The organism is Bradyrhizobium tropiciagri (assembly GCF_001189845.1).
Taxonomy (GTDB): Bacteria; Pseudomonadota; Alphaproteobacteria; order Rhizobiales; family Xanthobacteraceae; genus Bradyrhizobium; species Bradyrhizobium tropiciagri.
On sequence record NZ_LFLZ01000013.1, the window covers coordinates 55,052 to 112,722 of the forward strand.

Consider the following 57,671-nt stretch of genomic DNA (forward strand, 5'->3'; position numbering starts at 1 on the left):
CCGTTATCCGCAGGCTCGAGAGGTCGTATTGCTCGACCTCCTCGCCATACCGCATCATGCCGCGCACGATGGTCGGTGAGACACCGAGATAGGTGACCTTGTGCTCGGCGATCAGGCGCCAGAAGCGCCCCGTATCGGGATAGTCGGGGGTCCCCTCGGCGACCAGCAGTCGGCCGCCGGCGAAGCTCGGAATGCAGGCGCACATCGCGCCTACCATCCATCCCATATCGCTGAAGAAGAAAAACAGGTCCGTTGGCTTGAAGTCGCCGCAGATGATCATATCCCGCGTGACCATTGAGCCGATGAAGCTGATGTGTGTCCACACACAGCCCTTCGGCTCACCGGTCGTGCCTGACGTGTAGAGAAGGATGGCGGGGTCTTCCGCGTCCATTTCGGCCGTTGGAAGCTCTGCTCCGCCCTGGGCGATCTCGTTCCACCAGTGGTCGCGTCCCGCCTGCATCGGCGTGTCGATGCCGAGCCCGCCGCGGTCGGCCACGATCACATGCTGGACGCTCGGTACGGTTTCGAGTGCCTCGTCGAGCACCGATTTCAGCGGACCCGGCGTGCCGCGACGCCAGGTGCCGTTCGCGGTGATCACGGCCTTCGCTTCACCGTGGTTGAGCCGCGACCGGATCGGGTCGGGGCCGAAGCCGGAGAACAGCGGCATCACGATCGCGCCGATCTTCAGGATCGCGAAGAAGGCCACGAAGGTTTCGGGCAGGCTCGGCATGTAGATGGCGACGACATCGCCCTTGCCGATTCCGAGCTTGCGCAGGCCGGAGGCTAGCCGCTCGACGGCGGAAGCGAACTCGGCATAGCTCAGTCGTCGCTGCTCGCGCCTGTCTTCGCCTTCCCAGACCAGAAACGTCTTGTCCCAGGCTTCAGCTCCGCGGTGCTTGTCGATGCAATTGAGGACGATGTTGGTGGTCCCGCCAACGCACCAGCGCGCCCATGGCTCGCCTCGTGCAAGATCAAGGATCTTCTCGGGCTGGCGATAGAAGCGGACGTCGCAGAACTTGAAGACTTCCTGCATGAGCCAGGCCGGATCGGCATCGGCCCTAGCCGCCAGCGCGTCGTAATCCGGCTGCCCCGTGGCGCGCAGGAACGCGCTCAGGTTGCTCTTCTCCACCAGTTCCGCGGCGGGCGTCCAGAGATAAGCCATTGGTTTTCTCCTGCTTCAAGAGCTGCGCCATCTTCTTGCATTTGGCTAGCGGCGATGTATTCTAACAAATGTTAGAATTCAAGAAAGAAGATATCGTGGCTGACAAAGAGCAGGTCCGCTATTCGGTCGAGGGCGGCATCGCGACCGTGACCATCGACCGCCCCGAACGCAAGAACGCGCTCTCGGTCGAGGCGATGAACGGCCTGACCGACGCGTGGAGCAAGGCCGAAGCCGATCCCTCCGTCCGCGTGATTATCCTGACGTCCGCAGACTGCGGCGTATTCTGTGCCGGGCTGGACCTGAAGCAGGCCGCAGAGATCCGGGCGAGGGACGGGGTCGATATCTTGACGCGGATGCGCGATCCCATGCAGCACGCGATGCGGAAGGTTTCGAAGCCGATCATTGCCGCGATGACCGGATCCCTGATGGCCGGCGGGATGATGCTTGCGCTGAAGTGCGATCTGAGGATCGCCCTGCGCGGCACGCGGGCAGGGATAACCGAAGTGAAGATGGGACGCGGGTCCCCGTGGGCGGTGCCGATGCTGTGGATGGTTCCGCAGCCACTGCTGATGGAAATGGTTCTCACCGGCGAGACGATGCCGATCGAGCGACTTGCGGAATACGGCTTCGTCAATTCGCTGGAAGACACGCCACAAGCCGTCCGCGAACGTGCAAGCGAATTGGCGCGGAAGATCGTCGAGGGGGCGCCGTTGTCCGTCAAGGCAGCCAAGGCCAGTGTGCTCGCCGCGATGGATCTCGGTCATGCACAGGGGCTTGTCGAGGCCGAGCGGCTGCATGTGGAGGCCTATGCCAGCCTCGACGCGATCGAAGGACCGAAGGCATTCGCCGAGAAACGCAAGCCGGTCTGGCAAGGCAGGTAGAAAGGGTCAGGGCTTGTTGACGCCTTCGAAGATCAGGGTCTCGGTGCGGCGAGCCAGTTCGAGGACGGCATCCCTGTTCTCCAGCCTGAACCATTCAATCGTCCAGTTCAGCGCGCCGATCACGAACATGCGCAATGGCACCACCTCCATGTCAGCCCGGATCTCGCCGGCGCGCCGCGCATTGATGAAGAGCTGATCCCAATACTCGGCATAGGCTCGCCGCAACGGCCGGTGCGGCTTCTTCAGGTGCTCCGGCAATTGCCCGTAGATGCGGATGTTGGCCGAGGTGAAATCGCTGGTCTCGAGCAGCGCGACGAGGTGGGCCTCGATCGCGAGACCGATTCTGCGCCGATGCGATACCTTACCCGCTTGTTCGACCGCGTTCTTGACGGTTTCAAAGACATGGCGAAGGCCACGGTCCAGCACCTCGTCGAGGATCTCCTCCTTGGAGTCGAAGTGGTAGTAGATGCTTCCGGCCTTGATCTTCGCCTTCGCGGCGATCTGGCGCAGCGTCGTGGCCGAAAATCCCTGACGGCGAAATAGCTGCGCCGCGGACTTCAGAATCAGGTCTCGAGACCGTTCCGACTTCAGCTGTGCGGGGGCGTCCTCCGCCTCGGTATTGCGTTTGTTCGCAACCGAAGTGGCCTTGGAGCGACGCGCCGCCGCCCCAGGACGGGACCCGTCACGAGAACGCGTGGATGACCGAATTGCCCTCATTCCTGCTTGCAGCTCATCGTCGAAATTTTGGTGTATCGGCCTGCGTTGGCAACGATTCCCGTTGCCGCTCAATGCAGATTTGGCAGATCGCCTACATATTTCAATGTTGAACAGATTCCTAGAGGGCGATTGCGAGCGGGCCTGCCGGCACGCACCTCAGCCTTCTCCATCGGCCCGTTAGCGCACTTGAGTTTGATTATCTCGCTTCTGCTTCTTTGCAGACGCTGAAGATCGTGCACTGGCTTAGACTGATCGAGGTCGGGATTCTACGCGCTTTTCGCTGGCGGAGTACTGCGGCGTACCTGATCGCATAGAAGGGCGTGGGCTGGTCTCAGCATTAGGACGCTGCTGTCGTTGTACGTACCGCCCGTTTCGGTCCGACCGGCGCTCTTCCAGCCGTGCTGAATGGAAATTGCAATCTTCTCGGGCGCAGCCGCGGCCTCTGCCGGCTGTCTCCTCAGTAAGTTTCGCCTCGACGCTCTTAACTGCGCGGACATCGCCCTTCAAACCGGTACAAGAATGACGTAGGAGAAGCAAAGATGAGGATTTGAGATGGCGAGACAGAGCGAGAAGAAGCCGCCCGCACTCAAGGGGGTATCAGCGGCCGAACGGGCGCTAGCAGTCTTGACGGCCTTTCGTCGGGGCGACAGCGCCTTGACCTTGGCTGAGTTGGCCGAGCGCACCGGGCTGGTCAAGAGCACGATCCTCCGGCTCGCCTTGTCGCTGCAGCAATACCGGCTGCTCGCGCGGCTGCCGGACGGTTCCTATCGGCTTGACGCCGAGACCTTGCGGCTCGGGACCGCCTATCAACAGGCATTCCGTCTTTCCGATCACGTCATGCCCGTGCTTGAGCACCTCGCGGCGAAAACAGGTGAGACGACGTCTTTTTACGTTCGAAACGGCGAGGAAAGGCTTTGCCTTTTCCGCGTGGAAAGTACCAACCGGATCCGCATGACAGTTCAGCCGGGCGATACCCGTCCCATGGACAAGTCGGCGATCGCCCAGACGCTGCTTCGCTACGAGTCCCGCCAGGTTGAGCCTGACGATGAGTTACCGCTGTTTACGTCGGGGGTGACCGATCCTCATGCCGCTGCTCTCGCAATGCCGGTGTTTGGTATCTCAGAGACCCTGGTCGGGGCTGTGGCCATTTCCGGCCCGATCAGCCGGCTCACTGAGGCGCGGGCCGAGCAGGTCAGGGGGCCGCTGGTCGAGGCGGCGCATAAGCTAACGCTCGCATGCGGGGGCACGCCGCCCGGCGCCGTAAGGAGCCCGCGCAAGCGGAGCGCTGCCCGCCCAGCGAACGCACCAACATAAAACGAAACGTCGTTTCATTTTTACTTGTCGCCCCGACGTAGCCGGCTTATAAACCTCTCCATAACAATCGATGGGGAGGACCAACGTCGTGGCATCAGAGCTCACGCGAAGGACTGTGCTGACTGGACTCGCTGCAGCCGCACTTCCGCCGATTGCCGCGGCGCAGGCGGAGCAGGTTCGTTGGTCGAGCGGCTCCGAGAAGCCGCGGTTCGTTGCGCCGCCGGGCGCCACGGACTGCCACTTCCATATCTATGACAAGACCTATCCGGTCATGAAGGGCGCCACGCTGCTGCCCGAAGACGCCTTGCCCGACGACTATCGGGCGCTGCAGCGTCGGATCGGCACAACACGCGGCGTGATCATCCAGCCGTCCACCTACGGAACAGACAATCGGCTGCAGATCGCGTCGCGACAAGCGTTGGGCGCCGAGAATATTCGCGTGATCGCCGTCGTGGCAGAGGACGTCTCGGATCAGGAGTTGCGCCAGCTCGACGAGCAGGGTGTCCGTGGCGTTCGATTCAATCTCGGTTTTCCCGGCGTCTTGTCGGTCGGCTCGCTCAAGCTGCTTGCCCCACGGCTGGCCGATCTCGGCTGGCACTGCCAGATCAACATGCGTCCCAAGCAGATTGAGGACAACGCGGAGCTGCTCGCGTCGCTGCCCGGGCGACTCGTGTTCGATCATCTGGCGCAGGTGCCGCAGCCCGATGGTCTGGGAAGCGCGCCCTACAAGGTCATCCGCGGCTTGCTCGATCGCGGCAGGACCTGGATCAAGCTGTCCGGCCCCTACGTGTCGAGCAAGCAGGGCGCACCTGACTTTGCCGATGCTGGCGCCATTGCCGCAGCCTACGTCAAGGCCGCGCCCGAGCGACTGGTCTGGGGCAGCGACTGGCCGCATCCTTCGGAGAAAGAGCAGAAGCCGGATGATGCGCGGCTGTTCGATCTCTTCAGCCAATGGGCGGGTGAGGCTGCCTTCAGGCGCATTCTCGTCGACAATCCGGCCGAGCTCTACGGCTTTCCGCGGGTTGTCCAATGACATTCTTCAACCCGCCGCGCCGCATCGAGACGAGCGTGTTCACGCGGCTTCCGGACCAGTTCCGCAAACCCCGTCGCACATCCTGGGCTGATGCCAACCAGGGTGGCCGCGAGATCGACTCCTTCCTCGAAGGGCCGTCCTTCGATCGTCAGGGACGGCTCTACGTCACGGATATTCCCTATGGACGCATCTTCCGTGTCAGCGCGGACGGTGCGTGGGAGCTCGTGACCGAGTATGACGGCTGGCCGAACGGGCTGAAGATTCATCGCGACGGCCGCATCTTCATCACCGACTACAAGCGCGGCATCATGCTGCTCGATCCCGCGAATGGCGCAGTGACGCCCTTCCTCGAGACGGCGGCGAGCGAAAGCTTCAAGGGCGTGAACGATCTCGTCTTCGCGCCGTCGGGGAATCTCTATTTCACCGACCAGGGCCAGACCGGGATGCATGATCCCACGGGGCGGGTCTGGAAGCTGACGCCCGATGGCCGGCTGACGTGCCTGATCAACACGATCCCGAGTCCGAACGGCATCGTCGTCGATCCGGAGGAGAGCTTTCTGCTCGTTGCAGTGACGCGCGCCAACCAGATCTGGCGTGTGCCGTTGCCGGCTAGCGGCTTGACGACCAAGGTCGGCATCTTCGCGCATTTGCATGGTGGCCCCGGTGGTCCCGACGGGCTGGCGCTGGACAGCGGCGGCAATCTGCTGGTCTGCCACACCGGCTTCGGTTCGGTGTGGCGATTGTCGCCCTTGGCCGAGCCGCTCGATCGCATCGTGTCCTGCGCCGGCGTCGGCAACACCAATCTCGCGTTTGGCGGACCGGTGCGAAAAAGCCTGTTCATCACCGAAAGCCGTACGGGAACGCTGATCCGTGCCGAACTGGAGACGCCGGGCCCGCCGATGTTCTCGCACGCTGACTAACTCAGCCTCCGCGCACGCAAGCCAACAGGGCCTGCGCCGGGTGGGGCAGGCCGCGCCCATCGACGATCTTGACCTGCGACCGACAGGAATATCCAGTAGCGAGCAGACGGCCGCCCTGCGCCCATCGCGCCACCTGTTGGCTCCAGCTCATCGCATAGATTTGCTCCGACGTAGCGCGGTGCTCAGCCTCATGGCCATAGGTCCCCGCCATTCCGCAACAGCCTGAAGGTAGCACGCGCAGTGTCGCGCCTGCCGCGGCGAATGCCGCTTGCCAATCCTTCAGGCTGGATACGGCAAGCGATCGCTCCGAGCAGTGCGGCAGCAAGAAATACTCGTCGGCGGCGCTGGGCTTTCTCGAGATCGCATCGCGGTGGCGTGCGAGCCATTCCTGAAGCAGGAGCACAGGCGGCGGACGGACCGCTTCCGCCAGCATGTTGTAATCAGAGCGATAGGTCAGCGTCATGGACGCGTCGATGCCGACCAGTTCAATGCCGGTGGCGGCCAGCTCGCGCAGCATTGCGGCATTGCGCGATGCGGTGCGATCGAAGGCGCCGAGGAAGCCGTGCACGTGCAGCGGCTTGCCGTTCGGCAGGAACGGCGCGACGAACGGCTTGAAGCCCATTTCCTGCATCAGATCGAGCACCGCCAGCACTACGTGCGTTTCGTACCAGCTCGTGAACGCGTCCTGTACCAGCACCACGCTGCGTGTGCGCTCTCCGGCTGGCAGCGCAGCCAGCGCCTCCGACGTTGCCATTGCGATTCCGCGCACCTCCAATGCCCGTGGCAATGAAACCCCGGAGAATTTCGGCGTGTGCACCAGGCCGATCGCCCGCATCGCGGCGCGACCCGCCGGGGTGTCGAGGAGTAAATTGTACAGCCATCCCACTTTGCCGAGCACCGGCAGCATTGCTTCCAGCGAGGTCACCATGTGATGGCGCACCGGCCGCAGATAGCGGCCGTAGTAGAGCTCGAGGAATTTTGCCCGGAACGTGGGGACATCGACCTTGATCGGGCACTGCCCGCTGCAGGATTTGCAGGCGAGGCAACCGTCCATCGCATCCATCACGGCGTGCGAGAAGTCGGGCGCACGGGACCACGTATTGCGCAACCGCGCGGGAAAATCCCTCCAAAGCGTCCCGTTGCGAAGGGCGGCAGCTTCGGCGACGGGGTCGACACCGCGCGCGGCCAGTTGGCGCAGCCATTCGCGCGTGAGCGAGGCGCGTCCTTTCGGCGAATGCCGGCGATCGCGCGTCGCCTTGTAGGACGGACACATCGCCTCGTCGGCGTCCCAGGTGAAGCATGCGCCATTGCCATTGCAGTGGAGGGCCTCGTCATAGGCGGCGCGCACGGAGCGGGGGATAGTCCGGTCGAGCTGGCCGCGCGTCGTGAGCCCATCGATTGCGAGCAGCTTTCCATCCTCAGGCGCGGCGATCTTGCCTGGATTGAGCTGATTGCGCGGGTCGAACGTGGCCTTGATCGATTGCAGGGTCGGGTAGAGCGGGCCAAAAAAGCGCGGTGAGAATTCGGAGCGAACGCCCTTGCCGTGCTCGCCCCACAGCAGCCCGCCATATTTCCTGGTGATCTGGACCACCTCTTCGGTGATCTCTCGGATCAGCACCTCCTGTGCCGGATCCTTCATGTCGATCGCAGGCCGCACGTGCAGCACGCCGGCATCGACGTGGCCGAACATGCCGTAAGTGAGGTTGCGGGCGTCTAGTGCAGCGCGGAACTCGGCGATGTAGTCGGCGAGGTGCTCCGGCGGGGCGGCGGTGTCCTCCACAAAGGGGATCGGCCGCTTGTCGCCCTGCATGTTGCCGAGCAGGCCGACCGATTTTTTTCGCATGTCCCAGATCGCGCCGACATCGGCTTCACCCCGCGCCACAGTAAAGCCACGGCGGCCGTGCGATGGCCTAGCGGACGTAAGCGCCCCGGTGACCTTGCGCACGGACGTCTCGACCTCGGCCTCGATGTCGCCGACGAATTCGACGAGGTTCACACCCGTAGCGCGCTGTCCGTCGTCTTCGGGAAAGTATTGCCGGACCGACTCCCAGATCACATCGCCCTGGGCGAGGCCCAGCACCTTGGAATCCACGGTCTCGATCGAGGCGGCGCCGAACCGGATCAACTCCTGCGCATCGCGCAGGGCGGCGTCGAAGCTGTCATAGCGCACGTTGACCAGCGCGCTGTGCTTCGGGATCGGCACCACATTGAGCTTGGCTTCAGCGATCAGCGCCAGTGTGCCTTCGCTGCCGCACAGGATTGAGTTGAGGTTGAAGCGCCCGCGCTCATCGCGGATATGCGCGAGGTCGTAGCCGGTCAGGCACCGGTTCAGCTTCGGGAAGTGAGCCGCGATCAGCTCCGCCTGCTCGCGCTGGATCGCATCGACCAACCGGTGAACCGCGCCGACGCGATCGCTGCGCTGCTTGATGTGCTGCAGTTCCTCGTCGTCCATCGCGCGCGAGGTCCAGACCGTGCCGTCCAGCAGCACGGTCGTCAGTTCCAGCACGTGATCACGCGTCTTGCCATAGAGGCAGGAACCCTGACCGCTGGCGTCGGTGCTGATCATGCCGCCGATCGTGGCGCGATTGGAGGTGGAGAGCTCCGGCGGAAAGAACAGGCCGTGTTCGGCGAGCGCAGCATTGAGCTGATCCTTCACCACGCCAGCCTGCACCCGCACCCAGCGCTCCCTGGGATTGATTTCGAGGATGCGGTTCATGTGGCGCGAGACGTCCACCACCAGGCCTTCGGTCAGCGATTGGCCATTGGTGCCGGTTCCGCCACCGCGCGGCGCGAACACGATATCCTCAAAGCGCTCTTCCGCTGTGACGCGCACGAGGCGCACCAGATCGTCGACGCTGCGCGGAAACGCGATGAGCTGCGGAAGCAGTTGGTAGATCGAGTTGTCGGTCGCCGAGACGATCCGATCGGCAAAATCCGGCGTCAGATCGCCCTCGAAGGCGCGCAGACGAAGCTCCGCGAGGAGCTCGGCATGCAGCGGAGCAGGGGCCGGCATCTCGGAAACGCGTGGCAGCATGGTGTCTCCCCAGGCCCGCCGAATGCCGTAACCGATGGCCGACGCTCCACTTTTCCAGTGGAACGCCTCTGATGGGCGGGACGCAAGCGCTTTTAGTGCGCCTCTTTGAAAATGAAACGCCATTTCAAAATAAATTGCAGCGCCGTTCTGTTTTTGCTATCGGGCGCCGTGGCCGGGACACAACGGCCGATCTGGAGGAACCATGGCAATGACCCAAGCCGCCTCGGCCGGCACAGGCCTCACATCCGAAGAGGAACGGATCCTCTCGAAGGTGATGTGGCGCATCGTTCCCTTCCTGCTGCTCTGCTACATCATTGCCTATCTTGATCGGGTGAATGTCGGGGTCGCCAGCCTGACGATGAATCAGGATCTCGGAATCTCGCCGTCGGAATTCGGCTGGAGCGCCGGCCTGTTCTTTCTCGGCTATTTCCTGGCTGAGGTGCCCAGCAATCTTGCGCTTCAGGCGGTCGGTGCGCGCAAATGGATCGCCCGCATCCTGATCACGTGGGGTTTGCTGTCGGCAGCCACCGCGTTCGCGGTCGGCCCGAAGAGCTTTGGCGCCATGCGTTTCCTGCTCGGCCTCGGAGAGGCCGGTTTCACGCCGGGCGTGTTCCTGTACTTCACCTACTGGTTTCCGGCCCGCGTGCGGGGCAGGGCGACGGCGGCGTTCCTGCTCGGCATCCCCATCGCCAACATCCTTGGCGCGCCGCTGTCGAGCTCTCTGCTCGCCCTGGATGGCGTGGCCGGTCTGCACGGCTGGCAGTGGCTGCTGATCCTCGAAGGTCTGCCCGCCAGCATCCTCGGCCTTGTCTGCCTGTTCACGCTGACCGACAAGCCCGAGCAAGCGAAGTGGCTGAGTTCCGAAGAGCGAGCATGGCTTGTCGAGACACTCGCAAATGAGCGTCAGGCTATTGCCGCCAAGCATTCTTCCTCATTGAAGGACGCGTTCACCAACTGGCGAGTCCTGGTGTGTGCCGCCGTCAACTTCTGCGCCATCATTGGCTCAGTCGGCCTCGGCCTTTGGATGCCGCAGATCCTCAAAGGGTTCGGCTTTTCCGTCGTGACCGTCGGCTTCCTCGCCGCGATCCCCTATATCTGCGGCGCCATCACCATGATGCTGTGGGCGCGGCTGTCCGACCGCGGCGGTGAGCGGAGCTGGTTCGTCGCCTCCGCGCTGCTGCTCGGTGCCGCCTCGCTGATCGTGTGCGGCTATGCCACCTCATCGGCGCTGATCTCGATCATCGCGCTGTGCGGCGCCGTCGTCGGGATCATGTGCTATCAGTCGACGATCTGGCCGATCCCGTCGAGCTTCCTCACCGGCAGCGCCGCCGCCGGCGGGCTCGCTTTGATCGTTTCGATCGGCAATCTCGGCGGTTTCGTCGGCCCTTATCTGATCGGCGAAATCCGCCAGGCGACAGGCAGCTTCTCGTGGGCGCTGATCTCCGTTGCCGTGTTCCTCATCCTGGCTGCCATCTTTATCCGGTTCGTCGGCCTCAGCCTGCAAGGCAGCACGTCTGGCTTGCCGAAGACCGCGCGCGCATGACCACAAACCCATCAAAGGAGTTCACGATGAGCCAACAACAACAGTTTCGTCTCGGTCTGGTCGGCTACGGCGAGATCGGCAGTACGCTCGGTAAGGGGCTGCGCGGGGCCGGCCTGCAGCAGGTCTTCTGCTACGACAAATACGCCTTCGACGGCCCTTATGCCGATTTGATCCAGAGCCGGGCCAAGGCGGCCGGCGTCACGCTGGTCAAGTCCAACAAGGAATTGGCTGACGCCGCGGAATTGATCTTCAGCGTGACACCGGGCTCCGCATCGCTGCAAAGCGCGGACGCCTTCGCGCCCGTGCTCGACGGACGTCACACCTTTCTCGACTTCGCCTCTGCCACCCCCAAAGTGAAATACGGCGTCGCCGAGCGTCTGGCCAAGACCGGCGCCACGCTCGGTGACGGCTCGATCATGGGTACGCCGAAGAATGGCTATTCGATGCACATGATGTCGAGCGGCCCGGCCGGACAGCGCGTCGTCGATCTGCTGGTGCCCTGGGGCATGAGCATCGAATATGTCGGCGAAAAACTCGGCACGGCCTCCGGCATCAAGATCCTTCGTTCCGTCCTGATCAAGGGCATCGAGGCGCTGATCGACGAGACGCTGCTGGCGGCCCGCGCCTACGGCCTCGACGAGATTGTGCTGGCATCGGCTTCGAAGACACTGACCCGGCCGTTTATGGATACGGTCGAGAGTCTCACGCCCTCCGGTGTCATCCACGCGAAGCGGCGTACCGAAGAGGTCGAGATGGCCGCCGAGGCGGTTGAGGACGCGGGCATCGATCCGCTGATGGCGCGCGCGACGGTGGCACGGCTGCGGTGGAAGAACAGTCTGGGCCTGAAGGATCACTTCAACGGCGTCGTACCCGAAAACTACAAGATTGCGATCGACGCGGTCGTGGCGAAGATGACGGCTAAAGCGAAGGCGGCCGAATAACAACTCGAGACAGGCAGGGAGACAGACGTGACCGCCGTTCGGACAGACCTCGATCAAATTGAAAAGGTGACGATGCGCCGCGTGCTGCTGCGCCTCGTTCCGTTCCTGATGATCTGCTACTTCTTCGCGCTGCTCGATCGTGTGAACGTCGGCTTCGCTGCCTTGCAGATGAACAAGGATCTGGGCTTGACGCCGGCGATGTTCGGCTTTGCCGCTAGTCTCTTCTTCGTCTCCTACTTTCTGGTCGAGGTGCCGAGCAATCTGGCGCTACAGAAGGTCGGTGCCCGGCGCTGGATCGCCCGTATCATGATCACCTGGGGTCTGGTGACCATGTGCATGGCGTTCGTGGTCGGGCCATATTCGCTCTATGCGATGCGATTCCTCCTGGGTGCTGCGGAAGCGGGCTTCTTTCCGGGCGCCATCCTGTACCTGACCTATTGGTTGCCGTCGCAATATCGGGCGCGCATCCTCGCGACGTTCACGGTATCGATCCCGCTCGCCACCTTCCTCGGCTCGCCGCTCTCCGTCGGCCTGCTCGAACTGGACGGCGCGCTGGGCTTGCGCGGCTGGCAGTGGCTCTTCATCCTGGAGGGTTTGCCCACAATCCTGCTGGGGCTCGCGTGCCTGTTTGTTCTGACCGACAAGCCGGCGCAGGCATCCTGGCTGACCAACGAGCAGCGCGAATGGTTGACCGGGCGCATGGAGGCAGATGCGGCCGCGCGCAAGCCCGTCGGGCATCTCTCGCTCTGGCAACTCGCCACCAACAAGTACTTTCTGGTGATGGCGCTGGTCTGCTCGGGGGCGTCCGCAACGGGAAGCGTCCTGTCGGTCTGGCAACCGCAACTCCTGAAGTCATTCGGCCTCTCGAACCTACAGACCGGCTTTGTTAACGCCATTCCCTACGGCATCGCGACCGTGGTCATGGTCTTGTGGGGGCGCCACTCCGACAGGACAGGTGAGCGCCGCTGGCACACCGCACTGACGCTCTTGCTTGCGGCTGGCGGTTTCACGGCCTTGGGCCTGACGGGCACCGCAGTCGTCCCGACGATCATCATGGTTACCTGCTGCTTGGTGGGCGCTTATGCTTTCAAAGGGCCGTTCTGGGCGCTTTCGGCAAGCTGGCTCTCGGCGAGCACCCTCGCGGCGGGCCTCGCCGGCATCAACGCGATCTCCAACCTGATCGGCGGCGGCCTGATGGTGAATGTGGTTGGATTGGTCAAACAATCGACTGGCAGCTTCGTGCTCGGGATGTTGCCGCTCGCGCTGCTCTGTGCGGTGGCTGCGGTCTGCGTCCTCGTGCTGGGTCGCAGTGCCGCGCGTGCGGCTGAAATGGTAGCGGTGAAGCCATGAGCGCATGCACATCGATCACCCGCCGTGGCGTCCTCGCCGGCATGCTCGCCTGCGGTACCGGCGCTTGGGCGGCGGGGATCGAGCAAGCCGTACCAAACAGTACCGGCTCTGCCGCGCCGAAACTCGATGTACCGACGAACGCATGCGACTGCCATCATCACATCTATGACGGACGATTTCCCGTATCGCCGCATTGGCGCCAAGGGTTTCCCCCCGGTTCGACTGTCGCGGATTATCAGCTGCTGCAGCGCCGTCTCGGCACCACGCGAAGCGTGGTGGTGCAGCCCTCGACATATGGCATCGACAACCGCTGCCTCGTCGACGCTCTGGGCCAGCTTGGGTCCTCAGCGCGTGGCGTTGCCGTCGTTGACACCGAAGTGAAAGACCCGGAACTGCGTGCGCTGAACGATGCCGGCGTGCGGGCCATCCGCGTCAATTTCGTATCGGCCCAGACATGGGGCACAACAACGCCGGAGATGCTGACCACGCTGGCGAAGCGGATCGATCCGCTCGGCTGGCATGTCCAGATCTTGATGACAGGTGAACAGATCGCAACGCATGAAGCCGCCATCCGGGCACTGCCCACCAAGGTGGTGATCGATCATCTCGGACGCATCCCGCAGCCGGACGGCGTCCGGCATCCTGCCTTCGCGGCCGTGCGCCGCATGCTCGACGAGGGGCGGACCTGGGTCAAGGTCACCGAGCCCTATGAGGACAGCAAGCTCGGGCCGCCCTACGCGGATTCCACCGAAGTTGCACGGGCCTATGTGCAGGCGGCGCGGCAGCGCATCCTCTGGGGCACCGACTGGCCGCATCCGACGCAGCGCGGCACCAAGCCTGACGATGCGCTGTTGGTCGATCTGTTGGCCGACTGGGCGCCGGACGAGACGACGCGCCGGCACATCCTGGTTGAGAATCCCGTCGAGCTGTTCGGCTTCTAACATCGTTCAATGAGCGAAGAGGGCATCATGTCTGTAGGGTTCAGAATCCTGAAACGGCAAAGGAAAGTCGACACCGGCACGGTCGAGCGTTTCGCGCGCCTGCCGGTGGCGAATGTCAGCGACAGCATGTCGCGCATGACGGGTGGGGGCGCCCGACTTCGTCCCATGCATTGCGCTGGCGGGCTCGCGGGCCCTGCATTGACGGTGAAGGCGCCGCCTGGCGACAATCTGATGGTGCACAAGGCGATCGCCCTTGCCGAGGCCGGTGACATCATCGTGGTCGATGCCGGTGGTGATCTGACAAACGCCATCACCGGCGAGATGATGCTGATGCAGATGATCAAGCGCGGCGTCGCCGGCCTGATCATCAATGGCGCGATCCGCGATGCCGGCTACATCAGGGGGCAGGACTTTCCGGTCTTCGCAGCCGGGGTCACGCATCGCGGCCCCTACAAGAATGGCCCGGGCGAAATCAATGTCCCGATCGCGATTGACGGCATGGTCATCGAGGCCGGCGACCTCGTTATCGGCGACGACGACGGATTGCTCTGCGTACCGTTCGATCAAACCAATGCAGTGTTCAAGGCGGCGACCGCAAAGTTCGAGGCCGAGCAGAAGCAGATCGCTAACATCCAGGCTGGCACGCACGACCCGTCATGGGTCGACAAGCAGCTCCGCGATTTGAAGTGCGAAGGACTCGACTGAAGCCACTCGAGCTATTGGGACCGCCGCCCGCCGCTCAGGCTTGCGTTGAAGTTCCGCAGCTCAGATCCGGGATAGGGCGTTCAGACTTGCCGCACAGCGGATCCGCATCGTTGGACGGTCTGGCGTGCCGTGCGAGCGTCCATGGTGCAAACTGAACTCCGTTTTCCTGATCGGTGACGGTACTGCAAGCGTTGCAATGCGGATGCGAGAAACCATGTCAGCTAAGCTCATGTGGCCGCTCAGTCGATTGACCCCGATACTTCCCGAAGTCGCAAAACCGTCGAACAGCATGAATTTTCTTGTGAATTCAACACCAAAAAATTGCGGCGGGGATACCGCCGGGATTTGTCCGTCAGACTTAGAAAATTGTGCTTGCAAATCAACGACGAAACGTCGTCCGAAATGATTGAGTGGGAGTAGTGAGGCCGGCTGCTATCGCGCAGTTTTGCGTAGTCTGGTGGAGTTGATCTCGCTTCCTCTCGCACTGGGGACGCTAACCGAAGTAGTGAGCTCGGCATATCCTGGTTGAGGTCGGTAATCCACCTCGCTTTCGCTAACGGCGTATTTCAGCGCGCTTGATCGTACAGAAGGGCGGGGCGTCCAAAGATCCAGCTTCGAGCTCCGGCAAGCTTTGGTGACAAAGCCGACATTGGCAGGAGCGCGAAGGTCTGCGTGGCAACCGTCGACAGGAGATCGGCGACCTCCAAGTTGACGGATAGCCGATCTCAACTAGCGGGCCCAGCCTGGACCGATCGGGCATCGGCCATCATGTCTCGCAGACGCGCACTGACGGGAAGGGCAAAGGACCCCGAGAGCACGTCGTGCCCGCCGATGTTCTGGCAGAGCGTTTTGGTCTGGCAACTAGCTGGGGTAGCATTCGAGCTTCAGTTCAGTGGGAGGCGGTGGTGCGGTCGGAGCGCGAAGCTCCAGCGCGTACAACGGGCGAAGCGGCCTCCCTGGGAGGCGTCGGGTCCCCGTGGCCATGGACCATGCTGGCGTGGGCCGCGCTGCTGGTGGTGATCGTCGCGTCGTCCAGGCCCGCGGTCCCGGTCATCTGGGGCGACACGCCATCCTTCGTGGAATCTGCATTTCGTACGCTCGAGGCCGGACAGCCGACGGTGGCGGGTGGGCGCGATCCGGGCTACCCGGCGCTGCTGGGCGTGACGTTCGCGTTCGGAGGCGACCTCGGCACGGTGGTGCGCCTGCAGCAGGCGGCGTGGACCATCCTGATCCTGGCGCTCGCGGCAACCGCGCAGGCGACGACGCGCAACGCCGGTGGGCTTGTGCCGATCATCCTCGTGGCGACATATCCGGGCCTGCAGCTGTTCAGGAATGTCGTCACCTCGGAGCTTCTCTTTGCGGTCTTCCTCAATCTCGCAACGGCCGGATTGCTCGTTGCCACCTGCGTCAATAAAACGGCGCGGTGCTATGCGGTCGCTGCCGCTATCCTGTGTGCGGCGCTCGCGGCGTGCTTGAGGTCGCAAGGAGTCCTGGTCCCGTTCGTCGCCGTCCTGATGGGCGCGAGCCTCGCCCGCCCGGACACGTCTGCGCGCCTTGCCGTGATTGCCGTTTCCGTCGCGGCAGCGCTGGGGCTCCTCGTCACCGGTTCCCGGTTCGGGGCTTCCAACTCCGATCAAGCCTCCATCGTGTTCGTCCCCAAGACATTGTTCTGTAATCACCTGAACATCGTGCTCGCAAGCGATGCAGCGCGACGCGAGATCGCGTCGGCGGCCGGAGACCGCGCCGACGCCACGATGGCGCGGCTTGTCGCCGACTTCACGGCGGAGCCGGGTCGGTGGCCGGCACTCGGGTTCTTCGGCGACGCGTGCCTCTTCGACACCGCACTGGATCGAGCCGTCGCCAGCGATACCGGAAATGCCGACGGCGCGGCGAGAGCCTATCGGCGCATCTTCCTGGCCGCCGTGCGCGACCGGCCGCTGGCCTACGCGGGCAAGGTCGCCCGTCAGATGGCCTATGGGGCCACGGTCGCATGGCCGGCTTACGGACTCGAACCTGCCATCCCGGTGTCGACCGACGATGTGCCCCACGTGTCCGACATCATGACGCGGCACGGCCGGGCGGCTCAGCCGATCGATCTGCAAGGTGGACCAGTTCGGATCGGCCTGCTGTCTGATTTCCCAGTCATCTCCGCCTATCTGTTCAGGGCCTTGTCCATCGCGTTCGTCATCGCCGTAATATATTGGACGGTGACCGCCGTTTGGCGTTGGCGCCCCGGGTTCTCAGCGCGCGGAGGTATCGTCATCGTGATGTGGGCGGCCTCGATCGGGACCGCCGCCGGCGCCCACACCCTCGACGTCTGGCGATACCTAATTCCCGCAGTGCCGATGGTCGGCTTCATGCTGGCCCTTTTTACTGTCGAACTGATCGAAATTATCTCATGCCTGCGGAGGGGCTAAGCGCATCATTCGCAAGCTCCTGTGCGCAGAAAATGCGAGCGCATCGCTCCAGCACCGCAGCCTCCTGAACCTGTGAGCGGTCAGAAGAAATCCGTCCTTACGGAGCAAGCTCAAGACGAGTGAACGACATCTCTTATTCCGGAGGCCGCAAGGCCAAATAAGCGAGCCGCCGTAACTCGCGACGGCCACGCACGACAGTGTCGAGAATCATTCCACTGAAGAAGCTAAGGAAGGCGAGGATCATGAGTCCTGTCGAAAGAACCGCGGTTGGCAAACGCGGCACTAAGCCGATCTCAGCATACGTGACGGCAAGAGGTACCGCGATCACGATCGAAACGAACCCGAGCAACGTGCCAATTATACCGAAAAAAAGCATCGGTCTTTCAATTCGAAACAGCGTCAGGATGGTCAACAGGATGCGACAGCCGTCGCGGAACGGGGAGAGCTTGGACTTCGAACCTTCCGGCCGTACTTTGTAAGCAGTCCCGATCTCGGCCACTGGCATGTGCAACCCCAGAGCATGGATGCTGATCTCCGTCTCTACCTCAAAACCTTCCGAGAGGGCGGGGAAGCTTTTTACGAACCGGCGCGAGAATACGCGATAGCCCGAGAGGACATCGCTGAATGAGCGACCGAAGATATGCGACAACATTCCATTGAGGATCGCATTGCCGAGGCGATGACCTGGCCTAAAGGCGGCGGCGTCAGCGACCGCACTTCGCACACCTACCACCATGTCCAGCTGGCGTTCGATCAACTCCTGTATCATCGTCGGTGCAGCCGCTGCGTCATAGGTCGCATCGCCGTCGGCCATCACATAGACGTCGGCATCAATGTCCGCAAAACTCCGGCGGACGACGTTGCCCTTTCCTGGCGTCAGTTCGGTTCGAACTATCGCGCCAGCAGCACGAGCCACATTCACGGTATTATCGGTCGAATTGTTATCGAAGACATAAATGGCAGCGTGGGGCAAAGCCGCACGAAATGCTGTTACCGTGGCGCCGACGGCCGCCTCTTCATTGCGACAAGGGAGGATTACCGCCACACTTTGTTGCTTCATAGCCGACCCTAGAGCCTGCACCACGTGCTCAAACCGACAGTAAATCGAAGCTTCCGCGGGCCGGTGCAGGCATCACCATATAGCTTCTCGCAAAGACAGACGGAGCGAATTGTACGCGCAGTTCTAATGCGCCATCAGGACGGGTAAATCCGCGTGTTCCATGATATAACTGGTCGCGCCACCGAATATCATTTGCCGCAGCCTGTTGCGGGTAAAGGCTCCTTTTACCAACAGATCGCAGCCGTGTGCTCTGGCGGCATCAAGAACCGCCTCACCGGTGTCGCGGTCTTCCAGTTCAATGCTCACTAGGTTGGCCGCAATGTCGTTGTACCGCAATTGTCGGACAATGTGATCGGCAGATGGGCCTGGTACCGCTTGTCCGGCAATCACGGTTAGCACTGTTACCCGTTCTGCCAGACGAAGCAGCGGCATAGCAAAAGCGTTGACCCGAGCCTGCTCGGTACTACCGTTCCAGTGGATCACAATGTTTGTCGCGATGCTTCTCGGCGCGTCTGGTGGCGCCAGCAGAACGGGTCTACCGCTCTCAAACAGTGCGGATTCAATGGCGCGCCGGTGAGGGCCGGCAGCATCAACGTCGGACCGTGGCATTACTATGACGTCGAAAGCTCGCCCATAACTTCCAACAAAGTCTTCACCCTCAGGCGCGGTTTCAGCCAGCCGAAGCATGGTCGGCTCGCGCGCGCAGTGGCTGGAGAAATATCGTGCTTTAGCATGAACGCTTCGAACAAACGATGCAGTTCGGCGAACTCTTCCTGGCTCTTCGCAAGGTAAGAATCCAAAGGGATGCCGGTGGCTAATTCTGCGACTAAATAGGGAGGGATGCCGAACCGGAGCGGAAAGCCTTCGATGTAGGCGCCGGTACGTTGCGCGAGGCGTGCGGCGGCCTCGAGTGTGGATGCCATGGTCGCAATGTTTTGGATCGGGACCAAGATCGTCTTCATTCTCAACCCCCGTGTTTCAGGTGAACATTGACTTACAACGTCTCGTTGCCCTTGGCGGCTAACGGCTTGCGACTGAGGCCGATAGAATTCTCCGGTCGCGGTGCAGATCGTTATCAAAATGCCGAGCGATTAGCCCTCCATGTTAGCACTGCCCGGCGGGCTGTTCGACATCGGGCAAAACACGATCACGTCGCCAGCGAGCAAGCCGGCGAACGCCAGTCCACGCTTTCGTGGGCTACGATCCACGTAATCCTGCAAGCTGCTGCAATTCTGGGCGTTCTTAACGCGCACGGAAAGTGAGGCCGGGGCGCTCCTGCAGACGCTCGCGCGCGGACAGTTTCCGGGCCGGTTGGCATGTCCCAAACGGGGCCATGAGCCGACGTCGCTCCAATCCCGCGCGATACTTGTCAGGCTTCTTAGCGGCCATAAGGGAAGCAGCGGTGACGATCGAGTGTGAGACCGAAATGCGCTCCCAGCGCAGCGATGGCCGCTTCCTGCTCAGGATAAGGATCGGCATTGGATGCGGCAACGATGATGATCCGGAACCTGCCGCGATCCTTGCCACCCGGTGGCAGCATCGCTGTAGCCAGTGCATTGCCCTCCCTGTCGCGCAGCGTGAGGAAAACCGGCATCTCTCGTCGTACATGGGCCTCGAGGCCGATGTCGCGCTCGATCGCGTTGGGCCGTTCCGGACGCCAGGACTGGAGTGCCTTCTCCCGCTCATTGCGGAAATATTTCTCGACTGTGTGGTTCATCAGGCGCGACTCATGCGCCGCTTCACCTTCCGTCTCGATACGGAACCAGGTCTTACCTTTCGGCGCGTCGCAAACATACTGCATTTCGCTCGTCCGGCGATCGCCACGATTCTAGGGCGTCGGGCCTGCAAAGCCAACATGAGATTCGCACCCGTAAATAATGCTGCGCAATCGTATAATCGGAAGTTTGGCTGCAACACCGCGCGACTATTGCCTGAGAGGCGATGGCAGAGCTCCGATCTGATGCGGCTTCGCAAAGCGGTCCGGTACGTCCAGCCTGGTAAATCTGTTCACTGAAACGTCCGCTGTGGGTTATTTTCGACGGGCTTAACCGGGTATCTCACCGGTTGATGTCCATGTTGCCCCGGAAGCAGACCTGGAGAAGGGGGCGAAGCGACGCCGGCAGCAGCCGCAGCGCCCTCGTGATGCCGCTAGTCAAATCGCACATGTGCAGCAATGCTGCGCCCGCGCCGGTCTCAGATGCGAAACCTGCTGACAGGGATTGGCTTCATTCGTCCTTCCATTTGATCGAGCAGCCAATAGACGCCTTTTGGTCAGCCGGCGCCAGACCGGTGGTCGCAATCGCGCGCATGGCCTCGACAAGCTCTCGGAGCGCACCGGCGCGAGGCGGGGTTGTGCGCCCTTCGTCGAGCCGGCCGCGATACTTGAGCTTGCGGTCGGCATTGTAACCGAAGAAGTCCGGCGTACAGACCGCTCCATACGCTCGAGCGACTGTCTGGGTCTCGTCGTGGAGATATGGAAACGGGAAATCATGAGCCTTCGCGAAACGCTTCATATTCTCAAATGAGTCTTCGGGATAGCTCGCCGCATCGTTCGAGCAAATCGCCGCAAAGCCAATGCTCTCCGATATCAGCACGCGGGCATCCGAAACCATGCGGCCGATCACCGCTTTAACATAGGGACAATGGTTGCAGATGAAGACGACGACTGTGCCTTTTTCGCCTGCAACGTCGTCCAGTGCGTAAGTCTCGCCGTCGGTGGCCGGAAGCCGGAACTCCGCCGCCGGCGTATCAAGAACGACTTGGGTAGCTGCTGTCGCCATATCGCACCTCCTCGTGCCCCAATATACGCTGATGACGGCCCGCTGGGGCACAGTTTCCAAAACCTTTTCGCCAGTCGCGTCGTTTTGACCGTACGTCGACCCCTCCCGGTCGACCCTTAACAGCCGCCAATTGGACGAGCGCGGGAATTCGTCGGTGTGGGCCACGAACGGACGTTAGCGCCTCCAATGCCCCGGCGCGTTGGGCGGCGACCATAATATGCTGCTGTCTAAAGTTTGTTCGTCCGGCGCCTCTGAATGATTGCCTCGATACTCACCGCCGGCCGCGCTCCTTTTTCGCCGATCAGACAGGGTACCCGGGGCTCTTTCTCGGCGGCTGGCACGATCCCGCTCTCTGGCGCGAGGCCCGCAACTTCGCGAACAAGCTTGGTCCGGATCGCTTCCTGGAATGTTTCGCGATCTTTGATCGTCATGACGAAGGCGCCTGGCCCTCCGATCACGCAGTCCTCGTAATAGAGATCGAGATTCTCGATATCGGTCGTCGAGAGGGATGGCTCCTTCACCATGATCGGGAGGCCGTTGATGATTTTGCCCTTCTCCAGGGCCGCGTCGCGGGCGCCGGTTACGGGGGCTCCGTCGGGGGCCCATCGCCGGAAATATCGATGACGCGCCGCAACCCGCGATAGGGGTTCTCTTCGAACAGTTGAACAGCGAAATCAAGCGCGCCGGAAATCGAGGTACTCGAACCTCGACGAACCGGCGCTTTCATGATCTCGGCAGCCACGGCATCCGCCGATTCCGGGCCGTCGATCACGCGCCAGGGAATGATGATCTTCTCGTCGCCCGACATCGACCACTCGAAATAGGTCACGGCCACCTTGCTGCCAGGAATGGTCCGCAGCGCCTGAAGGAAGTCTTTCGAGACGATGGCATGCGCATAGCCCTCGCGCTGAATGGCAAGTTCGTCCATATCCATCGAATAGGAGACGTCGACTGCGATAACGAGCTCGACATTGACGGGCTGTACACTGCGGTTGGCGTCGGCGAATCGAGAGTTCGGGGTCGGCGCGGCAATGCCAGCAACGTCACCTCCGACTATCGCCCCCGCAACAAGCACCGCCCCGACCGAGACACACCAGCGCATGGTGGCTCTCCCTTCCTTTCACGAGCATGGTGACACCCAAAACGCACTCCGAAAAGCGGAAACATGCAACTGTCGTTCACGTTCGCAGCAATCGAGGCTTGCTCTGGACGTTGAGTAGAAGCCTGGAACTGCCTCGTGCTTCCGGATCGCGCCAACCCCGCACGCTTTGCCTTTCCGGACAACGATGAGACTTCCCAGATTCCAGTGAGCAAGATGATTGAGCAGAATCTGAACGCCCTCGTTGCCTGGTTGCGCACCATTCCGTCGATCGAATAGAGGTGAAGCTGTTGGTGCAAAGCGGACCGAGGTGTCCAGGGACGGAGTGGTCCGGTGAGCGGTGCGAGCTATCACCTCACAAGCCAACCACGGTTTTCCCGATCATTGACGGTATCGGAAGCAAAGGGGCGAGTGTGGCGGGGACCCTTACGGCCAAGAACTCGCGTCCACCTAGTGCGTGGACTCATAAGCACGAAGCCACAGCCTGATTGAAGCAAGCTGAACGAAGGCAAGGTAGTTGGCAGCCAGCTTGTCGTAGCGCGTAGCGACCCGGCGGCATTGCTTGATCCGGTTGAAGTAGCGTTCAATCCGGTTGCGGTCACGGTAGAGATAAGGGCTGAAGGCAGACCGGATTGGTACGATTGCGTTTTGGCGGGATGTTGGCCCACGCGCCTCGTCGCATGGCCAGCTCCCTGATCCAATCGGCGTCATAGCCACGATCGGCCAACAGCATTGCCTTTGGTTTCAGGCGAGAGAGCAGTTTTCTGGCGAGTCGAACGTCATGGGTCTCACCGGGGCTAAGCGCCAGCCGTACCGGCAGACCGTTGCTATCGACCACCGCATGAATTTTGCTCGTCAAACCGCCGCGGGACCTTCCCCATTGATTGGTGCTGGTTCCGGGTGATGCAAGCTCCGTGCTGATGCACGCGGACAATCGAGGTGTCGATCATCTGGACAGTCGCATCGTGGGCAGCGGCAAGCGCGTCTATGATGCGGCCCCAAACAGCAGCCCGCCGCCACCTAACGAACCGGTTGTAGCAAGTCATGGTGCTCCGGATCGCAGGACCCAGAAAATGCCATTGAGGACACGTCGGTCGTTCACCCGAGGAACGCCACGCGGCTTGTTCGGCAGCATCGGCTTGATGGCGGTCCATTCACAATCCGCGAGTTCGTAGCGCATGATTTGAGCCCCTGACGACGTGGAGGGCTTGAATCATGGTTCGGGGCCCAGGCTCAACTGGTCGCTATGCATCCAAAAGCGGACCTATTATGCTCAGAGTGAGTTTTGTCGTTCGTGACCCAAAGCGGCCCTCACAGTTTCGCGACAAAGTGCTAAGGTCTTCGTCCTTGCAGCGAGGGAGACACATGCGACGGCGGGAGTTCATCATCCGGGTTGCTGGGCTCTCAGCTGTTTGGCCGCTGATCGCTCACGCGCAGCAGAGCCCAAAAACGGCGAAAATCGGCGTCCTTTGGCACGCGGGCAGCGCGGAAGAAGAGAAGGTCTATTTGGGTATGCTAACCAAGGCCCTCGGTGACCTTGGTTATGTTGAAGGCAAGAACGTTGTGTTCTCGCATCGGTTTCCCGCCGAACAGCCGGATCGGTACCGGAGTCTCGCCAGAGAACTGGTCGAAAGCAATGTTGATGTGATTGTTGCCATAACCGAACCGGGAGCCGTTGCGCTCAAGGAGATCACAAGCACAATCCCAATCGTATTCGGTGTGGTGGCGGACCCGGTCGGTTCTGGCTTTGTCGCTAGTCTGGCGCACCCTGGCGGAAATTTAACCGGGCTGTCGTTTATGGCCACCGATCTTTCCGGCAAACGTTTGAGCCTGCTGAAGGAAGCAATCCCGAGTTTGAGCCGAGTGGCACTTCTCCAAGACCGCTCGTTAGGCTCCGTCGCGTCAACTACCTACCTCGAACTCTACTCGAAAGCGGCAAAGACGATGGGACTTATTCTGGATCGGATTGAAGTACCGACACCGGACGCAATCGACGAAGCATTTTCAGCGGCAGCTGAACACGGTTGCCAAGCTGTGATTTTGTTCGGGGGAATGCTGGCAAACGAAGGAGTGCGAGTTGGAGCATCAGCGCTGGCGCATCGAGTACCAACTTTATCTATCTGGTCCGAAAAGGTGCGTTATGGTCTGCTGATGTCGTACGGACAAGATGTCGATGAGACTTTTCGCAAGCTGGCCAGTTATGTCGATAAAATCTTGAGGGGCGCAAAGCCCGCTGACCTTCCTGTCGAACAACCCACTCGCCTGAAGCTGGTAATCAACCTCAAGGCTGCAATGGTGCTTGACCTGAGCATACCACCGACATTGCTTGCCAGCGCCGACGAGGTGATCGAGTAGGCCCTTTCGGGTGCGGAGGCCGCAGGTCCGGAAGTGGCCCTTCGCGTCAGTTCGCGGCAATGCAACGCCATGGTCACTATCGGAGCGAAGCGGATGTGAACCGAAAAAAATGGGCTGAATCGGTCGAAGATGACCCATCGGCGACATCGGCCAATTTAGATTGTCGTGGGCGCAAATTGATCGTGTCTCCATGTCGCTGATCGCAAATTTCTGTTTTCATGGCCCGCGTTAAGGCTAAGTTTTCGCGCGTTCCCCAGTGGGGGTGGCAATGAGACGGCGAGATTTCATTACCCTTCTTGGCGGCGCGGTGGCTATCGGGCCGCGCATGGTGTGCGCGCAGCAGGAACGGATACGGCGGCTTTCCGTCTTGATGGGCATCGCTGAGAGCGATTTGGACGCGTCGGCGCGGATCGCCGCGTTCGAGCATGGGTTGGAGAAACTCGGCTGGACGCCCGGCCGCAATCTGCGGATCGACTATCGATGGGCTGCAGGTGATATCGAGAGGATCCGGGCTGCCGTCCCTGACTTGTTGAGCACTGTGCCTGACGTAATCGTAGCCGACGGTACGCCAGCGTTGCGCGCCTTCCATCAGGCAACGGTCAGCGTTCCGATCGTCTTCACGGTCGTGAGCGACCCAGTGGGAGCCGGCTTTGTGGCAAGTCTCCGCCGGCCCGGCGGCAATATAACCGGATTTACTAATCTGGAGCCCAGCGTCGGAGGGAAGTGGCTCGAACTGCTCCGCGAGATCGCGCCAAGTGTCATGCACGTCGGTATTATGTTCAACCCAGACACCGCTCCCTTCTCGATACAGCCTTCGCGTCTGGCACAAGCTGCTGCCCAGGGTTTCGCCATGAAGGCTGACATTGCGCCCGTTCACGAGCCTGCGGAGATCGAAACTGCCATTGCAGAACTCGTCCACCAGCCAAATGCTGGTTTGATCCTTCCGCAGGACAGCTTCACGTCGGTGCATCGCAAATTGATCGTTGATCTGGCGGCGCGTTACCGAATACCCGCAGTGTATGCTTTCCGGTACTTCACGGCCGAGGGCGGCTTGGTATCTTACGGCATCAAGGTGATCGACCAAATGCGCCGTGCAGCAAGCTATGTCGATCGCATCCTGCGAGGTGAGCGGCCCGCGGAATTGCCAGTTCAGCAACCAACCACATTCGAGCTGGTCCTCAACCTCAAAACCGCCAAGGCGCTGGGCCTCCAAGTGCCGCCGACGCTACTCGCCCGCGCCGACGAGGTGCTCGAATGAGGCTACGAATTGCTGCAGTGCATAAGTCCGACTCTGGCCCAACCCGGAAGTCAGGCAATGTCCGCTTTACCGCCGCTATTGAGGGAAAAGCGGACATCGGTCACGCAGCCCGTTAATGAGTACACGCCCTAGTCGATTGACTCCGATACTTGCCGAAGGAGCCATTGCTCCGAGCAGCATGAGTATTCCTGTGAATTCAAGGTCAAAACGTTAGCACGGATATGCTGTCGGGATCTGACTGCCAGCTTTGACGCATTGTGCTTGCAAATCAACGCGGTGATGTCGTCCTAAATGATGATGGGTAGTAGTGTTACCGGCTGCTATCTCGCAGTTTAGCGTAGTTTGATGACGTTGCTCTCGCTTCATTTCACATTGAGGCGCTGACCGAAGTCGTGAGCTGGCTTATCCCGCTCGAGATCGGCATTCCAGCGCGTTTTCGCCAGCGGGGTATTGCAGCGCAGTTGATCGTGCAGAGGGGCGGGGCGTGGAGCACCGGCAGCCATTGGCGCAAAGCTGTCATTGGGATTGATTCTCACGTCTGTGAAGGGCCGTGAAGCGGGCATTTGGCACGAGCCGCAAGTCGGAGAAGGGCTGGGTGCGGACTTATACGCCGCTGGCAGCGCGTTACTTGACTCGCGGGCGATCGCCGCAAGCATTCCTTCCTGAGACTGCAGTCGAATATCGTGGGCTGAAGCTCTTGCTCCCAAATGCCGCGGGCATAAGTGAAGAGCGGTTAGCGCTCGCTCATTGCGACTGCTGATCCAGAAAATATTCCCAAAAGCCAGGGAGAGCTGCATGAAATTCCGTCCGCTTCACGACCGCGTCGTGGTCAAGCGCATCGAGGCTGAAGAGAAGAGCGCCGGCGGCATCATCATTCCCGATGCTGCCAAGGAGAAGCCCTCGCAGGGCGAAGTGATCGCCGTCGGCCCCGGTGGCCGCGACGAGAGCGGCAAGCTGATCCCGATCGACCTTCAGCTCGGCGACCGCGTTCTGTTCGGCAAGTGGTCCGGCACCGAAGTCAAGATCGACGGCCAGGAGCTGTTGATCATGAAGGAGAGCGACATCATGGGGGTTCTCGCCAACACCTCCAGAGAGAAGGCCGCCTAAGCGGTACGACAACTCTCTCATCCTTGAGGAGCCGGCGCAGCCGGCATCTCGAAGGATGAGGCCCAGACCTCATCTCGTTCTTCGAGACGCAAGGCTCAGAACGAGGAGCGGAGGTCAACTCAGGGAGACAGACATGTCAGCCAAGGAACTCAAATTCGGCGTCGATGCCCGCGACCGCATGCTGCGTGGCGTCGACATTCTCTCCAATGCCGTGAAAGTGACGCTAGGCCCGAAGGGCCGCAACGTCGTGATCGAAAAGAGCTTCGGCGCTCCTCGCATCACCAAGGACGGCGTTGCCGTCGCCAAGGAGATCGAGCTCGAGGACAAGTTCGAGAACATGGGTGCACAGATGGTGCGCGAGGTCGCCTCCAGGTCCGCTGACTCGGCCGGCGATGGCACGACCACCGCCACCGTGCTTGCGGCGGCCATCGTCCGCGAGGGCGCCAAGTCGGTCGCGGCCGGCATGAACCCGATGGACCTGAAGCGCGGTATCGACCTCGCGGTCGAAGCCGTCGTCGCGGACCTCCAGAAGAACTCGAAGAAGGTCACCTCGAACGAGGAGATCGCCCAGGTCGGCACCATTTCGGCCAACGGCGATGCCGAGATCGGCAAGTTCCTCGCCGACGCCATGAAGAAGGTCGGCAACGAGGGCGTGATCACGGTCGAGGAAGCCAAGTCGCTCGAGACCGAACTCGACGTCGTCGAGGGCATGCAGTTCGACCGCGGCTACATCTCGCCCTATTTCGTCACCAACGCCGACAAGATGCGTGCTGAGATGGACGATGCCTACATCCTGATCAACGAGAAGAAGCTCTCCTCCCTGAACGAGCTGCTGCCGCTGCTCGAGGCCGTGGTGCAGACCGGCAAGCCGCTGGTTATCGTCGCTGAAGACGTCGAAGGCGAAGCCCTCGCCACCCTCGTCGTCAACCGCCTGCGTGGCGGCCTGAAGGTCGCGGCCGTCAAGGCTCCGGGCTTCGGCGATCGCCGCAAGGCCATGCTGCAGGACATTGCGATCCTGACCGGCGGCCAGGCCATCTCGGACGACCTCGGCATCAAGCTCGAGAACGTCACACTCAACATGCTCGGCCGCGCCAAGAAGGTGATGATCGACAAGGAGAACACCACGATCGTCAGCGGCGCCGGCAAGAAGGCCGACATCGACGCTCGCGTTGCCCAGATCAAGGCGCAGATCGAGGAAACCACCTCGGACTACGACCGTGAGAAGCTGCAGGAGCGTCTCGCCAAGCTCGCAGGCGGCGTCGCGGTGATCCGCGTCGGCGGCGCGACCGAGGTCGAGGTGAAGGAGCGCAAGGACCGCGTTGATGACGCGATGCATGCGACCCGCGCGGCTGTCGAGGAAGGCATCCTGCCGGGCGGTGGTGTTGCTCTGCTTCGTGCCTCCGAGCAGCTCAAGGGCCTGCGCACCAAGAACGACGACCAGAAGACCGGCGTCGAGATCGTGCGCAAGGCGCTGTCGGCTCCGGCGCGCCAGATCGCGATCAACGCCGGTGAGGACGGTTCGGTGATCGTCGGCAAGATCCTGGAGAAGGACCAGTACGCGTTCGGCTTCGACGGCCAGACTGGCGAATACGGCAATCTGGTCACCAGGGGCATCATCGACCCGACCAAGGTCGTGCGCACCGCGATCCAGAACGCTGCTTCGGTTGCCGCGCTCCTGATCACCACGGAAGCGATGGTTGCCGAGCTGCCGAAGAAGAACGCCGGCGGCCCCGCAATGCCTCCGGGCGGCGGCATGGGCGGCATGGACTTCTAAGTCAAAAAGTTCAGCGCCCAAAACAACGAGGGGCCCGGCATCGTTGTCGGGCCTCTCTGCATGACATGTCGATCTCGACGATGATAGCTGCTTGGGGGTGACCGTTCTCAAGAGCTCAGCGCCGTTCATGAGCACGGAGCCGGTCGCTATCGCCGCGCCGCTCACGACGAAGCTCGCATCGGGCGCCATCCGGGACGTCTGCCTTCGCGGCCTTTTCAGTCGGTCACCGCCGCGGCGCTGGCGATGAGGTAGGAGTAGGTGCAGGACACCGGCTCGAAGAGCAGCCTGAAGATCATCGCTTGCCTTGGTCGCGGGTCTGGCCGACCGGACGCTGATCCGGCCGGCCGGAACGATCGCAAGATCGAACTATTATTTGCCCGGCTGCGCGACAACGCGAAGATACGGCGTCAGCGTCTTCCAGCCGTTCGGGTACTTCGCTGCCGCCTGCTCGTTGGATACTGCGGGCGGAATGATGACGTCATCGCCGGGCTTCCAGTTCACCGGCGTCGCCACCGCGTGCTTCGCGGTCAGCTGGCAGGAGTCCAGCAGCCGCAGCACCTCGTCGAAGTTGCGGCCGGTGGTCATCGGATAGGTCAGCATCGCCTTGATCTTCTTGTCCGGGCCGATGACGAACACCGAGCGAACCGTGGCATTGTCGGTGGCCGTCCGACCCTCGGACGTGGTGCCCGCGCCCTCGGGCAACATGTCGTACGCGGTCGCAACCTTAAGGTCGGTATCGCCGATCATCGGGTAGGTAACCGCGTGGCCCTGCGTTGCCTCGATGTCCTGTGACCATTTCGCGTGGTTCTCGACTGGATCGACGCTGAGGCCGATGATCTTCGTGTTTCTTTCATCGAATTGCGGTTTCAGCCCGGCCATGTAGCCGAGTTCGGTCGTGCAGACCGGGGTGAAGTCCTTGGGATGCGAGAACAGGATGGCCCAGCTATCGCCAATCCAGCTGTGGAAATCGATCGGCCCATGCGTGGTGTTGGCAGCGAAGTTCGGGGCCTCGGCGTTGATACGAAGCGTCATGTCCCTTGTCCTCCTGTTGGCCCGGGCAGTCGGAGCGCCCGGCGGGATGACGCCGTCCTGCACGTGGCGCGCGGCGCGCGCTATGCAATTCTGGCATGAACAGGATGAGAAGCGTGGCGAAGCTCGGCCAGCGTCGCGTTCCGCCGCAGGGTTTTCGACGGATGTTCCCCAAAGCGAAGACGATAGGCCTGCGCGAATCGACCGAGCTCCCAAAAGCCGTACCGCATGGCAACGTCGGTGACCGTGGTTGCGGTGGGATCGGACATCAGCAGGCATTGGCGAGTGTGATCAAGGCGGCGCCCGCGCGCGTATCGCATCGCGCTCTGACCCAGGAACTCCTCGCAGGCGAGGTTCAGCGTTCTCTGCGCAACACCGACCTCGGAGCAGAGGTCTGAAAGTGACAGCATTTCTTCTGGGCGCTCCCGTAGCGCGCGCTCTAGGCTCGCGACGATCTGGCGGTGGCGGCCCGGAGCGGCTCGGTCCCGGCTCCGCTGGCCCGTGGTCAGGCAGGCAAGCAAGGCCTCCATAATGGTATCCGCCAGCGCCTTGGCCGGTGCCGGCATCTGGACGATCCAGGGCTCTTCTCTGGCAAGGCGCTCCACATCGTTCATCAGGGAAACGAGCCGCGTCCGCTGAAGCTCGGGAGCCAAAAACAACCGGTCGTCGTGTGTCGGGACTTTGGGATCAAGGCCAGTGACGTCGGCACCGTACGCGGCCAGCAGGTCAAGTGGTACGGTGATGACGGCGGCGGACCCCGGTTGGCGGGGCGAGATGGCGCAGGCGAGGTCATTGGTCCTCGGGTGAAAAATATGCTGGTGGCTGACTGTCCAGCCGGAGATGCGACGAGCGGCAGAGGGTTCGGTCGCGAACATGAAGACATGCGCGTTGGGGACGCCCGAGGTGAGAGTAACGGACGCCGAGGCCTTGCCCAATCCAATACTCAGCCGGTCGAGGGCTACGCGGGTGAGTCTCGCCTGGAATGTCTCGCCGACAGCACTGCCAAAACCGAGAACATTGGCGCCAGCCGCGAGTTTGATGGCCTCGAAAGCGTAGGCTTCCGGATCGGTGAAGGCCGCGACGTGCGCGCCGGGTGACACCGTGCTGCCCTGTCGGTCGCGCGGCGTGCTGACGCTGGCATCTGGAATCCTCATTGTCACGACCGTAAGGTAGCCCTGTCAGTCCGACAACGAGTTTGATGGGCGGGGAGGCCGGTGCGGGCGAGATCGACATCGGTGGGCGACTGGCTGGTCTCGCGGCCACCAGCCGGGGCCTTGCCGCTCGGTATGTGGCTCAACTGAATATTGCAAATGCAATTAAAAAAATGGCTGCGAGAGTACCCGTCGAAGCGGGTCGTTCAACGATTTTCCGAAATAATTTGGGCGTTGTGATGCCGACTGCGCTGCCGGCATGTCGTCGACCTCGGAATATAACTTGCAAATACAAGTAACAGCCGCTAGCATTTCTCAACGACTGGCCGCATGGGGGTGCAATGGCGACGACGGGCGAGACGGCGTGCGATTTGATCTTCCGCGAGGCGACTGTGATCGACGGCAGCGGCGCGCCGCGCTTTGTTGCCGACGTCGCGGTGAAGAGGGATCGGATCGCCGCCATTGGCGATTTCGCCGGCGTAACTGCGCACGAGGTAGTCGAGGCGCGTGGCCTTGTGCTGGCGCCGGGTTTCATCGACACCCACGGCCACGACGATGGTGCCGTGTTGGCGATGCCGGGCATGGAGATCAAGGTCTCCCAAGGCGTCACCAGCGTCGTGAACGGCAATTGCGGCGTCAGCCTCGCGCCGCTTGCCATCGAAGGTCCGCCGCCGCCGCCGGTCTCGACCCTCGGGGGACCCGAGGACTTCGCGTTTCCGACCATGGCGGCCTATCTGGAGCGTCTCGCTGCGTGTCCGCCCGCGGTGAATACCGCAAGTTTGGTCGGACATTCGACGTTGCGAGTGGGGGCGATGAGCGACCTCAAGCGCGAAGCCAATGCCGAGGAACTGGAGGTGATGCGCGAGCGTCTGCGCGAGGCGATGGCGGCGGGCGCAATCGGCCTCTCCAGTGGCGTATTCTATCCGCCGAGCCAGGCCGCAACGATCGCGGAGACCGTAGAGCTCGCGCGCATCGCCGGGGAGGCGGGGGGCATCTATACGTCTCATGTCCGCGACGAGAGCGATGCCATAGTGCCATCGCTTCAGGAGGCCATCACGGTCGGCGCCGCCGCCGGCGCGCCGGTGGTGATCTCACACCACAAGGTTGCGGGTGTGAAGAATTTTGGCCGCTCACGGGAGACGTTGGCGCTGCTCGACAAAGCCAATGCGACGCACGAGGTTGGTTTCGACGCCTATCCGTACACCGCGGCGTCGAGCTGGCTGACGCCTGACTATCTGTGCCTATGCAGCCGCGTCACCGTGACATGGTCTAAGACCTATCCGGAGATGAAGGGGCGCGACATCGCCGCGATCGCGCGGGAATGGGGCTGCGACGACGAGGAGGCGGCGCGTCGGCTGCAGCCGGGCGGCGCAGTGTACTTCCTGATGGACGAGGCGGATGTGCGCCGCATCGTCTCCCATCCCCGTGCGATGATCGGGTCCGACGGCCTGCCCAACGATATGCATCCGCACCCGCGGCTGTGGGGCACGTTCCCGCGCGTGCTTGGCCACTACGTGCGCGACGAAAAGCTGTTCGGTCTCGAAGAGGCGATACGGCGCATGACGAGCCTGCCTGCGTCGACATTCGGCTTCGCCGAGCGCGGTCTGGTGAAGCATGGCGCCTTTGCCGACCTCGTGCTGTTCGATCCGGATATCGTGATCGATACAGCCACCTTCGAGCAGCCGGTCCAGGCCGCGCGCGGCATCGAACTTGTGCTGGTCAACGGCGTGCCGGTATGGCGCGCCGGCGCGTCGACCGGCGCGCGCCCCGGCCGAGTGTTGCGGCGTCAATCGATGCGCGTGGCTTAGGGCGCGCATTGCGGCGCCGGCGGGATTGATCAGAGGAGGACCGTGTTGGGTCGCGAATTCACCAAAATTGACATGAGCTTCGACCGGATTCCCTACGACTGGGAAAGCCGCAAGGCGTGGCTCGACATTCCGTTTCCGATCGAGGAATACGAAGCGCGCGTTGCCCGGGTTCGGCAGGCGATGCGACAGGCTGATCTCGATGTGCTCCTGATCCACGGCGGACCAGGCTGGCTCAACGGCGACGTGCGTTGGATCTCGAACTTTCTGTCGCAGATCGGCAATACCGTTGTTGTGTTGCCAAGCGACGGCTCGCTGATGCTGACGACTGATTCGATCCTGCACTCGGCGCCGATGCACTCCTTCGTGCATCAGACGTGGATCCGCGACGTTCGCCCTGGTCATCTGCCGGGAACGGTCAAGGATCCGGTCGGCATTGGTCGCCACGTCTGTGATGTCCTCGCCGAGCGCAAGCTGGACACCGCTCGCATAGGTCTCGTCGGCGAGCGGTTCTTTCCGGGCGTGATCCTGAATGAAATCCGCCAGCGGTTTCCCTCGGCAACATTTTCCTCGGGCTTGCTGCAATATTGGTCGGTGAAGCAGATCAAGTCGCAGCGCGAGATCGCCATCATCGAGCAGGCCGGGCGGGCGACCGCCGCCGGTCTCGAGGCCGCGATGGATCTTGTACGGCCCGGCGTCACCGAGCTCGAATTGTCCGCCGCGGCGCACGGTGCCATGGCCGGGCTCGCGGATTGGGTGGGGCACTGTATGGTTGCCACCGGCCCGCGCTCGGGGCTCAAGCACCTCTATCCGACCGAGCGCAAGCTCGAGCACGGTGACATGGTGTTCCTCGACATGGGCGTGCATCTGCAGGGTTACTTCACCGACACCGCCCGCACCTTGTGTGCGGGCGTAGCTGGTGACCGGCAGCGTCGGGTGTTGCAGTGTGGTCTCGACATGTTCGAGGCCGTGGTCGCCGCAGCGAAGCCAGGCGTCGTGATCGCCGAATTGCAGGACATTGCCCAGGGCATCGCCGAGGACGCCGGCCTCGGCGAACACTATTGGCCGAGCGGCTTCGGCCATGGCATCGGCACCAACGTCGCCGAGTTGCCGAGCCTGCACTGGAAGAGCGATGCCGTGCTGCAAGCGGGGCAGGTGTTTGCGCTCGAGCCGATGATCGTGATCCATGGCTTCGGCTGCGGCGTAGTCGAAGACCAGGTCTTGATCACCGAGACCGGCGCCCGCTCGTTGACGCCGGCGAAGAAGAAGGTGTGGTGATGAGGAATTCTGGCTCGCCGCGCGACCCGCGGCAAAGCATCAATGCCGGTCTGATTGGCGTGCCGGGCGGCGCACTGAAGCTCACGACTCCGGCGCTCGTCATCGATCTCGCTGCGATGCGCGAGAATCTCCGGCGCATGATGCGGCAATGCCGGGATGCCGGCATGGCTCTGCGGCCGCACGGCAAGACTCACAAGTGCAGTGCGATCGCGCGCGAGCAGATTGCGGCTGGTGCCGTCGGTATCTGCGCGACCACGGGGCGGGAGGCGATCGCCTACGCGCAAGCGCGCCTTCCCGGCCTCCTGGTCACGACGCCGATTGTTCAACGCGCCCATATTGAGACGCTGGCGGCACTGCATCGCACGGGGGCCGACATAACGCTGGTCTTCGACACCATCCAGAACATCACCGAATGGGAAGTCGCACTTACGGGCGCCGAGCGTGCGATGCCGGCCTTCGTCGATCTCGATCTCGGCATGGAGCGCACCGGCGTGGCTTCGGTCGCCGCCGCCGTCGAGCTTGCGCAACGGTTGCGCCAATCGTCGGCGCTAGCCTATGCCGGGCTGCAAGGCTATTCGGGCCGCGTGCAGCACATTCTCGCTTTCGCCGAACGCCGCCGGGTCTATCTCGGGCAGATTGAGCGGCTGCGGCACACGCTGGCGGCGCTCATGGCCGCCGGTCTTCAGCCGCCGGTCGTCAGTGGCGGCGGCACCGGCACCTTCGCCATCGACGTCGAGCACGGGCTCTACACCGAGAGCCAGGCCGGCTCCTATGCGCTCATGGATGTCGACTACGACGTAGTCGAACTGTTTCCCGACCGTGCCAACCCGTACCGCTTTGCATTGTACTTGCGCACCTCGGTGGTCAGCGCCAACCAGCCGCATCACGTCAGCATCAATGCGGGATTCAAGAGCCTGTCCACCGACGGGCCTTTGCCCCGGGTGCGGTCTGGGCACTGGCCGGGAGCGACCTACGATTTCTTTGGCGACGAGTTCGGTTTGATCGCTGTCGCAGAGCGTATCAAGCGTCCGGCGGTGGGCGACCTGGTGGATATCGAGGTCTCACACTGCGATCCGACCATCAACCTGCACGACTACGTCCATGTGCTCGACGGCGACACGGTCGTCGACATCTGGCCGGTGGACGCGCGCGGCGTGCTCTAGGCGCGACAAGGCTGGCGCCGTCCGGTCCCAACGGCGGATGCCCCCGCCGTGACCGCGGCGGCGCCACTCAGCGGGTGGTGCAGCACAGGCAGCATTCGACGGGGAGGTCGCACAATGATCGTCATCACGCGCCAGATTCGCGCCGCACGTTCGCTGTTGGGTTGGGAGCAGTACGAGCTCGCCGTCCAGTCCGGCGTCGCCATATCAACGGTGCGCCGGCTTGAGGGGTCGAAGCGCGCGGTCAATGTGCAATCCGACACGATCGAGAAGATCCGGCTCGCATGCGAGCGGGCCGGCATCGAGTTCATCGGCCTGCCGAATCCCGGTGTGCGTTTGCGTACCGGCGACCGAGCGCTGCCGGCCGACTTGCAGCAGGTGGTCATCTGCAGCTTCGCAATGCATGCAAGCGCGCTCTAACGGCACGCAGAACACGCGACGCGATGAATGCGAGATACAACGCGTGAGATCCCTGTCACCGCGCCGAAACACTCGATGATCAATGTCGATTCTAGAGATGTTTTATAATTGAAATAATTTCGTCGACCGCCTTTCATCGTCATGCGTGCTCGGCAGTGGCTGTCACTGACCACCTGCGGTGGCACGACACAACAAAACGAGGAGGGCCAATGAGAGCAGTGAAGATCGGCATCGCCGTCGCGGGAGTCATTGCCGCGACGCCGGCGAGCGCATACGAGTTCGGTTATTCAGGATACGCCTCGCTGCCAGGCGTCACTGTGGGAGGCGCGACCGCCGGTGCGCCGCCGCCGGGCGTCTACATGTTCAATCAGGTCGGTGTGACAGTCGCCAACATCGTTGGCCCAGGCGCGCCAAACATCAACGGCAACGCGACCCCGGTCCACGTCTCGGGCGCTGCCACCGGGCTGTTGTGGGTGCCGGGCTGGACGTTACTTGGGGCGACTTATGATGCGGTCATCGTGCAGCCGTGGTTTGCGGTCGATGTCGGCAATCCCGTCGATGCGCATCCCGTCGGCTTCCACAACACCTACTTCGTACCAGCCGAGCTGAGCTGGAAACTTGGCGACAGCGGTTTTTTCGCCAAGGCGGGCTTCGGCTTCAACGCGCCCAACGGCAACATCTCAGGCGCCAACGGTCTTGCCGGTATCGGCAATCCGTGGTGGACGTTCCAGCCAGAGTTCATTGTGTCCTATCTGAAGGATGGCTGGAACTTCACCGCCAACGTGTCGCGTGAGATCAACACCAAAAACTCAATCACCGACTATCACACCGGCGACATTGTGCATGCCGAGTTCACTGCCACCAAGGCGATCGATCGGTGGACGGTTGGCCCGGTTGCCTTCTATGTCGGGCAGGTGACCAACGATACGTCCAGTGCGTTCTACAAGGGCGCCATCAACTCCAACAGGTATGACGTCTGGGCCGTCGGGGGCCTGGTCGGCTACAACTTCGGCCCTGCCCAAATCACGGTGTGGGCGCTCGACCGGGTGTCCGCAACGACGTCGGGCGGAACGGCCGGCCCGCCGGGAGTGGATACCGCTGCGATCTCGAAAGGCTACACGGTTTACGGACAGCTCAGCTTCCGCCTGTGGGGGCCCGAGAGTGCCGCGCCGTCACGGTTGCCGCTCGTCCGCAAATAACCATCGTCCGGCGCATGCCGCGAACGATCGCGGCTGCGCCGGCACAATCCTGCTCATCACCCGAGGACATCAACATGCTTTCCGAGACATTTGGCATCACGCCGGGCAACGCCGGCCTCGACAACATTTCCTGGAACATCCTTGGCCAGACCTATGTGCCAAAGCAGTTCACGGATCGTTCATTCGCTTGGCATGCGACACTGCCGCCCGGGGCTTTCGTGCCACCGCACATTCATCCGACCCAGGACGAGTATCTGTATCTGCTGGAGGGGCGGCTCGATGTCCTGCTCAATGGCGCGGAGGCGGTTGCGGCGACCGGAGATGTTGTCCGCCTGCCCATGGGGCTTCCCCACGGCATCTTCAACAGGTCCTCCGGCGTCGCCAAGGTGCTGTTCTGGGTGTCTCCGTCGCGGCGCTTGTTCGATCTGTTCAAAGGCCTCCATAACCTCACCGATCCCGATGCGGTCGTGGCGCTATCAGCGCAGCACGAGGTCAATTTCCTCCCGCCTGCGTCGTGATGGCGGGCGAGGCATGCGGCTACCGAGGTCACAAGGAGAGGAACGTTACCGATGAGAACCTTTCGGGCTGGCGACTGGGGTTTCCTGGCGCTCCTGATGCTGGCCTCCTGCCTCAATTTCCTCGATCGGCAGATCTTCTCGATCCTCATTCCGGCAATGAAGGCCGAATTGAATCTGTCAGATACCGAACTCGGCGCGCTGTCGGGGCTTGCCTTTGCGCTGTTCTATTCGGTGCTCGGCGTGCCGATCGCGCGGCTTGCCGATCGCACTGATCGTGGCCGCGTGCTTGCGGCGGCTGTTGCATTGTGGAGTGCGATGACCATGCTGTGCGCAGCCGTATCCGGCTTCTGGCAACTTGCGCTCGCGCGCATGATGGTCGGTGTCGGCGAAGCGGGCGGCACGCCGCCCTCGCACGCGCTGCTTGCCGAGCGGTTCGCGCCCGAGCAGCGCTCGATGGCGATGTCGCTGGTGGCGCTTGGCGTGCCACTCGGCATCCTGTCGGGGTTATTGCTCGGCGGCTTCGCCGCCCAGGCCCTCGGGTGGCGCTGGGCCTTCGTTCTCGCCGGGCTGCCGGGCCTCGTGCTCTCGCCGCTACTGCTGTACTGCGTGCGTGATCGACGCCGCTTCGACGGACGGTGGGGCGGGGCCGACACGGACGTCGGGGTCGTCTGTACCTTGCGTGCCCTTTGGTCGATAGCAAGTTACCGCTACCTGTTGGTGGGGGCGGTTCTGTTTGCGCTCTCCAGCTATGGCCTTACGCAGTGGCTGCCTTCGTTCCTCGTGCGCAGCCACGGCTTCGACATTCGCGGCGCGGGCCTTGTGCTTGCTCTGTTGCTTGGTGTCGTCGGCGGCCTCGGGACATTCAGCGGCGGTCTCGTCGCGGATCGGCTGGTGAAATTCGACCGGCGTTGGGCGTTTTGGTGTCCGGCCGTGTCGATCGTCCTGTTTGCACCGTGTCTCGTCGCCGCGATGCTGGCGAGCTCAACGTCGGCCTTTCTGCTGATCGCGGCCATTCCAGTCTTCCTGAACTTCACGACGATTGGCCCGACCTACGCGATGGTGCAGCAGTTCGCTGCGCCTCAGCAACGCGCGATCGCCGCGGCCTTCACCCTGCTTGTGATCAACCTGTTCGGGCTTGGCGTTGGCCCGCTCGCAGTCGGTCTGATCGCAGACCTGCTGTCACCCAAGGGCGAAACAGACGCGCTGCGTCATGCGATCATCATCGTTTCCGCCGGAGGCGGCCTGCTCTCGGGCGTCGCCTTTCTCAAAGCGGGACGTTTGCTCGGGCGTGGCGAGGCGGGCATGGCGGCGCTGCAACGCGCGTAACGCCCACGCGTCGCTATGGTTGTTTGCCCGCGCGCCGCTGTCGCAATAGGTCGAACACGGTCGACCTCGGGTAGGGGCCAACGTTGGGACGTTCGCCGAAATGCATCACTGAGGTATGCTCGTCGAACGAAGGCCAGTGCAGAGCGGCGCCGCCATTGGGGTCGCCGGCGCGGGCGAAATTGATCCAGTAATCCTGCATCGACTGCGATAGCGCCGCGTCGGTGGCGTCGTAACCGCCGTCGCCTTGCGGCAGGCCGAACACGTAAGGGATTTCGTAGGTGTGATTGGCGCGTCGGTCCGCGGCGCGGTTTTTCGGCGCCACCCGGCGGAAGTGGTAGACGTAGCACCGCCGTCCCAGCGCGCGCAGCTGCGCGGCCATTTGATAGGCGCGCTCGACGAAGAAGAAGTCAGCGAGCAGGTTGCGCATACCTTCGCGGGCGCCGGCACGGGTAAGCGGTGAGGTCTCGCGAAACACCTTGCGGGCGCCCAGCCCGAGCACTCCGAGCGACATGCCGAAATACTTCATCCGCTCCGCGCCGAAGGCGTTGGCGAAGAAAATACCCTCGTTGGCATTGGTACCGAGCAGCACTGGCACTTCGGCGATACCGGCCGAGATATCGCTGGTGTCACTGCGCGGCAGCAGCGCGGTCGGCGTCGGCCACCAGCGCAGACCGCGCTCAGTCTCGCGGAACTTGAATGCCATGGTTTCGATCAGCTTGCTGCCGGGCATGTCCCGCATCTCGGCCAGGGAACGGGCTCCGAGCGCCTTTTGATACGCGAGACCTACGCGCAGCTTCGTTTCCAGTGTCGGCTCTGCAGCCTCGCCGAGCGCCGACGATCCGAACCCGCCGCTCTGCAAGATGGCACGGTGGAACAGCCCACGGGCCGCCGGCATCTCCATCAGACAGCGTACCGCTGCGGCGCCGGCGGACTCGCCGAAGATCGTGACATTGCCGGGATCGCCGCCGAATGAAGCGATATTGGTCTTGACCCAGCGCAGCGCGCCGAGCTGGTCGAGCAGGCCATAGTTGTTGGTAGCTCCGGCAAGGTCAGCCGCCGCGAGCTCCGGGTGGGCGAGAAAGCCGAGCGGTCCGAGCCGGTAGTTGAGCGTGACCAGCACGACGCCGCGCGCCGCAAACTGCGTGCCGTCATACCCGCTTTCGCTTCCCGAGCCGCTGAAGAAGCCCCCGCCGTGGATCCAGACCATCACCGGCGTGGCGGCTCGCGGCCGCGCTGGCGCCCAAACGTTGAGATAGAGGCAGTCTTCGCTGGTTGTGGAGGCACGCTCCGGCGAAATGGTTAGCTCCTGCGGCAGCGCCGGCTGCAGGCTTGCGGAGCCAAAGGCGCCGGCGTCACGCACGCCGGTCCATGGGTCGACCGGTTGCGGTGCGAGCCACCGTCGCACGCCGATAGGCGCCTGTGCGTAGGGAATGCCAAGGAACGAACGCACGGCGCCTTGATGCAGCCCGCGGAGCGCGCCCGTGGGAGTTTCGACAACACTCAAGTCCATCATTCGACCACCAGGAGTGCCCCGGCTTCCTCGTCCACCTCGCTGAGGTCGGTGGCGCGTGCAAGGCCACGATGGATTGTTCCGAGACCGAGGCACATCAGCTGCGCCGCGCCCTCGGGCAGGTCCTGGCAGGCGATCCGATTGACGCGGTCGGCGATCGGCCAGAGTTTGTCGAACAGTTCTCTACCTTTCTTCGACAGGCTCAGGCGCATAATGCGCATGTCCTGGTGGTCGGCGGTGCGTTCGATCCAGCCGGCGCGGATCATCTGCTCCATGGAGCGCGAAAGCGTGGTCGGATCGATGGTGGCGTATTCGGCGACCTCGGTCATCGTGATTCCCGGTCGCACTTGCACCGCGAGAACGACGCGCCATTCGGGCACTCGCACGCCGAGAGGCCGGAACTCGCGGGCCAGCAACCGATCGCGCCGACCCATGATCTGGGTGATCCAGAAAAAAACGTGACTATGTGCAACCGGCGCCGGCGGCGATTGCGGCTGGCCGTCGTCGAGTCCATTAAGTGGCGGTAGCGCGTCGATTGCGCTCGCAGCATCGGCTGCGGGCAGGCGACGAACCGATTTTTCCCTTGGCATCCCGCCGTCCCCGTCTTGTTCAGTCTCAAGATCGGAAGATGGCAAATATAACTTGCAAATGCAATAAAAATGCTAACTCTGCTGGTCGCTGCCTTTTTGATCGTGTCATCGAGATACTCCGAAAAGCCGGCGCTCAGATCGTGCATGTGCTGCGATCGAAGTCCCGTGATCTTCGGTCGTCATGGCGATATAACTTGTGATCACAAGAAAGTTGCCCATGCCGTTCGGGAATCCTCGATATCTCGGCAATGGAAGTACGACTTGCTACCTCGTCTTGCCGGCTGCGAAGACCGTTTGTCCGCCGACGATTGTTCTGAGCACCTGGATTTTAGGCAAGTTGTCGACCGGCACTTCAAACGGATCTTCGTCCATGATGGCGAAATCAGCATGGCTATCCACTTTGATCGAACCGATGCCATCCCATCCGAGAACCTCGGCGGCGTCCTTGGTGAACATCCCGATCGCTTCGGCGCGGCTGATCGGCTGGGTGCGGTGCAGGTTCTTTCTACCGGATCCGGCAAGCTCGCAGGTCTCGGCGAGCTGGATCTGTTCCAACACGCTCTTGGGGCCCCAATCAGTTCCGCCGCCGACCTTGATTCCATGATCGAGCAGGCGCCGGAGCGGAACCAGATCGTTCAGAGCATGCTCGCCGATCCGCTCGCAATACAGATCTCCCTTGCCCCAGTGAAATCCCTTGCTGGTGGTGCAGCACATTCCGTATTTCGACATGTTGCGGGCGCTGTTTTCGTTCACCAGGATGGCATGCTGGACGATCCATCGCTTCAGGGCCACGGCTTCCTGTACGCCGAGCTTGTTGATGGTGCTGAAGAAGTCATCGAAATCCGGCGGGGTCGCCAGCAGCGCGCTCAGCCGCACGCCTGTTTCGGCGCAATAGCGCACGACCGTCTCTTCCACGCGGCGGGGCAGAAATTCCAGCCCATAGGTCTCGCCGCCGAACGGAGCCTTGATCGGCTCATACATGCGGAGGAAGCCAGGATTGCAGGGGCCCGTTCGACACAGCAGAACTCCCTCGATGCGCAACCAATCGTCGGTGAGCGTCGTCGATGCCCGCATGAAGTCGATCAGATCGCGGATCTGCGTGTCCGAGGGCTGGAAGTGAACGTTGAAGGCCTGGTCGGCAACGTCGAGTCCGGCGAGGACGCGGCATGTCAGCTTGCCGTCCCGACGGAGCGCCTGGTACGCGGCGAGTTGGTCGGGAGTCATCGCGTGAATCTCGAAAATGCTGGTCACGCCGATGCTATTCATCTCCGCCATTCCGGCCTGTGCGGCCACCGGCCAGAGCGCGGGCGGTGGCGGCGGGAGCTTGCTCAGGATCTGAAGCCACAACGGATCGCGCGTGTAATAGTTCGTGACGGCGCCCCGGAGAATCCCGGTCACACGATCTTCGGAATCTCGATCGATCCAGACGTCGCACACGCGTCTCGGAAGCACTTCGGAAATGCCGAGCTGACCAAGCGCCAAGCTGTTGAATGCGACCATGTTCGGCTGTTTGGGCGCATAGGCCTGAATGAACACCGGATGCTTGTCGGTCGCCTGGTCGAGCTGCCAACGGTTGGGAAGCGTACCTTCGGGCAGGTCGCGGTAGGACCGGCGGATGTAATAGTGAGCTTCGCCGACCGGCGTGCAGAAGATCCATTCTCCGGGCGGAGTCGACGCCGCGCGAGCTCTTATTCGCGCGATGATATCGTCGTGGGACTGCGCATCGCTCAGATCGACTGCGGCGATCGTCAGGGCCGCGAAATGCATGGAATGCGGGTGGGTATCGATGAACCCCGGCAGAATTGTCGCCCCCTCAACATCGATACGATCAATGTTGGGCTTCGCCACCTTTTCCAGATCGGCAAGTGTGCCGACGGCCGCTACTTTTCCGTCGCGGACGAAGATGGCTTCCTGGGGCGGCGTCCGAAAATCACAGGTCTGGACCCGCCCGCCATGCATCAGGAATGTGTTTGAATGATTATTCGACATGTTGTCCTCCGTTTCCGAAGTCTCGGGCGAACGAGACGTTTTGACGAAACTGCCGGAGCGCCACATGGTTGCCAATCGTCCTTCGGAGTGACGATTGTGCGGTACGAGCGTGCTTTGACGATTGGATGCGGGGGAGGGGAATGATCATGACCTTTGGGGATGTGAACAGGCGCGCGTCATCGGGAATAACGGAGGAGGCCCACGTCGCCTCGCAGCTCGGCTCAGCTCGTGTGCTCGCTGAAGCGTTGACTTTCTTCGAGCGAACGCTGCCAATTTCGAGCAGTTGTTTCTATTGGATTAATGCGGAGTCCCATGCTGTCCACCTGCAGTTACGTGAGCTGGACGCGGTTTGGCTCAACGCGTATCGAGAGGAATTTCACCGCTACGATCCGCTGCATCCGCGCCGCTGGCGCGCCGATTGCGGGCGCGTGACGAGCTTCGATGGAACGTTGAGAACCACCAACTGCGATATCAGGAACTACATCGACAACTTTCTGCTGCCGCAAAATACCCCGTACCAGGCGGAGATTTATTTCTGGCAGCGTGATCGCATGATTGCCGGCATTTCGCTGCTACGAACCAGCGATCTCGGCGCTTTCGGGGCCGACGAAATCCAGTTTATCCAATCGGTCCTGCCACTCGTCGATCTCTCGTTTTCCCTGTTGCCGGAGGCGCGCTGCCAGACAGCATCGTTCAGAAGCTGACGCAGCGTGAGGCAGAAATCGTGACAATGGTGGCGGCCGGCGGCAGCAACAAGCTGATCTGCCGCAAGCTCGGGATTGAGCTTCCTACCGTGAAAACTCATCTGAAGAGAATCTTTCAGAAGGCCGGCGTTGGCTCGCGCACCGAACTGATCAACAAGCTCTACCTGGCCAGTCACTGATCTCGATCCGGCCGCTTTCGATGTCATCCTTGCGGGTGATGTCTTGCCTGTCCGCTTGTCGCTAATCTTCACCTGAAAAGGGTTGGGGCTACGATGACAGGTACTGCGGATTGCATAGGCGATAGCGTGGTCACGACTACGGAGGCACCCCGTCGCCCTGTGCCGCCCTATCTCGCGGTGGGATTGTCGACCATCGTGACAGGCATCGGCGCACGCCGTCACATCAGGCGAAATTTGGAAACCATTGAAGAAGCCATTCACGCGGCGATTTCGGTCTGTGGGATCAATATGCCAGTGAAGCTCATCGCACTTGCGGAAGGAGCGCTGACAGGCTTCACCGACGAGATCTTCGACGTCCCTCATGTTACGGCCGCCCAAGATCTCTTCATCGACATTCCGGGTGAGGAAACCGAGCATCTGGCCCGTCTCGCCCGACACTACGGGGTCTACATCATTGCGCAGTGCAAGGCGCGGTGGCCCGAAATCATGCGCGACCGCTTCTTCAATACCCTGTTCGTGATTTCGACGGCGGGGTTGGTGATCCATAAGGCAGCAAAGAACCATGTGTGGTGCCGTGAGCGAAGCTGCACTCCGCATGACGTCTACGACCGCTGGGTCGAGCATTTCGGAAATGGCCTCGACGCGTTTTTTCCTGTGCTTCGGACGTCGGACATCGGCAATATCGGCACCATCTGCTGTTCGGATGGTGAATATCCCGAAGCCGTACGGGCGCTTACATTCAACGGGGCGGAAGTCGTTTACCGTCCGTCGGAAGCGATGCCGATGACCGGAAGCGGTTATCCCGGTGGCGGCTCCTGGATGATCCAGAATCGCGCCCATGCCGAGTTCAATTCGGTCTTTATGCTGTGTCCCAATATCGGCCCCGTCTATTTAAGTCCAAGCTCGCAGCACCCGATTGATATTGCGGGCGGCAACAGTCACATCGTCGATTATCGCGGCAACATCCTTTCGTATTCCGCGTCCTCGGCGAACACGATGACCTGCGCGGTTATCGACGTCGAGGCGCTACGGCAGTTTCGGGCGATGAACCTGAACAGCAACTGGTTGAAGGACCTGAGGACCGAGCTGTTCCGCAAGATGTACGACCGTCCGATTCATCCCTTGAACCTCTGGATGTCGGAGGACCCGGTGCATCATGCGGCGGTCGACGACATCTATCGCCGCAATATTGAGACGTTGTATCGCGATGGCGTCTGGGAGCGGCCTGCGGTCCAGCACGGTGGTGCAGCTTACCAGTCGAGTGATTCTTCGCCTCCTTGGGAGGCATGGGATAGAGCGAAGTCCTTATGGCTGCCCTGGAACTGATCCGTTTGGCGTTTGTTAGGAGCATTTTCGATGAAGCGTGCAGAGTATGCGGCGTTTGACGCGATCGGACTAGCTGAGCTCGTGCGGGCGGGCGAGGTGACGGGTGCGGAGGTTGTTTCGGCGGCGCTAGATGCCATCAATCACGTCAATCCGACCATCAAGGCGATCATCGATCCTGTGGAGCCGGCGTTGTCGTGTGGGATGGTATCAGCCGACGGCCGATTGGCAGGCGTTCCGTTCCTGCTCAAGGACCTCGGCGTGTTTCGGGCGGGTGCGCGGTCGGAGGCGGGTAGCGGCTTGTGCCGGGACTTTCGGCCACCATTCACGTCGACCCTGGTTGAGCGTTACGATCGGGCGGGGCTCATCTCGCTTGGCAGGACCAAGAGTCCGGAGTTCGGCTTCAGTCCGACCACCGAACCGCGACACCATGGGCCAGCTCACAACCCGTGGAATCTGGCTTACTCGCCTGGTGGATCGAGCGGTGGGGCTGCGGCGGCGGTCGCCGCCGGCTGTGTGCCGGTCGCTCACGCCAACGACGCGGGAGGCTCAATTCGTATCCCGGCGTCCTGTTGCGGTCTCTTCGGGTTGAAGCCGAGTAGGGGGCGTGTGCCGGTGGGACCAGCTTTTGCGGAGGCTGTCTGTGGGTTGGGTGCAGATCACGTCGTCTCGCGATCCGTGCGAGATTCGGCACTGATACTCGATCTCACACGGGGCGCGGCTTCGGGAGATCCCTATGGCATTGCAAGGACCATCTCGAGTTATCTCGGCCATATCGAGAGACCACTTGAGGAGCTTCGGATCGGTCTTTGGCGCAAACCGTGGTCGGGCGTGGAGTTGGCGCCCGACGTCGCAAAAGCTTTGCAGGCCGCGGCGAACCTCTGTACGCAGCTCGGTCACCATGTGGAATTCGTCGAGCCCGACTTCGGGGTGCCGTGGGATTCGTTTCTTGACGCGAATGCCACGATTTGGTGCACCAATCTCGCTGCTCTGATTCAGTTTTTCTCTCGCCTCATGCGCCGTCAGATCGATTCCGAACATCTGGAAGAGCAAACGCTCGTAGCATACGAGTATGGTAAGCGACGCTTGGCGACCGACATGCTTGCTGCGGCCAATGTCTTCAATGCGGTATCCCGTGCCATCGGTACGGCGTTCACGCAGTTTGATGTTCTGTTATCGCCTGTCATGACGCGGACGACGCCGCTTCTCGGCCAGTTCGTGAAATTTACCTCCGAAATGAGTGCGACCGATTGGTGCCGCTGCATATTCGATCAGCTGCCGTTTACGCCGTTGTTTAACGTCACAGGAGGGACCGCAGCGTCCGTTCCGTTTGGCCAGGATCAGCACGGTCTACCCATCGGCATCCAGATCGGCGCGACGTCGGGAATGAAGAGGTTCTGTTGAATCTTGCCCGACAATTTGAAGAAGCCGCGCCTTGGGCGGGTATGCTTCCGAAGACGCACGTAGCCCATTGACAAGATATTTGGTTCGAGGCCAGCACGTCGTTCTAAGTTGGCCTCCGGCTCGACCCCGGAGTCTGCAGGCGGGACGCCAGTAGAGTTGGTTCAAATTAGCCGGGATTGGAGCGGGAGTTTAAATCGTTTGATCCGTTAGAAAGCCGCTTGTGCAAGACGTGTGCACCGGGAAAGCAAGAAAAATCTCATCATAGCCAAAGCGAGTAGGTGCTCCGCCCGAAAGCCGGCTGCCTCAGTTGATGAAGTCTATCGCCAGTTCCGACGTAGGGCTGATTGTCGAGTGCCGACGAGGAACCCAGCTTACGGAGGTGAAAGCGCTACTCCCCCAGTCCTTTATCGCGCTTCGCACAGCTCCGCTGGTTGAGCCGGTGAGCGTCCCAGTGGGAGTTTTCTCATTGCAGCCGTGGCCTTTTATCCGATTTGTTGCGGTAGCAGACCGGTCCGCAGCCGACTGAACTCATTCAAAATTTTGGTTGCTCTTAGAGCCACAAGACCTCCTTCCGATAGTTGAGATCGAGCAGCAACTGGCTCGCCGGGCCTTCGTGGAACGCGGTCCCGCGTTCCAACGCGAAGACACGGTCGGCGAGGGCCAGCACCAGATCGAGATTGTGCTCGACGATTACGATCGAGATCTTCTCGCGCAACCGATCGAATACATTGAACAGATCGAGGATCACGGCCGGCGCCAGGCCCTCGAACGGCTCATCCAGCAGCAGCAGCCTGACATTGCCCGACAGGGCGCGCACGACCGCGACCATCTGCTGCTCGTCGCCGGAGAGGTAATCCGCCGCGACGTCCATGCGCTGCTTCAGCCGCGGGAAGTGATCAAGGATGTCGGCTTCGCTCCAGACCACGCCGCGATTGCCATCGGTGGTGCGGGCGAGCCGGCCGAGCGACAGGTTCTCGTGCACCGTCATGCCGGCGAACAGGCCGCATTCTTGCGGCACGTGGCCGATGCCGAGCCGCGCGATATCGGGCGCCGCGAGGCGCGAGATGTCGCGGCCGTCGAAGGCGATGCTGCCCGAAGCCGGCGTCACGAGACCCGCGAGCGTTTTGAGTAGCGTCGACTTGCCGGCGCCGTTGTGGCCGAGCAGCGCCACGATCTCATGTTCACGCACGTCGAACGTCGCGTCATGCAGGATGTGGCTCTTGCCATCGAAGCTGTTGACGCGATCGACGCGCAGCAGCTGCGTCGCGTTCATCGCCGTATCGAAGTTGCAGGCGTGCTCGACCGGCGGGATGCCCGAGCCGGTGTAGATCTGCTGAACGCGGCGGTCGCCGCGCACCGCGGCCGGCGACCCCGTCATCAGCACTTCGCCCTGTTTCATGACCGTGACATTGTGCGAGAAGCCGAGCACCCGATCGATGTCGTGCTCGACGATCAGGACCGGGACTTTTGTCGCCACCGACTCGATCAGGTTCGACACCCGTTCGCGTTCGGCGGCAGCGAGCCCCGCGAGCGGTTCGTCGAGCAGCAGCACCTTGGGCTTCGAGCCGAGCGCGATATTTGAGTTTCGCGGGGATTAAATCATGTCACTGAACGTGGTGTTCTAACTTGTCAGGGTCGAATAGTCCGGCTGTCGAGCCCGAATGTAAGCCCGCTCGTCAACAGTCTCATCCTTTCTGCAAGATGTGTACGAAACCAGCGCTGCCCAGGCCGGCGTTCTGTTGCAGCCCGGTGCAAGCACCCTCAACCTGGCGGGGACCGGCCCGGCCGCGGAGTTGCCACGTCAGCTCCGCGATCTGGGCCAATCCAGTCGCCCCTAGCGGATGCCCCTTTGACAAGAGACCACCAGAAGGATTGACGACCATGTCTCCTTCATAGCTGCCGCGGCCCTCGAGGATGAAGCGTTCGATCTCGCCGTCGGAACAAAAGCCAAGGGCTGAATACATCAGTGCCTCGTTGCTGGTGAAGCAGTCGTGCAGCTCGACGACGTCAATGTCCTTTGGTCCAACTCCGGCAGTCTCGTAAGCTTTGTCCGCAGCGTCCTTGCCGAGCGCACGGAACATCAGATCCAGTGGGTTGCCTGCAAAATGTTCGCTGCGATCGCTCGTCCATCCAGACCCGATAACACGTACATTTGTCGGCAGACCGTGCCGCGCCGCGAATCTGGGGCCGCACAGAACGGCAGCTGCTGCCCCACAGCTCGGTGGGCAGGCGAATAGCTTGCGAAGGCCTCGGAAGAGCAAGGGGCTCGCGAGGACTTCATCTTCCTGCAGCGGTGTCCGGAACAGCGCATAGGAATTAGCTGCGGCGTGACGGCGCGCCTTAACGGCAATCTTGGCCAACGCTCGATCGCCGACTCCACACTGGTTCTGCAGCAGCTCGACCTGACAGCCAAAGAGCTGGATCGCCGGTGGTCGTGCGCGGTCGTTGGTGCTGAGGCTCATCATCTCTGCGACGCGGCTCAGATGCGGGCCGACCGGAGTGGGACGATCGCCGAATACGACATCGAGTGCGCCCGGAGCCATCTGCTCAAATCCGAGCGCAAGGATACAAGCGTCCGGCTCGTTGCGGACTGCCTCGACAGCAAGCGCAAAGGCGGTTGAGCCACTTGCGCAGTTATTGTTCACGTTGACGATCGGGATTCCCGTTGCGCCAAGGTGGCCAAGCGCCGCTTGGCCAGCGCAACTATCGCCGTACACGTAACCAGCATAAGCTCGTTGCACGTTGGCATAGACGACGCCGGCGTCCTCCAGCGCAGCGCCTGCGGCTGCCGCACCCATAAGATCGTAGGTCTGGCCTTGACCGGGCTTGGTGAAGGGGATCATGCCAACCCCCGCGATCAGGACATCAGTCATGCTGCTCCACCTTAATTCACTGCGCGCGTGCGCCCGTGCCAGTAGGCTGCCCTCAGCTCAGCCTTGAGCACCTTTCCGGCCGCGCTGCGCGGCAAGTCATCGACAAAATCCACGCTCTTCGGTGCTTTCACGCCGCCAAGAGCCCGCTTGACCAAGGCAATTAATTCGGCCTCAGTTGCTTTGGCTGCAGTTTTCAGCTGGACTACAGCCTTTACGGCTTCGCCCCACTTTTCATCCGGGACTCCGATAACAGAGCAGTCTTGCACGGCCGGGTGGCTGGTCAGGATCTGCTCGATCTCGTTAGGAAAGATGTTGAAGCCCCCCGAGATGATCATGTCCTTCTTGCGGTCGACGATCGTGACGTAACCGTGCTTGTCCATCACGCCGACATCGCCGGTGTGGTGCCAGCCAAACCGGCGGATAGCCGCCGTTGATGCAGGGTCCTTGTAGTAGCCAGGCGTAACGAGAGGCCCGCACACACAGATCTCGCCGGGGCTGCCACGCGGCTGCTCTGCGCCGTCCTGATCGAGGATGGCGACCTTGTTCCAAACGCCAGGCCGTCCGACGCTGTGCAGGCGCTCCAGGTCGATTTCGCCGGCTGCGTTCAGATAATCCCATGGTGCTTTGAGGCAGATCGCGGCCGGACATTCCGCCTGACCGAACGTCTCGGACAGTACCGGCCCGAATACCCTTATGGCTTCCTTCAGCTTCCCCAGAGAGGAGGGGGCCGCCGCCACCAGCAGATGCCGCAACGACCCATAGTCATGTCGGCCAAGGTCAGGGTGCGCCAGCAACATGTAAAGAACAGTCGGCGGAAGGAAGAGATGCGTGATGCGGTGGTCCTGAATCGCCGCGAGAATGGCGCCGGGATCAGCCTTTGCCATGATGACGTTGCATCCGCCCCGACTGAAATGCAGGCAGCCGAGAATGCCGGCCGAATGCGTCATCGGAGCCACGACAAGATGCCGCGCGCCCTCGTAGTAACCGAAGTGGCTCATGAAATTGCTGAACATAGCCGCGATATTGCGATGAGTAATCATCACCCCCTTCGGCTGACCGGTTGTTCCGCCTGTTGGGAAGATCGCAAACATGTCGTCGGGCGAATATTCGCTGCTGGGGACACCCGCCTGGTCCTGACTCGTCCAGGCCTCGAGCGAGGGGCCAAGCAGGCTCTCGCCGTCGAGGCAGACTGTGGCGCGCAATTCAGGGACTTCAGAAACGAAGTGTTGCGCGTCCTGTTCGTGGACTTGGCTGAAGAACAGCAGCTCACCGTCAAAGCGTCGCAGCAGGTCGGCGTTAACGGCCGGCGGATTGCGGGGGTTAAGCGGAAGCCAAATTGCATCGGCGCGCATTAGTCCGATCAGTGTCACGAATGCAAGGCTGCTATTTGGCGCCAGGATGCCGATTTTGACGCCCTTGCCAAACCCATGACCTCGAATTGCGGCGGCGAGCAGCCGCCCGCGATGATCGGCCTCTCGGTAGGTCAACGATCCCCCGCCGGCGAGATCGTGGAAGGCAACGGCGTCCGGATAATAGGCAACGCCCTGATCGAAATGGTCGATGATCCGCATGGCTATTCGCTTCACACAGGAGTGGTTCGAGGAATGGTACGATTGACGATATATTTGTACCGGATTGGATTTGTCAACTTGGCTCTGGGATGATCGCAGGATGTCGCGCTATATCGGGAAACCCAGGTGAGGAGAGATGAGATGAGCCCAAATACGCGCCGGAGCGAAGACCGACAGCTCCGGCGCCACGAGAAGATCCTCGATGATCTCGAGGTGATTTTCCTTACCGAGGGCTTCCAGACTCCGACCGTTGACGATCTCTGTGCGCGACTCCGGTGTTCCAAGCGCTCTCTGTACGAAATCGGCCGCGGCAAGCCCGAGCTCTTTCTGGTGGTTTTGCGCCGCCTGCTCGATCGGATTCGCCGGCGCGGCATGCGCGCTGCTCTCGAGAATGAAGATCCGCAGGCCCGTATCCTCGCCTATTTGCAGCCGGGCATCAGCGAGAGCTCCCGAGCGACACAGCAGTTCAACGAGGAATTGCGAGCCTTCGAGCCGGCTCGTCGGATGCTTGAAGAGCATCAACGGGAGCGGGTTGCAGTGCTACGTGATCTCATTGAGGACGGCATTCGTAAAGGGCACTTCCAGCCGTTGCACGCGCACCTGGCTGCTGAAGTCTATTTCGCCGCCGCAAGGCTCATCAATCAACCCGAGGTGCTTGCCGCGGCCGGGCTCACGATGAGTGAGGCGTTCGCCGAGCTTCCAGCTCTCCTCTTCCAGGGTCTGTTCAAACGCGAAAATGCGGCGCCGCGGGGCGAGACGCCGAAAAAGCGCTAATCGGAAGATACTAGCCCAGAGGCAAAGACTGGAAACGTGGTGCCGACTCAAGGGCACTGCACGCTATCGCTGCCGCACGCCTGCAGAACAAAACTTGAGCGAGCTACTTGACAAATCGCTTGGTACGAAAATAACGTAATTCGTACCAAATGGCATGGCGAAGCAAGCTGGTGCCGATAGGGAGGCGGAATGGCGCAGCCGGCCGACGGTTCGCCATGTCGGTCAACTGTGTCCGGGGATCTCCCTTCGGTGGTGCTGCCAATAACAGAGGAGATTCCATGAGACGCATCATTGTCGGAAATGATCAGGGCGGAAAGTCAGACGTGCTGGCCGTCGACGATCTGTCAACCTTGCCACATCTTGGCTTCAACATTTTTGGCCGCGATCTATGGATCACGCACGAGACGCCGGCTGATCTTTCTTCGTCTCGGGACCCCACGCTCAATGCTCCGGTGCGACACGAGCCGCCAGATGGAGGCACGATCTTTCGTATCGTTCGCTTTGCGCCCAGCGCACAACCGCTTTCGGCTGCGGACGTGGAGGCGATGCATCGATCAATCCAAAGCGTGCACGTGCCGTCAAAGGACGAGATGGCAGCCGCAAAGCACAGCTCCATGCACAAGACGGATACCTTGAACTATTTCATGATCGCTTCGGGACGGGTCTGGATGTTGACCGAAGGGCAGGACGTTCTCCTCCAGGCCGGCGATGTGATCGTGCAGAACGGCGGCATGCACGGCTGGCGCAATGACGGCCCCGATGAATGCGTTTTGGTCGGAGTGCTTGTCGATGGGAGGGCCGCGGCGTGAAACTCGTCACCTTCACTGCCGGGGGCTCCCGGTCGGTCGGAGCTCTCTTGGCTGACGACCATGTTGTCGACTTGACATCGTCGACCAGAGCAGACCAGCGAGGCAGGTGGTTCTGTTCGATGCAGGAGATGATTGAGGGAGGCACTGAGGCACTTCGTCTCGCGGAGCAGATCCTTAGCAATCCGCCGCGATCAGCCATTCTCCCGTTGGTGGAAGCGCAACTTCTTGCTCCACTGCCGAGACCGGTTCGCATGCGTGATTGCAACCTGTTTACGGAGCATGTGGAACGCTTCTTTGAGCGCAAGGACCAGCTCGAAGCGGAGGCTGCTGCCGGTTCAGAGCAGGCGGCAGCTCAACTCGCCGTAGCCAAGCGGATGCGCTTTGACCTGCTGCTCAAGCGGTTGACCTATTATACGGTCGATCCGCTGTCCGTGTCGGCTCACGAAGAGGATATTGAGTGGCCGGCCTATTCAAAGGCCGCCGACTTCGAGCTGGAATGGGCCGTCGTCATCGGAAAACGAGGCAAGGACATTCCGCTCGAAGCGGCGGCAGGCCACATTTTCGGTTACACGATCTTCAACGACTGGAGCGCAAGGGACGAACAACTGATCCACATGGAAATGGGGATCGGGCCGGGCGGCGGCAAGGATTTTGACGGAGCCAAGACTCTCGGGCCGTGTATTGCCACTCCGGACGAGTTTCGCGACCTCTCCGACGTCCGCATGATCGCGCGGGTCAACGGCGAAGAATGGACCAACCGGTCCTCCCGGCATATGCGCTTCACGTTCGAGCAGGCAATCGTGGAGATGAGCCGCTCTCGCACGATCTACCCCGGCGACATCTTTGCGTCAGGCACGGTGCTCGGAGGCAGCGCCGTCGATCATGGACGATCGCTCAAGGATGGCGACGTCGTCGAGCTCGAGGTTGAAGGCATAGGGGTGCTGCGGAATCGCGTGCGAATGCGGCACGGCTAGTCTGACCGATCGTGATGTTCCTGAATTCCACGAGGACGAAGCCGAGGGAGGACAATCAATGGATTGACCAGCGGGGGAACAATGGCGATATGCCGAAGGCCACCTGATCTGCGGTGCATTCGGTGTAGCGTGGGCAATCTCCGGTCCAGATCGCGATCGGGGCGGGAAGCAAGGCGGCATAAGCACAAGTAGTGCTTGCAGCATGACATGATTGCCGGCGAGGGCGCCGTCGTGTCACGGATCACGCTGCAATCAAGCAGCCAATAGAAAACGACCATCTCACCAACGGTGATTCCGGTGGCGAGGATAGCTGCGCCTTTGTCTGCGAGGCCGAGCGACCCATCCTGATGAATTCCCGGGCGCTGCGAGGCTTTACAGGAAAACGACAAAAACATTGTCAAGGGGAGGAGAGAATGCATTCAGAACGCATCGTAAGTACTCGAACGGAAAGAACGGTCAACGGGGGCGATCTCCGTCTGTATTGGCGGAGAGTGGTTCGCTCGGGTTGCCTCGGCCTGGCGTTGCTTGCCGTCAATGGCGCGTCGGCTCGCGCAGGGTCCTCAGAGCAAAATGCAAAGGAGGTCGCATCAGTCACTTACAAGCAAAAGGCCGTTGGTCCAAATGGGAGAACGGTCGATGATACGAAGCGCGCATCGCCGCAAATCAAATCGCCCGTCGCACGAAACCCTAATGCGAAGATCGCTGACGCGATGCGTGAGCGCGAACAGTTGAACGAGCTGAATAAACGCTATGGCGTAAAGGGCTGGAACATACCGTTTCCTTCCTATGCCGACTCCCTTCTGCGCGACGAAGGCGGTTGGCGGTCGGCATTGGCGTCAGCAGGCTTTGGCCTGCAGGTCTACGACCTCGGCATCTTTGAAAGCAATATGCTGGACACGCCGCGACATGTGCCAGGCTACTTCCCGCCCTGTTCCCGCTACTCCCAGGCGACCGGTGCACTGTGTGCGGGCAACCAGACCTATCTCGGTCAACGTCCGAGCTACATTAATGAGACGATCGCCTGGCTGACCTACGATCTGAGCCGCTGGGGCGTGCCCGACGGGCAATTGATGGTGGCCGGGCTGTACAGCACGGGTAACGATGTCGGATACCTTCCCAACACTCTCCAGCTCTATCAGCTGGCCTGGTATCAAACGCTCTTCGACAAGCGGCTCGAGATCAAGTTCGGTTACGTAACCAACACCACCGAGTTCATGGGGACTTTCGTCGGTTCGAATCTGGCCAGTACATTCGGTCCAAGCGGCTCAATTCCGGTGCAGCTGGGGCTCTCGATTGTGCCAACTCCAAGTTTCAGAACGACCTGGCACATCACCGATACGATCTATAATCAAGCCGCCGTACAACGCAGTCTCCCGATCAACAGTGTGACCGGCAATGTCGTGTTCGACGAAACACTGACCAACCCTTCAGGGTTCAACTGGAGCGGACCGAGGGGAACCGGGGAGCTGTTCATTGACGAGATCGGCTATAAGCGGCCGGCGAGCCCCGGAAACCCGCAAACCTGGTTGCGGCTTGACGTCCTCTACAACAATTCGACCTTCCGCGACTTTTCACATCTTCCGGGCAATCCGTTCGCAACACATGCTGGCAATGTCGGCGTGACCTTCCTGGCCGACCGGCAACTATGGCAACAGGATCCGTCGTCACCGCTGACGGCGCACCGCGGCATCTATGCGGGCATGTCGTTCATGTACGCGCCACCCGAGACGACGGGCATCTCTCAATATTATGAGGGCCGAGCGTACTGGATCGGACCGTTTGACAGCCGCCCAACCGACATGTTCTCGGTCGTCACGGCTCGAAACGTCGTCAGCCATTATCTGGCGGACGCTACCAACCAATTCTCAGGCCTTACCGGAGCGTTTGCGGCGCGGACCTCCAATTCAGTCACCGCGACATACACTGCGCATCTCATGCCCGGTCTCTGGGGAACAATCGGGGTAGGCTATACGGATCATCCAAGCCTGGCGTACTTCAAGACCGAGGGGCCCTCTCTCAATGTGCTCGCATCCCTGCTCGTAAACATGTAGCAGCGCGTCACATGAAGCCATCGATTGGATCGTCGGATCGCGATCCTCTCGATGGAGAACGCATCCATTGCTGGAGCAGGCCGGGGTGTGGGCCGCTGCTTGCGGCGCCGGATGGCGAAAGCAGCTCGTTTGGTCCTGTGGCATGCTTCGTGTTTCTCCTTATGGCCGGCTGGCCGATGCCTCGATGATAAAAGCAGTGAACCGGTCATTTCAGGAGTTCGTCGATGCAATCTGGACGGCAGACGACGAACAAGGGTTCGAAAGTGTCGCAAGGCGCGTGACCCGGCGCCTCGGATTCCGATGGTTCGCCTATCTGCAGATCGCGAACCAGGCGCCCACGCTCGTTTCCTCCTATCCAAAGGCCTGGACCAGCCGATACTTTGAGCTCGGCTATCAACAGCTTGATCCCGTTGTGCGTCGGGCTCGTCACGAAAACGATGTTTTCTGCTGGGGGGACGGTACACCGAAGCCCGCGGGAACAAGGCAACAGCGCAACTTCTTCGACGAGGCCATGACGTTTGGTATCAGGTCCGGCGTCACCGTCCCGATCAAGGGTGGCTTTGGACGGATGGCCGCGTTCACTCTCGCAACTGACGAGCCGGTTGCCTCGACAAGCCGACTGGTCATCGATGCGAAGCTCGCAGTTCACCTTGTGGGCCTCTATTTTCACACCCACGCGGTCGCCCGACTGCGAAGGCCAACGCAGGGCAGCAGCGTTCTTACCCAGCGCGAGCGCCAATGTCTTGCCTGGGTCGCACAAGGCAAGACTGTCGCGGATATCGCCGTACTTGTTCAGATATCGCGCCGCACAGTCGTATTCCATCTCGAGAACGCCCGGCGCAAGCTGGATGCCGCCACAATCGCCCAGTGCGTCGCGAAGCGCTGCGCCGGGGATTGTTGCCCTGAGTTCATTGCGAGCGGTTGGAATAACAACCCACATCTAAGCAGACCTCTCGTCTGCTGAAGAGGTGTCCTCGATTGCTGAGCTTGGGCTTATCTTTGCTAAAAGTGGCCTCGGCTTCCATTGGATCGGCTTTCGACCTGCAAGATTCGACAGGCGCATGGTCTGTGTACCTCTGGTTCTGTGACCTCCTGTTATCAATCAGGAGGTCACCATGCATGTCGTTGCTCTCCGTCATCATCAATTCGGGCGGCATCTCGATCTACTTGCGGCGATGTTTCGTCTTCGCCGGCGGGTGTTCAAGGATCGGCTCGATTGGACTGTGTCTGTATCGGGCGAGTTCGAAATGGACATCTATGATGCTCTCAACCCGACCTATCTTCTGATTACGACCGAAGAGCGGGACGTCGTGGCATCCGTCCGGCTGCTGCCGACCACGGGGCCCACCATGTTGGCCGATACGTTCCCTTCTTTGCTGGGAAGCCAGCCGGTGCCGCGAAGTGACCAGGTCCTGGAGAGCTCGCGGTTTTGCGTCGACACAGCTCGCGCTGCCGGATCGACAGAGAGCGGGCTCAACCGCACGACTTTCTTGCTCTTTGCGGCCATGATCGAGGGGATGCGGGCCGCGCAAGCCGATGCGATCGTGACCGTCACCGACGTGCGCATGGAACGAATTCTTCGGCGCGCTGGATGGCCGCTGGAGCGGATCTCGACGCCGCAGAGGATTGGCCCAACCATGGCATTGGCGGGCTTGCTGCACAATTCCGATACTGCACTCGCTGCAATGTACAGACAGGCAGTTGTTGAGGGGCCCGTGCTTAGGGAGGAGCCACTGCCTCTCGCCGCCGCGTGACCAGGATACATTCTGCTTCTATGGGCCATCCGGTGCATTTCCTGGATCAATGCGATGCTGGCAGATCCGCGGCGCAGCCGTCTGATCCTGATCAATCCCGGGCGTACCAGACCCGGGACAGTATCGGTCGACCGCGTTGTAGACCGACAGGAGAGCCTTGCACTCCTTCCCGCAGTGTTTCAGGTGTTCAGCATTACGCTCAACCTCGTCGGAGAGCACGAGCCTTCGTGGGCCGGCCAGATTCCTGGTGTTGTCACGATACCTGACGCGGATCCTCTGGAGCTGTGGCACGATGCGCGGTTTATCGCGAGCCTGACAACCTCGAATACCAGTCTGCTATTTTTGGGCGGAGCGTGGCTTGAGGAGGACGTGCTCATCGCCGCGCTCGGGGGCGCAACGCTCGGTTACGACGTACGAATACTTGCCGATCTCTCCATGGCGCGCCTGGAGGCGGACCGCCAGCTTGTGCTCGATCGTCTTGCGCTGCACGGAATTCTGACAACGACGCTCCGCCAGACCCTGCTTGAATGGGCGGTATGCCTTGGTTGTCCGATCGCAAGGCAGCACGTGCAGCAGCTTCTGATCGATCCAAGGACCGAGCTGTCCTAGTGCATCCGCCAGCCGGACGATGCTGCGATGGACTCGCGTCCCCGTCAAATCGCCGCGCGATCAACGTGACGTCAGCACTCTCGTAAGAGGCGAGATCCGCTCTTTGCGCAGATGGCCTGCAGGATGAGAGCATCATCCGTTTGGAAGAGGTGGTTGGGAGGGCACCAGGAGCCTATTGGCATTGAGGCTGGCGACGCCCGCAAGCAACCAGGCTTGCGGGCCGGGCTCTCGTGAACCGAGCCCGTCCGCGGTCTCGGCCTTTGGCGTCGATCCCTGGCGC

The 57,671-nt window shown here is 61.6% G+C and carries 49 protein-coding genes and 3 pseudogenes (1 of these 52 cut by a window edge); 34 read left to right on the top strand and 18 right to left on the bottom strand.

The features are described 5' to 3' along the window. Positions 1-1,162, bottom strand: the 5' portion of a protein-coding gene (locus AKN84_RS13480) for an AMP-binding protein (protein WP_050421184.1). 785 nt of this gene lie to the left of the window's left edge; the window shows 1,162 of its 1,947 coding nt (coding positions 1-1,162); its start codon is at positions 1,160-1,162; the stop codon falls past the left edge of the window. A 68-nt stretch (positions 1,163-1,230) separates the two neighbouring features. Here AKN84_RS13480 and AKN84_RS13485 point away from each other — a divergent pair, with 68 nt between their 5' ends. Then, positions 1,231-2,043 (top strand): enoyl-CoA hydratase/isomerase family protein, encoded by an 813-nt coding sequence (locus tag AKN84_RS13485; protein WP_050421185.1) that lies wholly within the window; start codon positions 1,231-1,233, stop codon positions 2,041-2,043. 6 nt (positions 2,044-2,049) lie between these two features. Here the strand turns inward: AKN84_RS13485 and AKN84_RS13490 are convergent, their stop codons facing one another. Then, positions 2,050-2,832, bottom strand: a complete 783-nt coding sequence (locus AKN84_RS13490) for a TetR/AcrR family transcriptional regulator (protein ID WP_128970747.1) — start codon at positions 2,830-2,832, stop codon at positions 2,050-2,052. Positions 2,833-3,312: 480 nt separating this feature from the next. Between AKN84_RS13490 and AKN84_RS13495 the strand changes: the two genes are divergently transcribed. From AKN84_RS13495 to AKN84_RS13505, 3 genes are all read left to right on the top strand, one after another. Then, positions 3,313-4,074 carry an IclR family transcriptional regulator gene (locus tag AKN84_RS13495; RefSeq protein WP_050421186.1) on the top strand — a complete coding sequence of 254 codons (762 nt, stop codon included), beginning with the start codon at positions 3,313-3,315 and terminating at the stop codon, positions 4,072-4,074. An 88-nt stretch (positions 4,075-4,162) separates the two neighbouring features. Continuing rightward, positions 4,163-5,107: an amidohydrolase family protein gene (locus AKN84_RS13500; RefSeq protein ID WP_347337330.1), complete on the top strand. Its 945-nt coding sequence runs from the start codon at positions 4,163-4,165 to the stop codon at positions 5,105-5,107. Continuing rightward, positions 5,104-6,027, top strand: a complete 924-nt coding sequence (locus AKN84_RS13505; protein WP_050421188.1) for an SMP-30/gluconolactonase/LRE family protein — start codon at positions 5,104-5,106, stop codon at positions 6,025-6,027. Before AKN84_RS13500 ends, AKN84_RS13505 begins: the two co-directional genes overlap by 4 nt. A gap of 1 nt (position 6,028) precedes the next feature. Here AKN84_RS13505 and ydiJ read toward each other — a convergent pair whose 3' ends face one another. Further along, positions 6,029-9,061 carry a D-2-hydroxyglutarate dehydrogenase YdiJ gene (gene ydiJ, locus AKN84_RS13510; protein ID WP_050421189.1) on the bottom strand — a complete coding sequence of 1,011 codons (3,033 nt, stop codon included), beginning with the start codon at positions 9,059-9,061 and terminating at the stop codon, positions 6,029-6,031. 71 nt (positions 9,062-9,132) lie between these two features. Here ydiJ and AKN84_RS47755 point away from each other — a divergent pair, with 71 nt between their 5' ends. The 7 genes from AKN84_RS47755 to AKN84_RS13540 all read left to right on the top strand — a co-directional run bounded on the left by AKN84_RS47755 (position 9,133) and on the right by AKN84_RS13540 (position 16,958). After that, positions 9,133-9,273, top strand: coding sequence for a hypothetical protein (locus AKN84_RS47755; protein WP_162240874.1), 141 nt, complete (start codon positions 9,133-9,135; stop codon positions 9,271-9,273). Beyond that, a complete protein-coding gene (locus tag AKN84_RS13515; protein WP_050421190.1) occupies positions 9,264-10,604 on the top strand; it encodes an MFS transporter in 1,341 nt (446 codons plus the stop codon). Before AKN84_RS47755 ends, AKN84_RS13515 begins: the two co-directional genes overlap by 10 nt. A 26-nt stretch (positions 10,605-10,630) precedes the next feature. Then, positions 10,631-11,545: a DUF1932 domain-containing protein gene (locus AKN84_RS13520; RefSeq protein WP_050421191.1), complete on the top strand. Its 915-nt coding sequence runs from the start codon at positions 10,631-10,633 to the stop codon at positions 11,543-11,545. A gap of 27 nt (positions 11,546-11,572) precedes the next feature. Next, positions 11,573-12,895 carry an MFS transporter gene (locus AKN84_RS13525; protein WP_128970748.1) on the top strand — a complete coding sequence of 441 codons (1,323 nt, stop codon included), beginning with the start codon at positions 11,573-11,575 and terminating at the stop codon, positions 12,893-12,895. Continuing rightward, on the top strand, positions 12,892-13,836 hold the full coding sequence (locus tag AKN84_RS13530) for an amidohydrolase family protein (protein WP_050421193.1): 945 nt from the start codon (positions 12,892-12,894) through the stop codon (positions 13,834-13,836). The genes AKN84_RS13525 and AKN84_RS13530 overlap by 4 nt, the downstream gene beginning before the upstream one ends. A gap of 27 nt (positions 13,837-13,863) precedes the next feature. Further along, a complete protein-coding gene (locus tag AKN84_RS13535) occupies positions 13,864-14,541 on the top strand; it encodes an RraA family protein (protein WP_050421274.1) in 678 nt (225 codons plus the stop codon). Between the two features lie 989 nt (positions 14,542-15,530). Next, positions 15,531-16,958: a hypothetical protein gene (locus AKN84_RS13540; RefSeq protein ID WP_050421194.1), complete on the top strand. Its 1,428-nt coding sequence runs from the start codon at positions 15,531-15,533 to the stop codon at positions 16,956-16,958. Between the two features lie 133 nt (positions 16,959-17,091). Here the strand turns inward: AKN84_RS13540 and AKN84_RS13545 are convergent, their stop codons facing one another. From AKN84_RS13545 to AKN84_RS13565, 6 genes and pseudogenes are all read right to left on the bottom strand, one after another. Next, on the bottom strand, positions 17,092-18,018 hold the full coding sequence (locus AKN84_RS13545) for a glycosyltransferase (protein ID WP_050421275.1): 927 nt from the start codon (positions 18,016-18,018) through the stop codon (positions 17,092-17,094). A gap of 123 nt (positions 18,019-18,141) precedes the next feature. Beyond that, a pseudogene (locus AKN84_RS48930) lies at positions 18,142-18,579 on the bottom strand (universal stress protein); the annotation flags it as partial. Positions 18,580-18,629: 50 nt separating this feature from the next. After that, positions 18,630-18,980 (bottom strand): hypothetical protein, encoded by a 351-nt coding sequence (locus AKN84_RS48935; RefSeq protein WP_244485076.1) that lies wholly within the window; start codon positions 18,978-18,980, stop codon positions 18,630-18,632. Between the two features lie 416 nt (positions 18,981-19,396). Then, positions 19,397-19,735, bottom strand: a complete 339-nt coding sequence (locus AKN84_RS13555; RefSeq protein ID WP_244485077.1) for a hypothetical protein — start codon at positions 19,733-19,735, stop codon at positions 19,397-19,399. A 508-nt stretch (positions 19,736-20,243) separates the two neighbouring features. Beyond that, the gene (locus tag AKN84_RS13560; RefSeq protein ID WP_050421276.1) at positions 20,244-20,798 is read right to left on the bottom strand and encodes a thioredoxin family protein; all 555 of its coding nucleotides are present in this window, start codon (positions 20,796-20,798) and stop codon (positions 20,244-20,246) included. Between the two features lie 227 nt (positions 20,799-21,025). Continuing rightward, positions 21,026-21,900: pseudogene (locus AKN84_RS13565) on the bottom strand (DUF1194 domain-containing protein). A gap of 135 nt (positions 21,901-22,035) precedes the next feature. Here AKN84_RS13565 and AKN84_RS47305 point away from each other — a divergent pair. Further along, positions 22,036-22,176 carry a hypothetical protein gene (locus tag AKN84_RS47305; protein WP_157863291.1) on the top strand — a complete coding sequence of 47 codons (141 nt, stop codon included), beginning with the start codon at positions 22,036-22,038 and terminating at the stop codon, positions 22,174-22,176. Positions 22,177-22,347: 171 nt separating this feature from the next. On the opposite strand, the pseudogene AKN84_RS48940 reads toward AKN84_RS47305, so the two are convergent. Next, positions 22,348-23,077, bottom strand: a pseudogene (locus AKN84_RS48940) (IS5 family transposase). A gap of 185 nt (positions 23,078-23,262) precedes the next feature. Here AKN84_RS48940 and AKN84_RS13570 point away from each other — a divergent pair. From AKN84_RS13570 to groL, 4 genes are all read left to right on the top strand, one after another. After that, positions 23,263-24,252, top strand: a complete 990-nt coding sequence (locus tag AKN84_RS13570; protein WP_050421196.1) for an ABC transporter substrate-binding protein — start codon at positions 23,263-23,265, stop codon at positions 24,250-24,252. Positions 24,253-24,520: 268 nt separating this feature from the next. Continuing rightward, positions 24,521-25,510 carry an ABC transporter substrate-binding protein gene (locus AKN84_RS13575; protein ID WP_050421197.1) on the top strand — a complete coding sequence of 330 codons (990 nt, stop codon included), beginning with the start codon at positions 24,521-24,523 and terminating at the stop codon, positions 25,508-25,510. A gap of 795 nt (positions 25,511-26,305) precedes the next feature. Beyond that, positions 26,306-26,617: a co-chaperone GroES gene (locus AKN84_RS13580; protein ID WP_050421198.1), complete on the top strand. Its 312-nt coding sequence runs from the start codon at positions 26,306-26,308 to the stop codon at positions 26,615-26,617. Between the two features lie 133 nt (positions 26,618-26,750). Then, complete coding sequence (groL, locus tag AKN84_RS13585; RefSeq protein WP_050421199.1) at positions 26,751-28,391, top strand: chaperonin GroEL; 1,641 nt, start codon at positions 26,751-26,753, stop codon at positions 28,389-28,391. Positions 28,392-28,760: 369 nt separating this feature from the next. Here the strand turns inward: groL and AKN84_RS13590 are convergent, their stop codons facing one another. Beyond that, positions 28,761-29,423 (bottom strand): peroxiredoxin, encoded by a 663-nt coding sequence (locus AKN84_RS13590; protein ID WP_050421200.1) that lies wholly within the window; start codon positions 29,421-29,423, stop codon positions 28,761-28,763. A gap of 80 nt (positions 29,424-29,503) precedes the next feature. Next, positions 29,504-30,574 (bottom strand): AraC family transcriptional regulator, encoded by a 1,071-nt coding sequence (locus tag AKN84_RS13595; protein ID WP_050421201.1) that lies wholly within the window; start codon positions 30,572-30,574, stop codon positions 29,504-29,506. Positions 30,575-30,912: 338 nt separating this feature from the next. On the opposite strand from AKN84_RS13595, the gene AKN84_RS13600 reads away from it, so the two are divergent. From AKN84_RS13600 to AKN84_RS13630, 7 genes are all read left to right on the top strand, one after another. Beyond that, entirely contained in the window at positions 30,913-32,379 is a 1,467-nt protein-coding gene (locus AKN84_RS13600; protein WP_050421202.1) for an N-acyl-D-amino-acid deacylase family protein, read from the top strand. A gap of 45 nt (positions 32,380-32,424) precedes the next feature. After that, positions 32,425-33,654 (top strand): M24 family metallopeptidase, encoded by a 1,230-nt coding sequence (locus AKN84_RS13605; protein WP_050421203.1) that lies wholly within the window; start codon positions 32,425-32,427, stop codon positions 33,652-33,654. Then, on the top strand, positions 33,654-34,817 hold the full coding sequence (locus AKN84_RS13610) for a DSD1 family PLP-dependent enzyme (RefSeq protein ID WP_050421204.1): 1,164 nt from the start codon (positions 33,654-33,656) through the stop codon (positions 34,815-34,817). Before AKN84_RS13605 ends, AKN84_RS13610 begins: the two co-directional genes overlap by 1 nt. A 114-nt stretch (positions 34,818-34,931) precedes the next feature. Continuing rightward, positions 34,932-35,234, top strand: a complete 303-nt coding sequence (locus AKN84_RS13615) for a helix-turn-helix domain-containing protein (RefSeq protein WP_193399652.1) — start codon at positions 34,932-34,934, stop codon at positions 35,232-35,234. Between the two features lie 209 nt (positions 35,235-35,443). Next, positions 35,444-36,433: a SphA family protein gene (locus AKN84_RS13620; RefSeq protein ID WP_128970750.1), complete on the top strand. Its 990-nt coding sequence runs from the start codon at positions 35,444-35,446 to the stop codon at positions 36,431-36,433. A 74-nt stretch (positions 36,434-36,507) separates the two neighbouring features. After that, the gene (locus tag AKN84_RS13625; protein WP_050421277.1) at positions 36,508-36,951 is read left to right on the top strand and encodes a cupin domain-containing protein; all 444 of its coding nucleotides are present in this window, start codon (positions 36,508-36,510) and stop codon (positions 36,949-36,951) included. Between the two features lie 51 nt (positions 36,952-37,002). Next, a complete protein-coding gene (locus AKN84_RS13630) occupies positions 37,003-38,277 on the top strand; it encodes a spinster family MFS transporter (protein ID WP_050421206.1) in 1,275 nt (424 codons plus the stop codon). 13 nt (positions 38,278-38,290) lie between these two features. Here the strand turns inward: AKN84_RS13630 and AKN84_RS13635 are convergent, their stop codons facing one another. The 3 genes from AKN84_RS13635 to AKN84_RS13645 all read right to left on the bottom strand — a co-directional run bounded on the left by AKN84_RS13635 (position 38,291) and on the right by AKN84_RS13645 (position 42,366). Next, the gene (locus AKN84_RS13635) at positions 38,291-39,790 is read right to left on the bottom strand and encodes a carboxylesterase family protein (RefSeq protein WP_128970751.1); all 1,500 of its coding nucleotides are present in this window, start codon (positions 39,788-39,790) and stop codon (positions 38,291-38,293) included. After that, positions 39,787-40,422, bottom strand: coding sequence for a MarR family winged helix-turn-helix transcriptional regulator (locus AKN84_RS13640; protein WP_128970752.1), 636 nt, complete (start codon positions 40,420-40,422; stop codon positions 39,787-39,789). Before AKN84_RS13640 ends, AKN84_RS13635 begins: the two co-directional genes overlap by 4 nt. Before the next feature lie 219 nt (positions 40,423-40,641). After that, on the bottom strand, positions 40,642-42,366 hold the full coding sequence (locus tag AKN84_RS13645) for an amidohydrolase (RefSeq protein WP_157863292.1): 1,725 nt from the start codon (positions 42,364-42,366) through the stop codon (positions 40,642-40,644). A 140-nt stretch (positions 42,367-42,506) separates the two neighbouring features. Between AKN84_RS13645 and AKN84_RS13650 the strand changes: the two genes are divergently transcribed. The 4 genes from AKN84_RS13650 to AKN84_RS13660 all read left to right on the top strand — a co-directional run bounded on the left by AKN84_RS13650 (position 42,507) and on the right by AKN84_RS13660 (position 45,976). Next, positions 42,507-43,070: a hypothetical protein gene (locus AKN84_RS13650; protein ID WP_050421210.1), complete on the top strand. Its 564-nt coding sequence runs from the start codon at positions 42,507-42,509 to the stop codon at positions 43,068-43,070. Positions 43,071-43,096: 26 nt separating this feature from the next. Beyond that, entirely contained in the window at positions 43,097-43,249 is a 153-nt protein-coding gene (locus AKN84_RS45185) for a response regulator transcription factor (protein WP_128970753.1), read from the top strand. A 159-nt stretch (positions 43,250-43,408) separates the two neighbouring features. Next, complete coding sequence (locus AKN84_RS13655; protein WP_157863293.1) at positions 43,409-44,575, top strand: nitrilase-related carbon-nitrogen hydrolase; 1,167 nt, start codon at positions 43,409-43,411, stop codon at positions 44,573-44,575. 30 nt (positions 44,576-44,605) lie between these two features. Next, positions 44,606-45,976: an amidase gene (locus tag AKN84_RS13660; RefSeq protein WP_050421212.1), complete on the top strand. Its 1,371-nt coding sequence runs from the start codon at positions 44,606-44,608 to the stop codon at positions 45,974-45,976. Between the two features lie 550 nt (positions 45,977-46,526). Here the strand turns inward: AKN84_RS13660 and AKN84_RS13665 are convergent. The 3 genes from AKN84_RS13665 to AKN84_RS13675 all read right to left on the bottom strand — a co-directional run bounded on the left by AKN84_RS13665 (position 46,527) and on the right by AKN84_RS13675 (position 50,420). After that, on the bottom strand, positions 46,527-47,528 hold the full coding sequence (locus tag AKN84_RS13665; protein ID WP_244485079.1) for an ATP-binding cassette domain-containing protein: 1,002 nt from the start codon (positions 47,526-47,528) through the stop codon (positions 46,527-46,529). A 133-nt stretch (positions 47,529-47,661) separates the two neighbouring features. Further along, positions 47,662-48,849: a thiolase C-terminal domain-containing protein gene (locus AKN84_RS13670; RefSeq protein ID WP_050421213.1), complete on the bottom strand. Its 1,188-nt coding sequence runs from the start codon at positions 48,847-48,849 to the stop codon at positions 47,662-47,664. An 11-nt stretch (positions 48,850-48,860) separates the two neighbouring features. Next, the gene (locus tag AKN84_RS13675; RefSeq protein ID WP_050421214.1) at positions 48,861-50,420 is read right to left on the bottom strand and encodes a class I adenylate-forming enzyme family protein; all 1,560 of its coding nucleotides are present in this window, start codon (positions 50,418-50,420) and stop codon (positions 48,861-48,863) included. Positions 50,421-50,561: 141 nt separating this feature from the next. Here AKN84_RS13675 and AKN84_RS13680 point away from each other — a divergent pair, with 141 nt between their 5' ends. The 7 genes from AKN84_RS13680 to AKN84_RS13710 all read left to right on the top strand — a co-directional run bounded on the left by AKN84_RS13680 (position 50,562) and on the right by AKN84_RS13710 (position 57,391). Then, positions 50,562-51,194 (top strand): TetR/AcrR family transcriptional regulator, encoded by a 633-nt coding sequence (locus tag AKN84_RS13680; RefSeq protein WP_128970756.1) that lies wholly within the window; start codon positions 50,562-50,564, stop codon positions 51,192-51,194. A gap of 278 nt (positions 51,195-51,472) precedes the next feature. Then, positions 51,473-52,003, top strand: coding sequence for a cupin domain-containing protein (locus tag AKN84_RS13685; protein ID WP_050421216.1), 531 nt, complete (start codon positions 51,473-51,475; stop codon positions 52,001-52,003). Between the two features lie 119 nt (positions 52,004-52,122). Beyond that, a complete protein-coding gene (locus AKN84_RS13690; protein WP_157863294.1) occupies positions 52,123-52,977 on the top strand; it encodes a fumarylacetoacetate hydrolase family protein in 855 nt (284 codons plus the stop codon). 413 nt (positions 52,978-53,390) lie between these two features. Then, a complete protein-coding gene (locus tag AKN84_RS13695; RefSeq protein ID WP_157863295.1) occupies positions 53,391-55,028 on the top strand; it encodes a carbohydrate porin in 1,638 nt (545 codons plus the stop codon). 67 nt (positions 55,029-55,095) lie between these two features. Then, positions 55,096-55,992 carry an autoinducer binding domain-containing protein gene (locus AKN84_RS13700; RefSeq protein ID WP_050421219.1) on the top strand — a complete coding sequence of 299 codons (897 nt, stop codon included), beginning with the start codon at positions 55,096-55,098 and terminating at the stop codon, positions 55,990-55,992. Positions 55,993-56,143: 151 nt separating this feature from the next. Continuing rightward, positions 56,144-56,782: an acyl-homoserine-lactone synthase gene (locus AKN84_RS13705; RefSeq protein WP_050421220.1), complete on the top strand. Its 639-nt coding sequence runs from the start codon at positions 56,144-56,146 to the stop codon at positions 56,780-56,782. A 54-nt stretch (positions 56,783-56,836) separates the two neighbouring features. Beyond that, on the top strand, positions 56,837-57,391 hold the full coding sequence (locus AKN84_RS13710; RefSeq protein WP_050421221.1) for a hypothetical protein: 555 nt from the start codon (positions 56,837-56,839) through the stop codon (positions 57,389-57,391). Positions 57,392-57,671 lie beyond the last annotated feature (280 nt).

Bases quoted from the DNA above. Each gene is read 5' to 3' on its own strand.
- AKN84_RS13555 (WP_244485077.1), bottom strand. From the start codon at position 19,735: ATGAACCACACAGTCGAGAAATATTTCCGCAATGAGCGGGAGAAGGCA.
- AKN84_RS13705 (WP_050421220.1), top strand. From the start codon at position 56,144: ATGCATGTCGTTGCTCTCCGTCATCATCAATTCGGGCGGCATCTCGAT.
- AKN84_RS13560 (WP_050421276.1), bottom strand. From the start codon at position 20,798: ATGGCGACAGCAGCTACCCAAGTCGTTCTTGATACGCCGGCGGCGGAG.
- AKN84_RS13530 (WP_050421193.1), top strand. From the start codon at position 12,892: ATGAGCGCATGCACATCGATCACCCGCCGTGGCGTCCTCGCCGGCATG.
- AKN84_RS13690 (WP_157863294.1), top strand. From the start codon at position 52,123: ATGCAGGAGATGATTGAGGGAGGCACTGAGGCACTTCGTCTCGCGGAG.
- AKN84_RS13580 (WP_050421198.1), top strand. From the start codon at position 26,306: ATGAAATTCCGTCCGCTTCACGACCGCGTCGTGGTCAAGCGCATCGAG.
- AKN84_RS13675 (WP_050421214.1), bottom strand. From the start codon at position 50,420: ATGCGGATCATCGACCATTTCGATCAGGGCGTTGCCTATTATCCGGAC.
- AKN84_RS13635 (WP_128970751.1), bottom strand. From the start codon at position 39,790: ATGATGGACTTGAGTGTTGTCGAAACTCCCACGGGCGCGCTCCGCGGG.
- AKN84_RS13495 (WP_050421186.1), top strand. From the start codon at position 3,313: ATGGCGAGACAGAGCGAGAAGAAGCCGCCCGCACTCAAGGGGGTATCA.
- AKN84_RS13645 (WP_157863292.1), bottom strand. From the start codon at position 42,366: ATGTCGAATAATCATTCAAACACATTCCTGATGCATGGCGGGCGGGTC.
- AKN84_RS13680 (WP_128970756.1), top strand. From the start codon at position 50,562: ATGAGCCCAAATACGCGCCGGAGCGAAGACCGACAGCTCCGGCGCCAC.
- groL (WP_050421199.1), top strand. From the start codon at position 26,751: ATGTCAGCCAAGGAACTCAAATTCGGCGTCGATGCCCGCGACCGCATG.
- AKN84_RS48935 (WP_244485076.1), bottom strand. From the start codon at position 18,980: ATGAAGACGATCTTGGTCCCGATCCAAAACATTGCGACCATGGCATCC.
- AKN84_RS13710 (WP_050421221.1), top strand. From the start codon at position 56,837: ATGCTGGCAGATCCGCGGCGCAGCCGTCTGATCCTGATCAATCCCGGG.
- AKN84_RS13590 (WP_050421200.1), bottom strand. From the start codon at position 29,423: ATGACGCTTCGTATCAACGCCGAGGCCCCGAACTTCGCTGCCAACACC.
- AKN84_RS13540 (WP_050421194.1), top strand. From the start codon at position 15,531: ATGCTGGCGTGGGCCGCGCTGCTGGTGGTGATCGTCGCGTCGTCCAGG.
- AKN84_RS13570 (WP_050421196.1), top strand. From the start codon at position 23,263: ATGCGACGGCGGGAGTTCATCATCCGGGTTGCTGGGCTCTCAGCTGTT.
- AKN84_RS13685 (WP_050421216.1), top strand. From the start codon at position 51,473: ATGAGACGCATCATTGTCGGAAATGATCAGGGCGGAAAGTCAGACGTG.
- AKN84_RS13650 (WP_050421210.1), top strand. From the start codon at position 42,507: ATGATCATGACCTTTGGGGATGTGAACAGGCGCGCGTCATCGGGAATA.
- AKN84_RS45185 (WP_128970753.1), top strand. From the start codon at position 43,097: ATGGTGGCGGCCGGCGGCAGCAACAAGCTGATCTGCCGCAAGCTCGGG.
- AKN84_RS13545 (WP_050421275.1), bottom strand. From the start codon at position 18,018: ATGAAGCAACAAAGTGTGGCGGTAATCCTCCCTTGTCGCAATGAAGAG.
- AKN84_RS13515 (WP_050421190.1), top strand. From the start codon at position 9,264: ATGGCAATGACCCAAGCCGCCTCGGCCGGCACAGGCCTCACATCCGAA.
- AKN84_RS13625 (WP_050421277.1), top strand. From the start codon at position 36,508: ATGCTTTCCGAGACATTTGGCATCACGCCGGGCAACGCCGGCCTCGAC.
- AKN84_RS13695 (WP_157863295.1), top strand. From the start codon at position 53,391: ATGCATTCAGAACGCATCGTAAGTACTCGAACGGAAAGAACGGTCAAC.
- AKN84_RS13610 (WP_050421204.1), top strand. From the start codon at position 33,654: ATGAGGAATTCTGGCTCGCCGCGCGACCCGCGGCAAAGCATCAATGCC.
- AKN84_RS13485 (WP_050421185.1), top strand. From the start codon at position 1,231: ATGTTAGAATTCAAGAAAGAAGATATCGTGGCTGACAAAGAGCAGGTC.
- AKN84_RS13630 (WP_050421206.1), top strand. From the start codon at position 37,003: ATGAGAACCTTTCGGGCTGGCGACTGGGGTTTCCTGGCGCTCCTGATG.
- AKN84_RS13520 (WP_050421191.1), top strand. From the start codon at position 10,631: ATGAGCCAACAACAACAGTTTCGTCTCGGTCTGGTCGGCTACGGCGAG.
- AKN84_RS13670 (WP_050421213.1), bottom strand. From the start codon at position 48,849: ATGACTGATGTCCTGATCGCGGGGGTTGGCATGATCCCCTTCACCAAG.
- AKN84_RS13620 (WP_128970750.1), top strand. From the start codon at position 35,444: ATGAGAGCAGTGAAGATCGGCATCGCCGTCGCGGGAGTCATTGCCGCG.
- ydiJ (WP_050421189.1), bottom strand. From the start codon at position 9,061: ATGCTGCCACGCGTTTCCGAGATGCCGGCCCCTGCTCCGCTGCATGCC.
- AKN84_RS13660 (WP_050421212.1), top strand. From the start codon at position 44,606: ATGAAGCGTGCAGAGTATGCGGCGTTTGACGCGATCGGACTAGCTGAG.
- AKN84_RS13505 (WP_050421188.1), top strand. From the start codon at position 5,104: ATGACATTCTTCAACCCGCCGCGCCGCATCGAGACGAGCGTGTTCACG.
- AKN84_RS13575 (WP_050421197.1), top strand. From the start codon at position 24,521: ATGAGACGGCGAGATTTCATTACCCTTCTTGGCGGCGCGGTGGCTATC.
- AKN84_RS13595 (WP_050421201.1), bottom strand. From the start codon at position 30,574: ATGAGGATTCCAGATGCCAGCGTCAGCACGCCGCGCGACCGACAGGGC.
- AKN84_RS47755 (WP_162240874.1), top strand. From the start codon at position 9,133: ATGGGCGGGACGCAAGCGCTTTTAGTGCGCCTCTTTGAAAATGAAACG.
- AKN84_RS13600 (WP_050421202.1), top strand. From the start codon at position 30,913: ATGGCGACGACGGGCGAGACGGCGTGCGATTTGATCTTCCGCGAGGCG.
- AKN84_RS13535 (WP_050421274.1), top strand. From the start codon at position 13,864: ATGTCTGTAGGGTTCAGAATCCTGAAACGGCAAAGGAAAGTCGACACC.
- AKN84_RS13615 (WP_193399652.1), top strand. From the start codon at position 34,932: ATGATCGTCATCACGCGCCAGATTCGCGCCGCACGTTCGCTGTTGGGT.